48 protein-coding genes and 1 pseudogene (1 of these 49 running past the window's edge) are annotated in these 56,837 nt (G+C 73.5%); 34 read left to right on the top strand and 15 right to left on the bottom strand.

Translation table 11 applies throughout. The features are described from left to right. The first annotated feature begins 321 nt into the window (after nt 1–321). Entirely contained in the window at nt 322–2,046 is a 1,725-nt protein-coding gene (locus OO54_RS10635) for a CAP domain-containing protein (protein ID WP_051786850.1), read from the top strand. A gap of 70 nt (nt 2,047–2,116) precedes the next feature. Here the strand turns inward: OO54_RS10635 and OO54_RS10640 are convergent, their stop codons facing one another. Beyond that, on the bottom strand, nt 2,117–2,413 hold the full coding sequence (locus OO54_RS10640; RefSeq protein WP_033202623.1) for a hypothetical protein: 297 nt from the start codon (nt 2,411–2,413) through the stop codon (nt 2,117–2,119). A 204-nt stretch (nt 2,414–2,617) separates the two neighbouring features. Between OO54_RS10640 and OO54_RS10645 the strand changes: the two genes are divergently transcribed. Both OO54_RS10645 and OO54_RS45815 read left to right on the top strand, forming a co-directional pair. Further along, complete coding sequence (locus OO54_RS10645; protein WP_017242096.1) at nt 2,618–3,352, top strand: DUF7873 family protein; 735 nt, start codon at nt 2,618–2,620, stop codon at nt 3,350–3,352. A gap of 35 nt (nt 3,353–3,387) precedes the next feature. Then, nucleotides 3,388–3,475, top strand: a pseudogene (locus tag OO54_RS45815). A 319-nt stretch (nt 3,476–3,794) separates the two neighbouring features. On the opposite strand, the gene OO54_RS10650 reads toward OO54_RS45815, so the two are convergent. Beyond that, a complete protein-coding gene (locus tag OO54_RS10650; protein WP_033202624.1) occupies nt 3,795–4,571 on the bottom strand; it encodes an SDR family oxidoreductase in 777 nt (258 codons plus the stop codon). A 222-nt stretch (nt 4,572–4,793) separates the two neighbouring features. Between OO54_RS10650 and OO54_RS10655 the strand changes: the two genes are divergently transcribed. The 5 genes from OO54_RS10655 (at nt 4,794) to OO54_RS10670 (ending at nt 11,259) form a co-directional block, all read left to right on the top strand. Next, nucleotides 4,794–5,669, top strand: a complete 876-nt coding sequence (locus OO54_RS10655) for a helix-turn-helix transcriptional regulator (protein WP_033202625.1) — start codon at nt 4,794–4,796, stop codon at nt 5,667–5,669. A 221-nt stretch (nt 5,670–5,890) separates the two neighbouring features. Further along, a complete protein-coding gene (lanL, locus tag OO54_RS10660; protein WP_033202626.1) occupies nt 5,891–8,605 on the top strand; it encodes a class IV lanthionine synthetase LanL in 2,715 nt (904 codons plus the stop codon). Nucleotides 8,606–8,830: 225 nt separating this feature from the next. Then, entirely contained in the window at nt 8,831–8,986 is a 156-nt protein-coding gene (locus tag OO54_RS46360; protein WP_167348131.1) for a VenA family class IV lanthipeptide, read from the top strand. Between the two features lie 246 nt (nt 8,987–9,232). Further along, nucleotides 9,233–10,348 (top strand): ATP-binding cassette domain-containing protein, encoded by a 1,116-nt coding sequence (locus OO54_RS10665; RefSeq protein ID WP_033202627.1) that lies wholly within the window; start codon nt 9,233–9,235, stop codon nt 10,346–10,348. Continuing rightward, a complete protein-coding gene (locus tag OO54_RS10670; RefSeq protein WP_200146788.1) occupies nt 10,345–11,259 on the top strand; it encodes an ABC transporter permease in 915 nt (304 codons plus the stop codon). Before OO54_RS10665 ends, OO54_RS10670 begins: the two co-directional genes overlap by 4 nt. Here the strand turns inward: OO54_RS10670 and OO54_RS10675 are convergent. Together OO54_RS10675 and OO54_RS10680 are read right to left on the bottom strand one after the other, a co-directional pair. Beyond that, entirely contained in the window at nt 11,243–11,812 is a 570-nt protein-coding gene (locus OO54_RS10675) for a Clp protease N-terminal domain-containing protein (protein WP_033202628.1), read from the bottom strand. The two genes, OO54_RS10670 and OO54_RS10675, sit on opposite strands and share 17 nt — an antisense overlap. Beyond that, nucleotides 11,812–12,021, bottom strand: a complete 210-nt coding sequence (locus OO54_RS10680) for a helix-turn-helix domain-containing protein (RefSeq protein ID WP_026058749.1) — start codon at nt 12,019–12,021, stop codon at nt 11,812–11,814. Before OO54_RS10680 ends, OO54_RS10675 begins: the two co-directional genes overlap by 1 nt. Before the next feature lie 206 nt (nt 12,022–12,227). Between OO54_RS10680 and OO54_RS10685 the strand changes: the two genes are divergently transcribed. Continuing rightward, on the top strand, nt 12,228–13,469 hold the full coding sequence (locus tag OO54_RS10685; protein WP_234439631.1) for an outer membrane protein assembly factor BamB family protein: 1,242 nt from the start codon (nt 12,228–12,230) through the stop codon (nt 13,467–13,469). A 9-nt stretch (nt 13,470–13,478) separates the two neighbouring features. On the opposite strand, the gene OO54_RS10690 is transcribed toward OO54_RS10685, so the two are convergent. The 4 genes from OO54_RS10690 to OO54_RS10705 form a co-directional block, all read right to left on the bottom strand. Beyond that, nucleotides 13,479–14,558, bottom strand: a complete 1,080-nt coding sequence (locus OO54_RS10690; RefSeq protein WP_033202629.1) for a sensor histidine kinase — start codon at nt 14,556–14,558, stop codon at nt 13,479–13,481. Further along, the gene (locus OO54_RS10695; protein WP_033202630.1) at nt 14,551–15,375 is read right to left on the bottom strand and encodes a response regulator transcription factor; all 825 of its coding nucleotides are present in this window, start codon (nt 15,373–15,375) and stop codon (nt 14,551–14,553) included. Before OO54_RS10695 ends, OO54_RS10690 begins: the two co-directional genes overlap by 8 nt. An 80-nt stretch (nt 15,376–15,455) precedes the next feature. Continuing rightward, complete coding sequence (locus OO54_RS10700; protein WP_033202631.1) at nt 15,456–16,163, bottom strand: VanZ family protein; 708 nt, start codon at nt 16,161–16,163, stop codon at nt 15,456–15,458. Between the two features lie 95 nt (nt 16,164–16,258). Then, nucleotides 16,259–16,708 carry a DUF6223 family protein gene (locus tag OO54_RS10705; RefSeq protein ID WP_033202632.1) on the bottom strand — a complete coding sequence of 150 codons (450 nt, stop codon included), beginning with the start codon at nt 16,706–16,708 and terminating at the stop codon, nt 16,259–16,261. Nucleotides 16,709–16,922: 214 nt separating this feature from the next. On the opposite strand from OO54_RS10705, the gene OO54_RS10710 reads away from it, so the two are divergent. Both OO54_RS10710 and OO54_RS10715 read left to right on the top strand, forming a co-directional pair. Further along, complete coding sequence (locus tag OO54_RS10710; RefSeq protein ID WP_033202633.1) at nt 16,923–18,050, top strand: sensor histidine kinase; 1,128 nt, start codon at nt 16,923–16,925, stop codon at nt 18,048–18,050. Next, complete coding sequence (locus tag OO54_RS10715) at nt 18,047–18,721, top strand: response regulator (RefSeq protein ID WP_033202634.1); 675 nt, start codon at nt 18,047–18,049, stop codon at nt 18,719–18,721. The genes OO54_RS10710 and OO54_RS10715 overlap by 4 nt, the downstream gene beginning before the upstream one ends. An 82-nt stretch (nt 18,722–18,803) precedes the next feature. Here the strand turns inward: OO54_RS10715 and OO54_RS10720 are convergent, their stop codons facing one another. Continuing rightward, nucleotides 18,804–20,690: an AMP-dependent synthetase/ligase gene (locus tag OO54_RS10720; RefSeq protein ID WP_033202635.1), complete on the bottom strand. Its 1,887-nt coding sequence runs from the start codon at nt 20,688–20,690 to the stop codon at nt 18,804–18,806. Between the two features lie 405 nt (nt 20,691–21,095). Here OO54_RS10720 and OO54_RS10725 point away from each other — a divergent pair, with 405 nt between their 5' ends. Both OO54_RS10725 and OO54_RS10730 read left to right on the top strand, forming a co-directional pair. Continuing rightward, nucleotides 21,096–22,016 (top strand): endonuclease/exonuclease/phosphatase family protein, encoded by a 921-nt coding sequence (locus tag OO54_RS10725; protein ID WP_234439630.1) that lies wholly within the window; start codon nt 21,096–21,098, stop codon nt 22,014–22,016. 114 nt (nt 22,017–22,130) lie between these two features. Continuing rightward, entirely contained in the window at nt 22,131–22,553 is a 423-nt protein-coding gene (locus OO54_RS10730) for a hypothetical protein (RefSeq protein ID WP_157856459.1), read from the top strand. A gap of 11 nt (nt 22,554–22,564) precedes the next feature. Here the strand turns inward: OO54_RS10730 and OO54_RS10735 are convergent, their stop codons facing one another. Then, nucleotides 22,565–24,865, bottom strand: coding sequence for an ATP-binding protein (locus OO54_RS10735; RefSeq protein WP_033202637.1), 2,301 nt, complete (start codon nt 24,863–24,865; stop codon nt 22,565–22,567). Nucleotides 24,866–25,278: 413 nt separating this feature from the next. On the opposite strand from OO54_RS10735, the gene OO54_RS10740 reads away from it, so the two are divergent. Further along, nucleotides 25,279–26,532 (top strand): PP2C family protein-serine/threonine phosphatase, encoded by a 1,254-nt coding sequence (locus OO54_RS10740; RefSeq protein ID WP_033202638.1) that lies wholly within the window; start codon nt 25,279–25,281, stop codon nt 26,530–26,532. A gap of 74 nt (nt 26,533–26,606) precedes the next feature. Here OO54_RS10740 and OO54_RS10745 read toward each other — a convergent pair whose 3' ends face one another. Both OO54_RS10745 and OO54_RS10750 read right to left on the bottom strand, forming a co-directional pair. Further along, nucleotides 26,607–26,810: a cold-shock protein gene (locus tag OO54_RS10745; RefSeq protein WP_030213732.1), complete on the bottom strand. Its 204-nt coding sequence runs from the start codon at nt 26,808–26,810 to the stop codon at nt 26,607–26,609. A gap of 145 nt (nt 26,811–26,955) precedes the next feature. Continuing rightward, nucleotides 26,956–27,444: a MarR family transcriptional regulator gene (locus OO54_RS10750; RefSeq protein ID WP_033202639.1), complete on the bottom strand. Its 489-nt coding sequence runs from the start codon at nt 27,442–27,444 to the stop codon at nt 26,956–26,958. Between the two features lie 112 nt (nt 27,445–27,556). Here OO54_RS10750 and OO54_RS10755 point away from each other — a divergent pair, with 112 nt between their 5' ends. After that, on the top strand, nt 27,557–28,402 hold the full coding sequence (locus OO54_RS10755; RefSeq protein WP_033202640.1) for an alpha/beta fold hydrolase: 846 nt from the start codon (nt 27,557–27,559) through the stop codon (nt 28,400–28,402). Nucleotides 28,403–28,506: 104 nt separating this feature from the next. Here OO54_RS10755 and OO54_RS10760 read toward each other — a convergent pair whose 3' ends face one another. Continuing rightward, complete coding sequence (locus OO54_RS10760; protein ID WP_033202641.1) at nt 28,507–29,721, bottom strand: glycosyltransferase; 1,215 nt, start codon at nt 29,719–29,721, stop codon at nt 28,507–28,509. Nucleotides 29,722–29,904: 183 nt separating this feature from the next. Between OO54_RS10760 and OO54_RS10765 the strand changes: the two genes are divergently transcribed. Continuing rightward, the gene (locus tag OO54_RS10765; protein ID WP_078905143.1) at nt 29,905–31,755 is read left to right on the top strand and encodes an ABC transporter ATP-binding protein; all 1,851 of its coding nucleotides are present in this window, start codon (nt 29,905–29,907) and stop codon (nt 31,753–31,755) included. A 54-nt stretch (nt 31,756–31,809) separates the two neighbouring features. Here OO54_RS10765 and OO54_RS10770 read toward each other — a convergent pair whose 3' ends face one another. Then, entirely contained in the window at nt 31,810–32,832 is a 1,023-nt protein-coding gene (locus tag OO54_RS10770; RefSeq protein ID WP_078905144.1) for an SMP-30/gluconolactonase/LRE family protein, read from the bottom strand. 61 nt (nt 32,833–32,893) lie between these two features. On the opposite strand from OO54_RS10770, the gene OO54_RS10775 reads away from it, so the two are divergent. The 7 genes from OO54_RS10775 to OO54_RS10805 all read left to right on the top strand — a co-directional run bounded on the left by OO54_RS10775 (nt 32,894) and on the right by OO54_RS10805 (nt 42,885). Beyond that, entirely contained in the window at nt 32,894–33,922 is a 1,029-nt protein-coding gene (locus OO54_RS10775; RefSeq protein WP_033202643.1) for a winged helix-turn-helix domain-containing protein, read from the top strand. A gap of 87 nt (nt 33,923–34,009) precedes the next feature. Beyond that, entirely contained in the window at nt 34,010–35,230 is a 1,221-nt protein-coding gene (locus OO54_RS10780; protein WP_033202644.1) for a GNAT family N-acetyltransferase, read from the top strand. Between the two features lie 154 nt (nt 35,231–35,384). Then, complete coding sequence (locus OO54_RS10785) at nt 35,385–37,649, top strand: alpha-N-acetylglucosaminidase (RefSeq protein ID WP_033202645.1); 2,265 nt, start codon at nt 35,385–35,387, stop codon at nt 37,647–37,649. 256 nt (nt 37,650–37,905) lie between these two features. Next, nucleotides 37,906–39,255 (top strand): NAD(P)/FAD-dependent oxidoreductase, encoded by a 1,350-nt coding sequence (locus tag OO54_RS10790; RefSeq protein ID WP_106970001.1) that lies wholly within the window; start codon nt 37,906–37,908, stop codon nt 39,253–39,255. 275 nt (nt 39,256–39,530) lie between these two features. Next, the gene (locus OO54_RS10795) at nt 39,531–40,181 is read left to right on the top strand and encodes a helix-turn-helix transcriptional regulator (protein WP_017242129.1); all 651 of its coding nucleotides are present in this window, start codon (nt 39,531–39,533) and stop codon (nt 40,179–40,181) included. Beyond that, nucleotides 40,181–40,816, top strand: coding sequence for a Pvc16 family protein (locus OO54_RS10800; protein WP_033202646.1), 636 nt, complete (start codon nt 40,181–40,183; stop codon nt 40,814–40,816). The genes OO54_RS10795 and OO54_RS10800 overlap by 1 nt, the downstream gene beginning before the upstream one ends. Next, a complete protein-coding gene (locus OO54_RS10805; RefSeq protein WP_078905145.1) occupies nt 40,813–42,885 on the top strand; it encodes an ATP-binding protein in 2,073 nt (690 codons plus the stop codon). The genes OO54_RS10800 and OO54_RS10805 overlap by 4 nt, the downstream gene beginning before the upstream one ends. An 85-nt stretch (nt 42,886–42,970) precedes the next feature. Here OO54_RS10805 and OO54_RS10810 read toward each other — a convergent pair whose 3' ends face one another. Then, the gene (locus OO54_RS10810) at nt 42,971–44,593 is read right to left on the bottom strand and encodes a peptidoglycan-binding domain-containing protein (RefSeq protein WP_033202648.1); all 1,623 of its coding nucleotides are present in this window, start codon (nt 44,591–44,593) and stop codon (nt 42,971–42,973) included. A gap of 628 nt (nt 44,594–45,221) precedes the next feature. Between OO54_RS10810 and OO54_RS10815 the strand changes: the two genes are divergently transcribed. The 11 genes from OO54_RS10815 to OO54_RS10860 form a co-directional block, all read left to right on the top strand. Continuing rightward, on the top strand, nt 45,222–46,802 hold the full coding sequence (locus OO54_RS10815; RefSeq protein ID WP_033202765.1) for a phage tail sheath family protein: 1,581 nt from the start codon (nt 45,222–45,224) through the stop codon (nt 46,800–46,802). A 60-nt stretch (nt 46,803–46,862) separates the two neighbouring features. Next, nucleotides 46,863–47,306, top strand: a complete 444-nt coding sequence (locus tag OO54_RS10820; protein ID WP_017242133.1) for a phage tail protein — start codon at nt 46,863–46,865, stop codon at nt 47,304–47,306. Continuing rightward, nucleotides 47,306–47,725, top strand: a complete 420-nt coding sequence (locus OO54_RS10825) for a hypothetical protein (protein WP_033202649.1) — start codon at nt 47,306–47,308, stop codon at nt 47,723–47,725. Before OO54_RS10820 ends, OO54_RS10825 begins: the two co-directional genes overlap by 1 nt. Next, nucleotides 47,722–47,874, top strand: a complete 153-nt coding sequence (locus tag OO54_RS46365) for a DUF6760 family protein (protein ID WP_167348132.1) — start codon at nt 47,722–47,724, stop codon at nt 47,872–47,874. Before OO54_RS10825 ends, OO54_RS46365 begins: the two co-directional genes overlap by 4 nt. Nucleotides 47,875–47,910: 36 nt before the next feature. Further along, nucleotides 47,911–51,039, top strand: coding sequence for a hypothetical protein (locus OO54_RS45005; RefSeq protein ID WP_033202650.1), 3,129 nt, complete (start codon nt 47,911–47,913; stop codon nt 51,037–51,039). 67 nt (nt 51,040–51,106) lie between these two features. Continuing rightward, nucleotides 51,107–51,544, top strand: a complete 438-nt coding sequence (locus OO54_RS10835) for a phage tail protein (protein ID WP_017242136.1) — start codon at nt 51,107–51,109, stop codon at nt 51,542–51,544. Between the two features lies 1 nt (nt 51,545). After that, entirely contained in the window at nt 51,546–52,286 is a 741-nt protein-coding gene (locus OO54_RS10840; RefSeq protein WP_033202651.1) for a CIS tube protein, read from the top strand. Next, nucleotides 52,283–54,097, top strand: coding sequence for a VgrG-related protein (locus tag OO54_RS10845; RefSeq protein ID WP_033202652.1), 1,815 nt, complete (start codon nt 52,283–52,285; stop codon nt 54,095–54,097). The genes OO54_RS10840 and OO54_RS10845 overlap by 4 nt, the downstream gene beginning before the upstream one ends. 27 nt (nt 54,098–54,124) lie before the next feature. Next, nucleotides 54,125–54,523, top strand: coding sequence for a GPW/gp25 family protein (locus tag OO54_RS10850; RefSeq protein ID WP_017242139.1), 399 nt, complete (start codon nt 54,125–54,127; stop codon nt 54,521–54,523). A gap of 11 nt (nt 54,524–54,534) precedes the next feature. After that, nucleotides 54,535–56,520, top strand: coding sequence for a putative baseplate assembly protein (locus OO54_RS10855; protein WP_033202653.1), 1,986 nt, complete (start codon nt 54,535–54,537; stop codon nt 56,518–56,520). Continuing rightward, a protein-coding gene (locus OO54_RS10860; protein ID WP_033202654.1) for a phage tail protein crosses the window boundary here: on the top strand, nt 56,517–56,837 show its 5' portion. Its footprint extends 249 nt past the window's final position; 321 of the gene's 570 nt are visible here — the first part of the coding sequence; the start codon lies at nt 56,517–56,519; its stop codon lies beyond the right edge, outside the window. The genes OO54_RS10855 and OO54_RS10860 overlap by 4 nt, the downstream gene beginning before the upstream one ends.

Genomic DNA, 56,837 nt, shown 5'->3' on the forward strand with positions numbered 1-56,837 from the left:
CGTGAGGTGAGTTCCTAGACAGCTCCCACCACACCGGAGGTCTTCGCCATGTTCAAGACCAGACCAGTGTCAACAACGCTCGTGATCAATACACCTAGGTCCGGCGGGCCGGCGTGGCGCGGGCGATCGGGCGGTGGTCGGAGCCTGTGGGTGGCCGGACCGCACGGTGCGGAAACAGCTTTCGTCACCGTTCTCGATCATCGTCAGGCCCCTGTGACCCACGTCACGGAATCGGATTTCGTCTTTCCGTTATCGGTGTCCCGGGCCGAGGCTCTCCCCTGTGCAAGGAACTCCACAAGAGGTAAGTGAAGGACGGACAGCGTGCAGCAGACCATGGGTTTTGAGCAGCTGACGGATGCGGAGCTGATACGGGCGGCGCAGTGGGGGGCGCCCTGGGTGCGACAGCACCTGGTGGCCGTCTACCAGCCGCTCGTCCACGCGCTGGCGGCCCGAGCCCTCGACGGCCGGGCGGACGCCGACGAGGTCGTGCGGTCCGTCGTGCAGGACACCCTGGGTCGCGCGGAGTTCACGCTGGGGACCCTGCCTCAGGTAGAGGCGGTACGCCCCTGGTTCGTCTCGGTCACCGTGGCGAGCACCCTCTCGCACGCGGCCGGCGTCCGGGCACAGCCTGCCGCACGTGCCGGATCGGGCGGGGATCCCGCCGGGGTCCTGCTCTGGCTGGACGTCGAGGACGCCCTGATGGCGGCGCTGTGGTCGCTGGAGCAGGACGGGTGGCTGAGCAGGTACGAGACGGCCGCCGCGCTGAGCTGGTCCGCGCACGACACCGCGATGCGGATGGAAGCGGTAGGCGTACGAATGGACCGGGCGCGGTCCGTGACCGTCGCGCTGGCCCGCGAACCCCGCTGCCTCGCCCTGGCCCGGCAGGTCTCGGCCTGGGACGGTCGCCCGGGCGCCGCCTGGCGCGAGGAGCTGGCCGGGCACACCGTCCAGTGCGCCCATTGCGCCACCGGAATCGTGGCGGCCGGACCTTCCCGCGCGACGGCGACGGCGGCGACGACTGTCACGGCCGCAGCGGCAAGCGGGGGGATGACGGCAGCAGCGACCGAGCACGCCGCGTTCGACACGTTCGACACGTTCGACGACCCGGATGCTTCCGGCGCTTTCGACGCGACCGAGACCTACCTCGTCCGCCCTCATCCCGCCGATCCGTCCGCTCCCGCCGGTCATGTCTCCACGGCCGCGGCGGTCGGTTCGCGCAGCAGTCGTGCGGCCCGGCGGCGACGTCGTCAGGCCGACGAGCGCACGCGTCGCCGTGCCACCGTCGCGGCCGGGATCGCCGTCGCGGCGGTGACCGCGGGGGCCTTCTCGCTGCAGTCCCGTGACGGGGAGGACCGGCTGGAGGCGAACCGGGCCGCCGCTCCGGGGCTCGACCTTCCCCTGGGGAACGATCCGGGCACGCTGACCGCCTCCCCGTCGACGGCCGCCGCGTCCCCCTCCGCGTCCGCCTCGGCCACCGCGAAACCGAGCGGCGCTCCCACGAAGGCCACGGCCACGCCCACGAAGAGTCCCCGTCCGACCACGGCGACGCCGGCGCCGAAGCGCCCGACGACCCCGGCCGCCACGACGGCGGCGCCGACGAGGAGCGCCACGCCCACCGGCGGCACGGACACCGGTCCGGGGGGCGGTTCGCAGCAGGACACGGGGCAGAAGTCGACGGCGGACCAGGTGATCGCGCTGGTGAACGCGGAGCGGGCCAAGGCGGGCTGCGGGCCGCTCAGTGCCAACGCCGCGCTGACGCGTGCGGCCCAGGGCCACTCCGACGACATGGCCGCACGGGACTTCTTCGACCACACGAACCCGGACGGCGACGGCCCGGGACAGCGGGTCACGGCCGCGGGCTACCCGTGGTCGACGTACGGCGAGAACATCGCGATGGGGCAGAAGACGCCGGAGCAGGTCATGGAGGCCTGGATGAACAGCCCCGGTCACCGGGCGAACATCCTCAACTGCGACTTCAAGGAGATCGGCATCGGCATCCACTCCTCCGGCGGCCCCTACTGGACGCAGGTCTTCGGCGCGCGCTGACCGCCCGTACCGCTCACCGCTCCACCCCGCTCCCGGGTCCTGGCACCCGTGAGCGGGGCCGTGGAGCGGGTCAGGGCGTGTCGCCGGAGTGGTGGAAACGGCACACGATGCCGGGGCCGGGTCTACGGGCTTCGCCGGGACGTGGGTCGTACAGGGAGCGTCCACCGGGCCACTGCCCCAGTTCGGTGGCCAGCGCGGCACCGTCGTCGATCTCCTCGGGCCGCCAGCCCGTGACGTCCAGGAGCAGTCCGTCCAGTGGCCCGCCCACGAGTGCCGCGTAGCTCTGGCCTGGGAGGGGGCCCGGGTCGGGGTCGTCGTGGTCGTGGCCGTAGACCCGGCCGCGCAGGAGCTGCTCATCGCCGTTCATCCCTCCAGCCTTCCAGCCGCCACTGACAACGCGGGTCGGTGGCGGTGGGCAGAGGAAGGGCGAGCGGGCAGGGCCGCGGCCGCCGCCCAGCCGGGCGGTGGCCGGCCCACCGCGGTGCCGGCAGGGGGCAGGCCGAAGAGGGTGCGACCCGGCGGGCGGAAAATCGTTCGATCGGGCGGGGCCCGTCGTTCTAAGGTCGGCGACGTGGCAACGAAACTCAATCAGATCATCGCAGTGGAGAAGGGCGTCAAGTCCCGGGCGCACCAGGACCTGACGGCGGCTCATCACGGCCTGCAGAAGCCCGCGTTGCTCGCCGGCATCTCCCGTACGTACCAGCCGAAGGACGAGGAGGGCGAGCAGCTGCCGCCCGAGTCGACGCTGGTGCAGGTGAAGGCCGAGGACGTGCTGCGTGACACGGCCCGGGCGCTGACCCGGCTGTTCGATGTGACGGCCACCAAGGACTGGGCGAACTGCGACGCGCGTGCGGACGTCACGGTCGACGGGCGTGTGCTCGTGGCGCAGGTGCCCGTGGCGTATCTGCTGTTCCTGGAGAAGCAGCTGACGGACATCAGCACCTTCGTCCGCAAGCTTCCGGTGCTGGACGCCGCCGAGTCGTGGACGCAGGACCCGTCGACCGACGCGTGGAAGACCGAGGTCGTGCGCACGGTCCGTACGAAGAAGGTGCCGCGCAACCACGTCAAGGCGGAGGCGACGGACAAGCACCCGGCGCAGGTCGAGGTCTACTACGAGGACGTGCCGGTCGGTTACTGGACGACGGTGAAGTTCTCGGGCGCGCTGCCGGCGCGGCGGGTCAACGAGCTGCTGACGCGGGTGGAGAAGCTGCAGCAGGCGGTGAAGTTCGCCCGTGAGGAGGCGAACAGCGCCGAGGTCACCGACCAGCGGGTCGGCGACGCCGTCTTCGGCTACCTCTTCGGGTAGCCGGGACACCACAGACTCCCCGGCCACAGAAGACGGCCGGGGTGCGCGAGGAGCGCAAAGCTGAAGCTGAGCCTTGTCGTGACATCCGCGGTTCCAGTGGAGGTTCGAGTCCTCCTCCCGGCACTCCGTGCCGGGGTGGCCCAACCAGGCAGAGGCAGACCGCGGTCAATCTCAGACTATTGCTCCAGACTCAGCATTCGCCGCTCATCGCCGGATCGACCGGGCCCGGGCCCAGGTGCGTCGAAATGCCAGTTCGAATCTGGTCCGCCGAGCTCGATCGGCGGTGGTCCAAAGGCAGGACGCGACGCAATGACGAATGACCCGGGTTCTCAAGTGTGCCGGCGTGTGATGTGAGCGGCATCGACAGGGTCCGGGGGCAGGCTACGCCCTCGGACCCGCTCCTTTTCCCCTGGCCTGCGGTGCGGTTCGGCCAGGGGACGGCTCAGCTGGGCTGGGCCGTGGGCATGATCGTGATCTGCTGGAGGTTGGCCCGGGGCGGGAGCGTCGCGGCGAAGCCGACGGTGTGTGCGATGTCGGCGGGCGTGAGCCACTCCATGGCCTCCTTGGCGTCTTCGAGCCAGGCGAGGGCGCCTTCGTCGGTGACGTGGCTCTGGAGCTCGGTGGCGACGATGCCCGGCTCGATCGCGGAGACACGCACGTTCTTGGCGCCCAGCTCGGCGCGCAGGTGCCGTGAGAGGTGGGTGACGTAGGCCTTGGTCGCGGAGTAGACGGCGAAGTTCGGGAAGATGTTCCGCGCCGCGATCGACGAGGTGTTGATCAGGTCCGCGACACCGCGCTCACCGGCCGCCGTGACCAGTTGCGGGGTGAAGGCGCCGATCACGTTCATCAGGCCGGTGATGTTGAGGTCGATCTGGCGCTGCCACTGCTCGGTGGCGAGTTCCTCGACGGGGGCCGGCAGCATCACGCCCGCGTTGTTGAACAGCAGGTCGGCGCCGCCGTATTCGGACGCGACCCGGTCCGCGGCCGCCTGCACGGCCGACGTGTCGGTCACGTCGAGCGCCAGGGCCACGGCTTCGCCGCCGTTCTTCTCGATCCGGGCGACGAGCCGGTGGAGACGGTCCGCGCGCCGAGCCAGGACGACGACCTTCGCGCCCAGTTCGGCGAGGTGCTCGGCCGTGGCCTCGCCGATGCCGCTGGATGCGCCGGTGACCACCGCGACGCGGCCGGCGAGGGGGTGGGAGGACGTGTACGTGGTCATGGAGTACGCCTTTCGAGGCGGAGGCGGGTGAGTGGGTGACGCGGTGTCGGGTCGGGCGGAGTCGCCGCGGCGTTCCCGTCGGCGCCTTCTCAAGAACATCACCCGCGGGCGCCTCGTCGAGCGCCGGAAGCGTCCCTGACCAGGCCGGTATCCGTGAGGCAGGTACCGGCAGTACCACCCGCGCGCCCCATCGGGGCCCCGCTCGCCCGGCACACTGGGGGCATGGACGAACGTGGTCGCGAGCTCGCCGATTTCCTCCGCACCCGCCGTGCCCGGGTGACCGCCGACCAGGCGGGACTGCCCGATGACGGCCGGGTACGCCGTGTGCCGGGGCTGCGCCGCGACGAGGTCGCCCGACTGGCAGGCGTCAGCACCGAGTACTACACCCGCCTCGAGCAGGGCCGGGCCCAGAACCCCTCCCCCGAAGTCGTGCAGGCCCTCGCCGACACCCTGCGGCTCGACGCCTCCGAGCGCGAGCACCTCACCGATCTCCTCGCCCGGCCCTCGTCGGCCCGCCGCGCTCCGGTCGGGCCCCAGCGGGTCCGCCCCGGGTTGCACCTGATGCTGCGGACCCTCGATCACGTCCCGGCGTTCGTCCTCGGCCGGCGCACCGACGTCCTGGCCTCCAACCGCCTGGCACGCGAGGTCCTCACCGACTTCGACGCGCTGCCCGCGCCCCGCCGCAACCTGGCCCTCTACTACCTGCTGGATCCGGAGGCCCGTGTCCGCGTGGGCGACTGGGAGCGGATCGCCGCCGAAACCGTCGCCGTGCTGCGTCTGGAGGCCGGCCGCGCCACCCACGACCGTCGACTCGCCGACCTCGTCGGCGAACTCACGCTCAAGTCACCGGAGTTCCCCTCGTGGTGGAACGACCACCGGGTCCTCCGCCGCACCCACGGCGCCAAGCACTACCGCCACCCCCTCGTCGGTGACCTCCACTTCTCCTACGAGTCCTTCCAGGTCCCCGGCGACACCGACCAGACCCTCTGTGTCTACAACGTCGAGCCCGGCTCCGACACCGCCGAGGCCCTCCGTCTCCTCACCAGCTGGACCGCACCCCAGACCGTGCGGTCACCGGCGTCGGAGCCGGGAGCCTAGGAAGGTCTTGCCGAGCGGGTACGCGGCGGGGCCGGATACGCCGTCGGCCGTCGCTTCCGGCGTGTGCGCGGGCGCTTCGTGTTGCGCCGGGCGCGCCGGTGGGTGGAGGGAAAGCGCTGTGCGCTCGCTGAATGAAGTGAATATGACGGGGTGCGTGTTGGTGTGGTTATGCCACCGGGAACGTTCTCGCCAGCGGTTCTCAGCGTGGAGAGGGAGACGCAATGGCGAGCCACATTACCGAAGTTGACCTGGAAGGCGTTCTGCGCCGAGCGCTGCGGGCCACGGGCACGGGGACGCGTTGGGCGGCGGAGGCGGACGAGATGTGGTGCCGGGTCGCGACCCGGGCAGGGGTGCGGCGCGAGCAGGGGTGGAAGCTGCACGTGTCGGCGACGGTCGCTTCCGCGCCGGAGGTTCTCGACAGGGCCCTCGGGGTGCTGTTGCGCGGGGAGTCGGGGTTCAAGTTCGCCCGGTCGCTGGAGCAGGTGGGCGTGCTCAACTCGCGTGCGACGCCGCGGGGCAGTTCGGGGAAGTTCATCACCGTCTACCCGTGCTCCGACGCCGAGGCGGCCGCTCTCGCCGAGCGGTTGCACGCGGCGACGGCGGGTATGGCCGGGCCGCGGATCCTGTCCGACCAGCCCTACGCCGTACGCAGCCTGGTCCACTACCGCTACGGGGCCTTCGTCGGCCGGCGGCGGCTGTCGGACGACGGCCTGCTCGTGTGGTTCATCGAGGACCCCGACGGCAACCCCGTGGAGGACAAGCGGACGGGCCGGTACGAGCCGCCGCCATGGGCGGTCTCGCCGTTCCCCGCCGTGACGACGCCCGCTCCGTCGCGCACCGGCGAGGGGGACGAGGGCCGTGTGGTGCTCGGTGGCCGGTTCGCCGTACGGGAGGCCATCCGGCACACCAACAAGGGCGGTGTCTACCGGGGCAGCGACGTCCGTACGGGAGCCCCCGTGGTGATCAAGGAGGCCAGGCCGCACGTCGAGGCCGACGCCTCCGGGTGCGACGTCCGGGACTGGCTGCGGGCCGAGGCCCGCATGCTGGACAGGCTGAAGGGCCAGGGGCTCGCTCCGGAGCCGCTGGCGTTGTTCGAGCACGGCGGGCACCTGTTCCTGGCCCAGGACGAGGTGCCGGGTGTGACGCTGCGCACCTGGGTGGCCGAGCACTTCCGCGACGCGGGAGGAGCGCGTTACCGCGCCGACGCGCTGGTCCAGGTGGCGCGGCTGGTGGACCTGGTCGAGTCGGCGCACGCCCGTGGCTGTGTGCTCAGGGACTTCACGCCCGCCAATGTCATGGTCCGGCCCGACGGTGAACTGCGGCTCATCGACCTGGAACTCGCCGTCCACACGGACGAGGCCGCACTTCCGACCCGTGTCGGGACGCCCGGTTTCAGTGCTCCCGAGCGCCTCGCCGACGCGCCGGTCAGTCCGACGGCCGACTACTACAGTCTCGGCGCCACCGCGTGCTTCGTCCTGGCCGGCAAGGTCCCCAACCTGCTGCCGGAGGAACCCGCGGGGCCGGCTGCCGAGCAGCGGCTCGCCGCATGGCTCACGGCCTGCGCCGGTCCGCTCGATCTGCCGGACGGTGTGGTGGAGATGGTGCTCGGGCTGATGAGGGACGACCCCGCCGAGCGGTGGGACCCGGTCAGGGCTCGTGAGGCTCTGCGGAGGGCGACTCGTACGGCGACGGGATCCGTGGCCGTAGGGCCCGCGGCGGTGGCGTCCCGGGCCGTCGAGCCCGACGTCGGGTCCGTGGTGGCCGGGCTCGTGGAGCATCTGATCGGCTCGATGACTCCGGACGACGACCGGCGGTTGTGGCCCGTGTCCACGATGGCCGGGGAAAGCGACCCGTGCACCGTGCAGCAGGGCGCGGCCGGGGTGCTGGCCGTCCTGACGCGGTACTTCGAGCTCACAGGCGACCCGCGACTGCCCGAGGTGCTGTCCACCGCGGGCCGGTGGATCGCGGGCCGCGCCGATGCGCGGTCCCCGCGCCCCGGTCTGCATTTCGGGGGGCGCGGGACGGCCTGGGCGCTGTACGACGCCGGGCGTGCCGTCGACGACCGTGCGTTGACCGACCGAGCGCTGGCTCTGGCGCGGGCGCCGCAGCAGGCGACGCCTCATCACGACATCACCCACGGCTCGGCCGGCAGCGGGCTCGCCGCACTCCACCTGTGGCAGCGCACGGGTGAAGCGCGTTGGGCGGAGTTCGCCGTCGAGGCGGCGGACCGGCTGACCGCCGCCGTGCGGCGGGGCCCGGACGGGGTGGGGTGGGCGGTTCCCGCGGAAGCCGTGGATCCGGACGGGGGCTCGTCAGGGGACGCCTCGGCCGGGGGTGGCAAGCGCTACCTGGGCTTCGCCCACGGGACGGCCGGGATCGGCTGCTTCCTGCTCGCGGCAGCGGCGGTCTCCCATCGCCCCGCGCACAGGGAACTGGCCGTGCGGGTCGGTGAGGGTCTGGTGGCGAGCGCCGTACTGTCCGGCGAGGCGGCGCAGTGGCCGGCGCAGGCCGGGGACCCGCCCACGGCTCCGTACTGGTGCCACGGCTCGGCGGGCATCGGCGGCTTCCTCGTGCGGCTGTGGCAGGCCACCGGGGACGACCGGTTCGGCGATCTCGCCCGTCGCAGTACGCGGGCCGTGGCGGAACGCGCCTCCCGCGCTCCGCTCACCCAGTGCCACGGCCTTGCGGGCAACGGTGACTTCCTCCTCGACATGGCCGACGCCACCGGTGATCCCGCGTACCGCTCCATGGCCGGGGAACTGGCCCGCCTCATCGTCTGCGAGAAGACCGACCGTCACGGCCAGGTGGTGTTCCCCAACGAGTACGGGGACGTCTCGACCAGCTGGAGCGACGGGTCCGCCGGGATCCTCGGCTTCCTCCTGCGGATGCGGTACGCCGGCACACCGCGGCACTGGACGGTCCAGCCACCGGCCTGAGTCCGAGGCCCGGGTGGGCCGAACTCTCCCCCCTCGCAGCCTCCTGCGAGTTCCTCCCCACGGGTACGGGGACGTCATCCCGGCCCGGTGGAAGGACGCGTCCGCAACGAAGGTCGGCCTTCGTCCTGCGGATCCGTCACACCGACCCCCGGCACTGGATCGTCCAGATGCCGGTGTGAGCGGCAGCACGTTCTGTCGCCACCCCCACCAGAGAAGGAGAAAGCCATGGAGAACCACGACATCGACCTGCTGGCCCGGCTGCACGCCCTTCCCGAGACCGACCCCGTCGGCGTCGACGGCGCGCCGTTCGCCGCCACCTGTGAGTGCGTCGGTCTGCTGACGCTCCTCAACACGGTCTGTATCGGGATCAGCTGCGCGTAGGACAGGCAGCACCATCCGGCCGGCGGTCGAACCCGGGACAGCCGCCGGCCGGACACCCGACCCGATCCACAGCGCGGCCGCCCAGCGGCGGCCGCGCCCCCTCTCCACACTCTGCCCGGCCTCGGGCGCGCCGTCCGCGGTGCGCCGGGGCGCGCTGCGTGATCTCGCCGCGCGCACCGGCGGCCGCGGTCGGCGGATCCGTGGACGAGGACCGGCAGGCGAGGACGAGCAGGCGAGGAGCAGCCCATGCAGCCACACGTCGGTGACGACGACCACCCTCCGACGGCCCTCCTGACGGCCGCTCCCGCCGGCCCGCGCGGCGCCCAGCATCCTCCAGAGCCCGTGTTCGCGATCACCGCACGTGCTCTGGGCAAGAGTTACCCGGGCCCTGAGGGCGCCGTCACGCACGCCGTGAGCGGCCTGGACCTGGACGTGGCGGCAGGCGAGACCTTCGCCTTCCTCGGGCCCAACGGCGCGGGGAAGTCCACCACCATCGCCTTGCTGTGCGCGCTGGCACGCCCCACTGCGGGTCGTGCCACGGTGGCCGGGGCCGACGTGCTCACCCAGCCCCACTTGGTACGCCGACGGGTCGGCATGCTCTTCCAGCACAGCGCCGTGGACGGGGACCTGACCGCCGAGCAGAACCTGTACATCCACGCCCGGCTCTACGGGATGCCCCGCGGCCAGGTCCGCCGGCGCACCGCCGAGGTGCTGGAGGCGGCCGGCCTGAGCGACCGGCGCCGCTCCCCGGTACGCACCCTTTCGGGCGGGATGCGACGCCGCCTGGAGATCGCCCGCCAGCTGCTGCACGCCCCCGGCGTGCTGTTCCTGGACGAACCGACCACCGGTCTCGATCCCCACGCCCGCGCCCAGGTCTGGCACCACCTGCGGACGCTGCGCGAGCGGCACGGCAGCACCCTGTTCGTCACCACCCACTACCTGGAGGAAGCGGAGAACTGCGACCGCATCGCCATCATCGATCGCGGCCGACTGGTGGCGCAGGGCACGCCCGCCGCCCTGAAGGCAGCCATCGGCGACGACCGGGTCGTCCTGCAGACCGGCGACGACACCGGGGCGCACCGGATCGTGCGGGCCCTGGCGCCGCCCGGATCCGCCCTCGGCGCGGACGCCGCCGGCGTCTCCCTGCGGGTGCCCGACGGCAGCTCGTGGATCCCCCGTCTGTGCGCGGCTCTGACGGCACAAGGCATCGCCGTGCACTCCGCTTCCGCCACGCCGCCCACGCTCGACGACGTCTTCTTCCACCACACCGGCCGCAGCCTGGACCCCGCGCAACCGGGCGGTCCTTTGCCCCTTCGCCCGTCGTCGCCGCGCGCCACGACGGAATCCGGTGGCAGCCGATGACCGCACTCGGCTGGAAGGCACCGGACGGTCCCGCCGCCGTCCCTTCGGGAACCTCCTGTGCCGCGGAGGCCGACGGCACCGGCGTCGCCGCAGGCCACGGACGGTTCACGAGGCCGCGGCACGAGCTGCGCGCGATCCACGCCCTGGTCCACCGCGATCTGCTCCGGCTGGGCGGCCAGCGCACGCACACGGCGCTGATGCTGCTCCACCCGGCGCTCTACCTGCTCATCCTCGGAGGGGGACTGGCCTCGCTCATCCCCCGGTCCCAACTGGGCGTCGGCTACCAGGCGTACCTGTTCCCCGGGATGCTGATGATGACGGTGCAGACCCCGGCCATCATGGTCGGCGTCCGTCTGATCACCGACCGGCAGAGTGGCTACCTACGGGAACTCCTGATGGCCCCGGTCCACCGCTCCACCCTTCTCCTGGGCAACTGCGCGGGCGGCACGCTGGTCGCCACGGCGCAGGGAGCGGTGCTCCTCGCGCTGGCCGGCGTGGCGGGCCTGCCGTACGACCCGGTACTCCTCGTGCTGCTGCTCGGCTGCATGGTCCTGGCCTCGTTCACCGTCACCGCCCTGGCCCTGGCCCTGGCGGTGAGCCTGCACAGGGCGGAGACGTTCCACACGCTCCTGGGGGTGGTGATGATGCCACTCCTGTTCCTCTCCGGTGGTTTCTTCCCCCTCACGGTCCTGCCCCGCTGGGTCCACGTCCTCGCCGACGCGAATCCGCTCGCCTACGCCGTGGACCTCCTCCGCCGCTGCATCTCCCTGCGCGTGCCGGATCACGCGGCCACCGCGGGCCTCGACTGGGCCGGCCGCCGGCCTCCGCTGCTGCTCGAAGCCGGCCTCCTCCTGGCCTGCGGCGCCCTTGCCCTGCTGTGGGCGGCCCGGCGGTTCAACCGCCCGGAATGACCTGGGCCTTCGGGCCGGTGACGAGGGTGTCGACGGCGGTGTACGTCACCCCGTGGTCGGCGAGGGCCTCGGCGACGACGCCTCCGGTCATGGTGAGCGCGAGGAGGATGTGTTCGTCGCCGATCTCACGGTCCTTGCGGGCGAGCGCGACGCGGAGGGACTTCTCCAGGACGGTCTTGGCCTCGCGGGAGAAGGTCTGGCGTCCCGACCACCAACCGGGGTCCTTGCGGTCGCCCGCGAGGGCGCCCGTGCCGTGGGCCTCCTCCACCCGGTCGACGATCGCGCCGACGTCGATGCCGAGGTCCGCGAGGGCCTGGGTGTCGGCCCGGGAGAGTCCGGCCCGGCGCCGGGCGGTGGCGAGTGCGGCGGTGAGGGACGGACGGCGGTCCGGTGGGCAGAGCGTTCGCAGCGCGGCCGCCGCGCGGGTGTCCTGCCGGTCGAGCAGGGCCAGGAGGAGGTGTTCCTTGGTGACGGTCTTCGTGCCGTCCCGCTCCGCGTGCTCGACCGCTCCCTTCACGACGGCACGTGCGGCTTGGGTGAACCGTTCGAACATCACTGCCTCCCGTACTTCTTGTGGACGGCCTGTCGGCTGACTCCCAGTTCGGCCGCGATTTCCTGCCACGACCAGCCCTGGTTGCGCGCACTGCGCACCTGGACGGCTTCCAGCTGTTCGAGCAGTCGCCGCAGCGCGGAGACGGCTCGCAGCCCGACCCGGGGGTCGCGGTCGCCCGCCCTCGCGGCGAGATCGGTCGCATCGGTCATGGATGTCAACTTACGTTGACAGAATCGCCGTGTCAACCTCGGTTGACACGACTCGGGCGGCGGCCGGGGTTCGCCGGACCGCCGCCCAGCGGTCGCACCCGCGCGGCCGGCGCGATGACCGAGGTCGCTGACCTGACCCGGGATCAGAGCGATTTTCTGGAAGGGAGTTCCAGAAAAGACCGTTCGCGTCGCCACGGGGGGATCTGATGTCGCAGTCGCACGAGCCCTGGTACAGGCACCGGCCGCCGCCCTGGCCCGTGCCGGACAATCCGTACGCCCCTGAGGGGTACGGGCCCCCGCCGCCCGGTCGGCGCCACCGCCGGTGGCCGGTGCTCGCGGCGGGCCTCGTGTTCCTGCTCCTCGTCGGTGTGGGCGGTTACGTGCTGACGCAGCACGGCGGGGCGGGGCGTACGCCGCCCGTGGCGCAGGGGACGAGCGGGCCGCCGAAGACGACGGGCGCTCCCCCGCCGACGACGAAGCCCACGGCCGCGCCTCCGCGCATCCCGACCACCGAGGAGATCGCGCGACAGCGCCGCTCCGGCGAGGCGAGTGCCTGGATCGTCGACGACCGCACCGACCTGCCCCGCCGCAGCATCCCCCTCCAGGACCTGTGGATCGTGGGTGACACGGCCGTCCAGGCCGTCTACAAGAGGGGCGTCGCGCACCGGCTGGGCGACGGCGCCGAGCTGTGGAGCGTCGCGCTGCCGGCGCCCGTCTGCGAGACCCCGGTCCATCCGACTCCCGACGGCAAGGTCGTCGTCGTCCTCCAGGACGTCGAGGCGTGGACCGGCACCCGGTGCGACCAGCTCTGGATGATCGACCTGCGCACCGGCAAGGCCGGCTGGCACAAGCAGCCGACCGAGACGGGCTCCGGAGACGACACCATCATGGTGGACAGCGCCGTGAGCGGCGGCACCTTCGCGATCGTCCAGGGCATGAAGGCCACCGCGTACCGGGTCGTCGACGGGCGGAAGCTGTACGACATCCCCCTGGAGGACCCCGGGAAGTGCTACCCCGGCAGGGTGGCGGGCGGCAGCCGCCTGCTCGTCGTCTCCGACTGCGCGATCACCGCGCTGGAGAAGTCGTACAGCCGGCTCCGGGAGATCGATCCGGCCACGGGCAAGGTCCGGTGGCGCTACCGGACCGAGCCCGGGCACGTCATCGGCCAGGTGCTCTCCGTCGACCCGGCCGTGATCACCACCGTGCGCAAGGAGACGAGCGGAGCTGACTGGCGGGTGGTCGCCCTCGGGCCCGACGGCCGCGTGCGCGGGACCGTCGACCCACGGGCGAAGGGATTCACCCACTGCGGGGACTCGGTGGACACCTCCGGCGACGCCCAGGCCTGCCGGGAAGCCGTCGTCGGGGGGGGCCTCGTGCTCCTGGGCGGGACCGACCGTAGCGGCGACGGCGCCCGGCGCGAACCCCGCGTGCTCTCGTTCGCGCCCTGACCCCACGCCTCAGGGCGCACCGGGAAGCCGGACCGTGACGAGGAGACCGCCGGCGGGGCGGGCGGCGAGGTCGAGGGTCCCGTCGTGGGCCCGGACCACGCTGTGCACGAGGGCGAGGCCGAGGCCGACGCCGGGGTGCTCCTCGGTGCGTGCGCGCTCCGCCCCGCGCTGGAAGGGCTCGGTGAGGGTCGGCACCAGTTCCGGAGGGAGCCGACGGCCCGTGTTCTCGACCCGGAGCACACTCGTGGTGCCCTCCGCGTCGGTGCGGACCGTGACGGTACCGCCGGCGGGGAGGTTGTGGACGACGGCGTTCTGGACGAGGTTCGTCGCCATCCGCAGCAGGAGTTCCGCGGATCCGGTGGTCCATGTCGGTCCGCCGGTGACGTCGAGCGTGATCCCACGCCGTTCCGCGAGCGGGAGCAGGCTCTCGGCGGCCTCTTCGGCGACGAGGGAGAGGTCGACGCCCTCGCGGGTGAAGTGGCCCCGGTCGCTCCGGCCGAGCATCAGAAGGGCCTCGGTGAGGTCGATCGCGCGCGTGTTGACGGCCTGCAGGCGGGCGATCAGCTCGTCCCGGTCGCGGGTGGGGTCCTTGCGTGCGACGTCGAGGAGCGTCCGCGAGATCGCCAGCGGTGTGCGCAGTTCGTGGGAGGCGTTCGCGGCGAACCTCTGCTGTTCGGCGACGTGCGACTCGAGCCGCTCCAGCATCGTGTCGAACGCGTCGGCGAGCTCCCGGAACTCGTCCTGTCGGCCCTCCATGCGGATCCGGTGGGACAGCGAGCCGCTCCCGGCGCTCCGCGCCGCGTCCGTGATCCGCGTCAGCGGTGCCAGCATCCGCCCCGCGAGGATCCATCCCCCCACGAGCCCGAACAGGAGCAGGAACGCCATCGCGGCCGCTGCGGCGGGGGCGAAGGTGCGCACGAGGAGGTAGCGGTTGGGCGAGACCCCGAGCAGACCCTGGGAGTTGTCGGGGACGTAACGGAGCAGGAAGGCCCACACCACGACCAGCAGGAGGGCGCCGGCGAGGGCGAGGAACCCGGCGTAGCTGAGGGTCAGTTTCAGTCGGGCGCTGAGCCCCGGGCGTCTACGCATGCCCGCTGCCGCCGGGGGCCGTGGTGGCGTCGCCGCCGGGGGCCGTGGTGGCGCTGCCGGAGGCCGTGGTGCCGCCGCCAGGGTCCGTGGTGGTGCCGCCGTCGGGGTCGGCGCTGCCCGTACGGGGCTCCGCAGGTGTGTCCGCGGCGGGGTTCGTGCGGGTGTCGATGCGGTAGCCGACGCCGGGGACCGTGGCGATGATCCAGGGTTCGCCGAGCCGCTTGCGCAGTGCCGAGACGGTGATGCGTACGGCGTTGGTGAGGGGGTCGGCGTTCTCGTCCCAGGCGCGTTCGAGGAGCTGTTCGGCGCTGACGACTCCGCCCTCGGCGGCGACGAGGACGTCGAGCACGGCGAACTGCTTGCGGGTGAGCGCGACGTAGCGTCCGTCACGGAAGACCTCGCGGCGGAAGGGGTCGAGCCGCAGGCCCGCGATCTCGCGGACCGGGGGCCGGGCGTACGCGCGTCTGCGGTCGAGCGCCCTCAGCCGCAGGACGAGCTCCCGCAGGTCGAACGGTTTGGTGAGGTAGTCGTCGGCGCCGAGCTCGAACCCGGACGCCTTGTCGTCGATCCGGTCGGCGGCGGTGAGCATGAGGATCGGGATGCCGCTGCCGGAGGCGACGATGCGCCGGGCGACCTCGTCGCCGGAGGGGCCGGGGATGTCACGGTCGAGGACCGCGAGGTCGTAGGAGTTGACGCTCAGCAGCTCCAGGGCGGTGTCGCCGTCGCCCGCGACGTCGGCGGCGATCGCCTCGAGCCGCAGACCGTCACGGACGGCTTCGGCCAGGTAGGGCTCGTCCTCCACGATCAGTACACGCATGCCCGAAGCCTAGGCAGGGCGGCATATCGCCACCGTATGCGGAGGTGCCCGCGGCGCCGTGTCGGTCCGGGCGCGCGCCTTCAGCCCGCCGCTGCCGGTACGGGGCGCTGCGGTTCCTCGCTCCGCGTCGCCTCCGGGGTCCGCCACCAGCGGCGCGAGGCCAGCGCGGCCAGTACGGCGCCGGCGGCGTTGACCAGGACGTCGTCGACGGAGGACACGCGGTCCAGACGCAGGACGTACTGTGCGGTCTCGACGAGGACCGAGCAGCCCGCGCCGAGAGCCAGGATCCGCGGCACGGACGCCAGCGCCGCGAACCGCATCGGGGCGAAGAAGCCCAGTGCCGCGAAGACCAGCAGATTGCCCCCGATCCCCAGCGGCCCCATCGTGACGAGGTCCCGCAGCGGGACCAGGCTCACCCGTGCGGGGACGACGCCCGCTCCGCCGCCCGGCATCATGGTCAGCCACAGGAACGGCAGCGTCCCGTGGACCATGCCCACCTCCGCCAGGGACGTCCGCCACGCCGACGCGCCGCCGGCCGAACGCCGACGGCGCGCCAGGACCCATACCACGAGCAAGGCCAGGGGCAGCGCGACCAGCGTCATGAGCACCACGCCGTTGAACGTGTCGTAGCAGCCGTGCCACCGCCCGGCCATGCACCTCGGCGCGGACATCATGAGCGGTCCCCGCACGACGAACAGGCCGCCCGACAGGGCGAGGACCGCCAGGCCGACGAGCACGATCCTGCCCGTCCGGCCGGCCCGTGCCGAAGGGGATGCGTTGTGGTTCATGCCCCCATCGAAGGCGGAGGGCCGTTGCGGGGGCGTATGCGGTTTTCGATACGCCCGCGATACACGCGTCGGCCCGCGTCGTCCTCGTCGTTCGCTCAGGCCCCGCGCCGGACGCGGACCGTCGCCCGCCATCCCAGGACCGTGCTCGCCACTCCCACCAGGATGGCCACGAAGGCCCCGCCCAGTCCGTTGCCGGTGCCGAGGCCCCCGTCGGCCGTGGCCGCGACCAGCACGCCGACGGCCGTGCCGACCAGCCCCGCGACCAGGGCGATCCTGGCTCCGAGAGGTCCGCTCGCGACGCCGAGGCGGCCGGTCGGGCGGGCCAGGGCCAGCCATCCGACGACCACGCCGGCCAGCGCGAGGAACGCGGCCGCGGAAGACCCGGCCCGCCCGGGGCCGAAGTCGTAGGCGCTCGCGGCGAGCGGCTGCGCCGAGGCGATGTGGGCGGCCGCGGGCACGGCGAAGACGAGGCCTCCGAGGACCGCGGCGGCGGACGCGGTGGTGACGGTGGCGAGCAGTCGGCGGGCGGACGGTCGAGTGGACATGAGCGGTGCTCCTTCGTGCGTCGGTTTGTCGTCCGAGCATCTCCGCCGGGCCCGGTGCCCGTCGTCCGGCGGGCGCAGGCACTTCGCACTGCCACCGCCGTCGCATACGGGTACCGCGGACGCCGCAGATCGCGAGGAGCTACTGCGTGCGTGGTAGACGGCGGTCGTCTGCGAGGGGGACTCGCCGCCGGCGGCGGCCGGTTAGGGTGCGCACATGAGTGCAGGTACGGCCCGGATGTGGGCCCGGTTCGGTGACGGAGTCATCGCCGTGGGCGTGGCGGCGGCGCTTGTCGTCACGGGACTGTCGCAGCGGGTTCCCGTCTCCGGTCAGGCCGTCCTCGGGTACGCGCTGCTCGCGCTCGGCGGGCTGGCGCTCGCCGCGCGGGGCCGGGCGCCGGTCGCCGTGCTGGTCGTCACGGGCGTGTGCGCCGCGGGGTACCAGGCGGCCGGTTTCGACGTGGCGGCCGTGGCGTACCTGTTCGCCGTGTACGGGGCCGTGCGGGGGGGGCACCGCACCGTCGCGGTGGTGGCGAGCGTCGTCGTGCTTGCGCTGCTTCCGCTCGCGGCGCTGGCGTCGGGATCGCACGACACGGGCGAGGCGTTCGCGCAGGCCCGGGGCGCGCTCGAGATCGCCTGGCTCGTCGCGGCGGGGGCCGCGGGAGAGGCGCTGCGGCAGGCCGAGCAGCGGGCGGAGGAGGCCGAGCGCACCCGCGAGGAGACCGCGCGGCGCCGCGCCGACGAGGAACGGCTGCGCATCGCGCGGGAACTGCACGACTCGCTCACCCATCAGATATCGGTCATCAAGGTCCAGGCGGAGGTCGCGGTGCACGTGGCCCGCAAGCGGGGCGAGGACGTGCCGACGTCCCTGCTGGCGATCCAGGAGGCCGGCCGCGAGGCGAGCCGGGAGCTGCGTGCCACTCTCGAGGCGCTGCGCGACGACGACACGACCCCGCCGCGCGGCCTTGACGACGTCCCGGAGCTGGTGCGACGGGCCCGTACGTTCGGCCTGGACGCGACGCTGACGGTCGAGGGGGCGCACCGCGACGTGTCGGCCGCGGTGGACCGGACCGTCTACCGGATCGTGCAGGAGTCGCTGACCAACGTCGCCCGCCACGCCGACGCCACCACGGCGTCGGTCCGGATCGACTGCCGGCCGGACACCCTCGAGATAGCGGTGGTCGACGACGGCCGGGCCACGACAGGCGCCGCCCCGACCCCGGGCCTCGGGCTGGTCGGCATGCGGGAACGCGTCACGGCGCTCGGCGGCCGGCTGCGCGCCGCACCACGTGACGGGGGCGGCTTCGCCGTCCGGGCCGAACTTCCCGTGGACCGGGCGTCGTGATCCGTGTCCTGCTGGTCGACGACCAGCCCCTCATCCGCAGCGGATTCCGCGCTCTGCTCGACCTCGAGGACGACATCGAGGTGGTGGCCGAGGCCGCCGACGGCGCCCAGGGCGTCGCGCTGGCCAAGGAGCACCTGCCCGACGTCGCGCTCGTCGACATCCAGATGCCCGTCGTCGACGGCATCGAGGCGACCCGCCGCATCGTCGCGGACCCGGACCTCGCCGGGGTGCACGTGGTCATCCTCACGAACTACAGCTTCGACGAGTACGTGTTCCACGCGCTGCGCGCGGGCGCCGCCGGATTCCTGGTCAAGGACGTCATGCCGGAGGACTTCCTGCACTCCGTACGTGTCGCCGCCCGTGGCGACGCCCTCCTCGCCCCCTCTATCACCCGCAAGCTGATCAACCGGTACGTCGCCCAGCCCCTCCCCGCGGACACCGGCGCGGGCCTTTCGGAGTTGACGGGCCGCGAGCGCGAGGCCGTCGTCCTGGTGGCCCAGGGCCTGTCGAACGACGAGATCGCCGACCGCATGGTCATCAGCCCGCTCACCGCGAAGACCCACGTCAACCGGGCGATGACCAAGCTCCGGGCCCGCGACCGGGCCCAACTCGTCATCTACGCGTACGAGTCGGGCCTGGTCACAGCTGTACGCCCTGACCGGACGCCCTGACCGGACGCCCTGACCGTCCGTCCTGGCCGGACACAGTGACTAGGCGTCCGGCCGTGCGTCCCGGCCGGACGCCTCGATCGCGTCAGGCTTCGCGGGAGCCTTCGTACATGGCCTCGATGAGGTCGGCGTACTCGCCCTCGACGACGGGGCGCTTGACCTTGAGGCTGGGAGTGAGTTCGCCGTGTTCGACGTCGAGGTCGCGCGGCAGGACGGCGAACTTCTTGATCGTCTGCCAGCGCTGGAGGTCACCGTTGACGCGCTGGACGAAGTCGTCGATGAGGGCGTGCACCTCAGGGGAGGAGACGACGTCGGCGTAGCCGCGGCCCTCCTGCCCGTGGGACGCCGCCCAGGGCATGATCGCGGTCTCGTCGAGCGTGATGAGGGCGGTGCAGTAGTTGCGGCCGTTGCCGATGACCAGGATGTTGCTGACGAACGGGCAGATGGCCTTGAAGCGGCCTTCGATCTCCGTGGGGGCCACGTACTTGCCGCCCGAGGTCTTGAAGAGGTCCTTCTTGCGGTCGGTGATGCGGACGAAGCCGTCCTTGTCGACGTCGCCGATGTCGCCGGTACGGAACCAGCCGTCGCTCTCCAGGACTTCCGCCGTCTTGTCGGGGAGGTTGTGGTAGCCGCGCATGATGCCGGGGCCGCGCAGGAGGATCTCCCCGTCCTCGGCGATGCGGACCTCGGTGCCGGGCAGGGCCCTGCCGACCGTGCCGACCCGGTAGTCGTCGGCCGGATTGACGGTGCAGGCTGCGCTGGTCTCCGTCAGGCCGTAGCCCTCCAGGACGGGGACGCCCGCGCCGGCGAAGAAGTAGCCGATGTCGGGGGCGAGGGCGGCGCTGCCGGAGGCACTGCCCCGCAGCCGTCCCCCGAAGGCCGCGCGGATCTTGCCGTAGACCAGCTTGTCGGCGAGGGCGTGCTGTACGGAGAGCCACAGGGGCAGCTTGCGGCGCCCTGTCGCCACCATCTGCTCCTGGCCGGTCCTGGCGTAGTCGCGGGCGACCCGGGCGGCCCACAGGAAGATCTTGTACTTGGCTCCTCCGTCGGCCCGGGCCCGGGCGGCGATGCCGTTGTAGACCTTCTCGAAGACCCTCGGCGCGGACGCCATGATGGTGGGCCGGACGACGGGCAGGTTGGCGACGATCCGGTCGATGCGCCCGTCCACGGCCATCACGTGACCGGACTTCACCTGACCGGATATCAGGGCCTTGCCGAAGACGTGGGACAGCGGAAGCCACAGGAACTGCACGTCGTCGGGCTCGACGAGGCCGGTGGCCTCCTGCGCCACGCCCTGGTACGACCAGCAGTCGTGCACGAGGCGCACGCCCTTCGGGCGGCCGGTGGTTCCGGAGGTGTAGATCAACGTGGCGAGCTGTTCCGGCCCGAGGCCTTCGACCGTCTTCTCGATCGCGTCCGGACGCTCCTGGAGGTACGCCTTGCCGCGCTCTTCGAGGTCGGCGAGGGTCAGCACCTCCAGGCCCTCGATCCGGGGCGGTTCCGTCTCCGCGTCGATGAGGACGGCGTGGCCGAGCCCGGGAAGCCGGTCCTTGTGCGCGGCCACCTTGGCCAGTTGCCCGGCGTCCTCGACGAACACCGCGCGGCTGGCGGAGTCCGCGAGGATGTACGCCGTCTCGTCGGCGTTGGTGCTCGGGTACACGGCGGTCGCGGCGCCTCCCGCGCACATCACGCCCATGTCGGCGAGGATCCACTCGATCCTCGTCGAGGACGAGATGGCCACCCGCTCCTCGGGGCGCAGCCCGATGCTGAGCAGTCCGGCCGCGATCGCCTTCACCCGGTCCGCGGTCTGGGCCCACGTCAGGGAGCGCCACCGCTCGGTTTCCGGGCCTGCGGGCTCGGTCACCACGGGGTAGCGGTACGCCTCCCGGTCGGGTGTGGCCTCGACCCTGGCGAGGAAGAGGTGCGCCACTGAATGCGGCCGGCTTTCCAACAGGTGTTGCGCGGAACTCATGTCGACCTCCGGGCCCGGTGCGCCCATCACAGAGTGCTTAACTGGCAGGTAACTTGCGCGCAGAGTGAGGCTAAGGGGGAAACCCCCCTGTGTGTAAGGGGATACGGGGAGGAAAGTGCGCTGCGCCGGGTGCCACGGGCCCGGCGCCGTGTCGGTGGCGTCCGCGTTCCGGTCGGCCCGCGATGTGGCTCTGACCTGCGCATCCACGGACCGAAACGATCTGCTCGGCGGCCAGGAGGGCTGCTGGCCTCCGGGCATCGCCTGTGGCCGTTTCCGCGCGGGCGGCACGTCCCGGGGGAAACAGAACACCTTGTCCAGCACGACGCTGTCGCCATGGCCGCAAGGCGAACCACATCCCATCCTGACGGCCTGACACAACGACCTCACGGCAAGGGGAATCCACATATGAGACGAGCGATGTTCCGGGGCTTCGTGCTGAGCCTCGCGTGCGCCTTCTCGGTGGCGGCCGGCACCGCCCAGGCGGCGGACACCTCGGTGACGCCGCGGACGTACAAGGTCTGGCAGTGGAACGTGGCCGGGAACACGATCCACGACGGGTCGCTCACCGACGGCCTGGTGGACCAGGCGGTCGACTCGATCGTCAACCGGGGCGCCGATTTCGCCGCCTTCAACGAGCTGTGCGAGAACCAGTACTCCGCGATCATCACGGAACTGCGTGCCAGGGCCTGGCCCGTCGACGGCAACACCAGCTTCGCCCGCTTCGAGTCCAGCCTTCCGGCCGGCGACCCCGACGTCTGCGCCGGCAACGCCTACGGCAACGCGCTGTTCAGCAGGCACCCGCTGGGCTCCGCCGACCGTGTCACCCTGCCCACCGACGGCGCCCAGGAAGCGCGCAACCTGCTGTGCGCGCCCCTCGCCGACGGGTCGGGAACGGTCTTCTGCACGACCCACCTCACCACGGACCCCGACTACAAGAGCATCCAGCTGAAGGCGGTCTTCGACCAGCTGGCGACGTACGACACACCGATCGTCGCGGGCGACTTCAACGTGCAGCCGCACCACAAGAAGCTGAACCCCTACTACGCGCCGAGCGTGAACACGGTCGCCGACGACGGCAACACCGGCTCGTACCGCGAACTCGACGACGCGGACGGCGCCCACTGCCCGGGCCACGGGGAGTCGACCACCGATGCCCCCTCGGACAACAAGTGCGGGATCGCCGCCAAGATCGACCTCGTCTTCGTGCGGGAGAGCACCCTCGCCGGCCCGTACAGCGCGGACTCGCTGGCCCCCTCCACCGCGTGCACCGGCGTGGCGGCCTGCTCGGACCACCGGGTCCTGATCGGAACCGTCACCGTCCAGTAGGGCGTGTACGTGTACTGAACGGCACGGCGTCGATCGGCCGCGGGGCGGGACATCGGAGGGGGAACGACCATGCGGTCCGGGAGGACGTGCGCCGCGGCACTGGTGGTGCTTTCGGTGGCGACGTCCGCGGGGTGCGCTCAGGAGCAGCGCCCGGAGAAGGCGCCGCCCGAGGTGCGGCACGACGAGGGGCCGATCGCCTCGTCGCTGCCGCAGCTCGGTGACGTGGAGAGCGTCGAGTGGACGTACGAGCCGCTGGGGGTCGCCGACCCGCGGGTTCCCGGGCCCACCGACCGCGAGCTGCGGGGCTACGCCCGGCTGGCGGAGGCCGACGTACGGCGGCTCACGAAGCAGTACGCGTGGACCGAGGCGACCGAACCGCCGCCGACACCCCCTCCGGGCACCACGGCGGACACGCGTTGGCAGACCAGCGAGGCGTTCGAGGCGTCGGCGGGATCGGGCGCGTCGGCGGAGGCCGCCGAGTTCCGGCTCGACCCCGTCGGCAGGGTGATGGTCTTCCGGCTCCTCAACCCCTCCTGAGCGTCCGACGGCTACTCGACCTGATCGAGCGCCGTCGGGACCGTTCTCCTGACCGCCGGCCGCGGCAGGAGACCCGCGTGGGGGCGTGCCGGCGGGCGGTACTGCGGTACGGGCGTACGCAAGGGAACCGCGACCGGATCCAGGGAGGTCAGGAGGCGGCGCAGGGCGGTGCGGGCACGGGGGGCGTCGACCCGGGATTCGAGGTCGGCGAGGGCACGGAGGGCTCGGTGGCGGGCGCGGCCGACACGGCCGGCGCGGTGGTCGGCGAGGGCGTGGGCGTAGTGCGCGAGGGCGGTGGCCCAGGCGTCGTTGCGGCCGGTCTCCTGCGCGAGGGCACGGCGGGCGGTGCGGACGGCGGCCGCGGGGATGTGGTGGGCCTGGACGACGGCCAGGGCGGCGAGGCTGACCATCGGCGGCGGGCCTCCGGGAGCCCCGATGGGCACGGTGTCGGCGGCCTCGCGGTAGTACGCGGCTGCGGACTCGACGTCCCTCCGCTCCCAGGCCAGGATCCCGTGGACATGGGCGATGCGGCCCACGAGGGCCTCGTCGCCGTCGAGCACGGCGACCGGCCAAGCGAGGTCCAACAGGTGCTGCGCCCCGCGCGGGTCCTCGCCCGCGCACAGCCAGGCCGCGAGCCACCGTCCGCGCGCCACGAGCGCGCTGTCGGCGGGGAGCCGGGGCAGCAGCGCGCACAGGTGGGCGCTGCCTTCCGCGGCGTGATCGTGCACCGTCCACCAGAACCAGAGGTGCAGCACGGTCTCCAGCGCCGTCTCGGCGTGGCCGGTGGGATCGGCGCGGGCCGGGTCCGTGCCGGTGGGGTCGGGGGCCGGGCCGATGAGGTCGGGGCGAGCGGAGGGCGGGCCGATGAGGTCCGGGCCGGGCGGGCTTGCGCCGGAGGGGTCCGCAGCGGCCGGGTCCGTGCCGGCCAGGTCGGGGCGGGCGGGGGCCGGGGCGGCGAGGTCCAGGCCGGCCGGGTCCGGGTCGGTGGCCTCCGCGCACGTGGATTCCGGGCCGCGGAGGTCCACGTCGGTGACCGCGGCGCCGGCGAGCCCCGTGCCTCGGCGTACCAGGGCCGTCAGGTCGTCGTGTTCCTCGTGGACGGCCTGGAGTGCCTGGCGCTGCAGGCCCGTGTTCCACAGGGTCTCGGCGACGGCGGCGACGCCGCGGAAGTGGACGCCGTGGCGGTCTCGCGTGACGGTTAGTTCGCCCGCCGCGGTGAGTCGTTCCGTACCGAAGTCACGGGCGGAGCGGGCCATGCGGTAGCGGGGCCGGCGGACGGCGCCCGGGTCGCCGAGCACCTGGAGCACGCCGGTGGCGGTGAGCAGCGCCAGGGCGGGCGGCACGTCGCGCGGTGCGAGGCCCGAGTCCGCGCAGACGAACACCGCCGCCGCCTCGGTGAAGGGCCCGGCGAAGACGCTGACGCGGCGCCATACGGTGCGCGCCGCCGGTTCGCACAGCGCGTGTACGGCGCCGACGGCGGTGCGCAGGGAGCGGTGGCGCCGCAGGACGGGGGCGGGGTCGGCCAGCCGGCACTGGTCGTCCTCGATGTGGGCGGCCAGTTCGGCGAGGGTGCACTCCCCCAGTCGGGCCGCGGCCAGTTCGAGGGCGAGCGGGACTCCTTCGAGCAGTCGGCACACGTGGGCCACCGCTGCCGGATCGGGGGCTTCCTCGCTCCAGCCGCGTTCCCGTGCGCGGGACAGGAGGAGTTCCGCGGCGGGAGAGAGGGCCGGCGTCCGCTCGGCCGCGCGCTCGCGGGCGGCGCCCCGGGCCGGGGCGGCGTCGCCCCGCAGTGGTCCCAGGTGGACGACCTTCTCGTCGCCGAGCCCGAGGGGGCGGCGGGCCGTCACCAGGACGCGGAGCGCCGGCAGGGCCATCAGCAGGGTCTGGACGAGGCCGACGCATTCGGTGTGGACGGGGTCGACGTCGTCGAGGAGGAGCAGGACGTCCCCGGGCGGGAAGGAGCGGACGACCGCGGTGATGTCCGTACCGGTCGCGTCCTGGGGCGGGCCGGATGCGCTGAGGGCTCGGGCGATCCTCCCCGTCAGCGCGCGGCGTCCGACGGGGATCCCGTCGTGCCAGCGGACCGGGACGGTCGCCCGGCAGGGGCCGTACGACGTCGGTGCGAGGACGGTCCGGGCCAGGCTGCTCTTGCCCGTGCCGACGGCTCCCGTCACGGTGACGAGGCGATGCGCGGAGAGGGCGGCACGGAGTGCGGAGAGTTCGCCGTCCCGTCCGACGAGGTCGCACCCGCCGCGGAGGCGCTCCACGAGCCGGGCGTCGTGTCCCTCACCGCGAGTCCACATCTCCGGCATGCCCCACCATCCAGGTCGTCGTACTGGTCGTCGTACTGGTCACTGGACGCCACCGACCGCCAAGGTGCGGATCGGCGCGGAAAGCCGCAGGTCCCGATTGCAGAACCGTCACTGCACGGGCGTCACGGCAACCCCAACGCGTTCCCCCGTTCGTGGGTGGCGCGGACATCGGAGGAACCACCCGCCACGACGAACGGGCGAACGCGTGACCGACACCGGCCGCGGGCCCGGTCCGGCGCGCCGGGAGACCGACGCACGGAGACCGGTCCGACCCGCTTCGGGAGACGCGCGTGACGGGCGGAGGGGCTCCCGGCGGGGGCCGAACGGCTCAATGCCGCAGGCCGCGCCGGGGGCTCGCGCCTACCGTGGAGGCAGCCTCAGGACGGGAGCGGCGGCACGGGGACAGGTGGACGGTGAGCGGACCCGGAATCGACTATCAGGCGGTCTTCCAGGCGATGCCGGGAGCGGTGGCGCTGCTGACGCCGGGGCTCGTGTACGCGGATGTGAACGAGGCGTTCCTGTCGATATCCGGGCGGACGCGGGAGCAGCTCATCGGCCGCTATCTGTTCGACGTCTTTCCCGACAACCCCCAGGATCCGTCGGCGACCGGCATGCGCAACCTGCGTGCCTCGCTGGAGCGCGTCGCGGCCACCGGGGAGCGCGACAGCATGGCGCTGCAGCGCTACGACGTCGAGCACCCCGACCGGCCCGGTGAGTGGCGGGAGCGGTACTGGAGTCCGGTCAACACGCCCGTTCTCGCGCCCGACGGCTCCGTGGCCCTGCTGCTGCACCGGGTGGAGGAGGTCACCGAGCTCATCCGGGCCCGCGGCGGCGAGGACCGTGCGCAGATCCTGGAGTCCGAGCTCTACACCCGGGCCAGGGAGCTGCAGGAGGTCAACGAGCGGCTGCGCCGGGCCCATGCCCGCGAACGCGAGGTGGCCCTCCACCTCCAGGAGGCGATGCTGCCCACGCCGCGGCTGCTCGGCCGCCATCAGGCCGCCGTGCGCTACCGTCCGGCGACCGGGGCGCTGAACGTCTGCGGCGACTGGTACGACCTGGTCGACCTGCCCGGCCGTACGGCCGTCGCGGTCGGTGACGTCGTGGGCCACGGGCTGCGTGCCGCCGGCGTCATGGGGCAGCTGCGCAGCGCCCTGTCGGCCGCGTCCCGCGTCGCCGACGGGCCGGCGCAGGCGCTCGACGTGCTCGATCTGTACGCCCGCGACCTCTACGGCGCGGAATCCACCACCGCGGTGTCCGTCTTCATCGACTGGGACAGCCGCACCCTCACGTACAGCAGCGCGGGGCACCCCCCACCGGCGCTCTGTCATCCCGACGGCACGGTGGTGCTCCTCGACGGGGCCACCGACCCGCCCCTCGGGGCCAGCCCGGATCACGCGTCCCGCCCGCAGGGGCACACCGGGTTCGCCGACGGCGCCGTGCTCGTCCTCTACACCGACGGACTCGTCGAACGCCGCCGCGAGGACATCGACACCGGCCTGGCCAGGCTCACCCGTACCCTCGCGGAGCACCACACGGCCGCGCCCGACGCGCTGGCCGACGTCCTCCTCGGGAACCTCCTCCCGCCGACGGGCAGCACCGACGACACGGCCCTGGTCGTGCTCCGTCTCCGGCCCCCGTCGGAGGCAGGACGGCCGTACGCCGTCTGAGGGACGCGTCGCGGCATGCCGACGGCGCCCGCACGGGGTGCGGGCGCCGTCGGAAGAGCGGGGTGACCGGGAACTCAGCCGCGGACGATGTTCTCCGCCTGCGGGCCCTTCTGGCCCTGCGTGATGTCGAAGGTGACCGCCTCACCCTCCGTCAGCTCGCGGTAGCCGTTGCCCGAGATGTTGGAGTAGTGGGCGAAGACGTCCGGGCCGCCGCCGTCCTGGGCGATGAAACCGAACCCCTTCTCGGAGTTGAACCACTTCACAGTGCCGCTGGCCATGCTCGTCCCTCTGGTCAATTCAGCAGGGGCCGCATCGGACCCCTGGAGCGCCCTTCCACGGACACCCACACGCGTCTTCCCCCTCCCCACGCGTCCCTACACCCGTCAATCCGATCTTCTTACGGAACTTTTTCCCGACCGGCGGTCAGCGGGCCTCGATGCCGGGCCGGCGGGCGCGGGTACGGGTGGCGACCGCGGGCACGAGGTGGCGGGAGAGGACGTCGAGGGCGTCGGCGACCTCGCGCAGGGTGTCGGGGTGCGGGGCGGTGCCGTCGGGGTCGGCGAGGGCCGCGGCGAGCGCGTCGTCGATGGTGGCGGCGCGGACCTCGGCGACGCGGGCGGAGGGGTTCGCGGCGGGGTGGATGAGTCGGCGGCGGCGGTCGGCGGGGTCGGGGCGGGTGTCGACCGAGCCGGCCTCCTGGAGCCGGGCGACGGCGGTGGAGACCTGGCTCTGCGGCAGCCCGGTGCGGGCGGCGATCTCGCCGACCGTCGTGCCGGGGTGGGAGACGAGATCGCCGAGGACCACGAGGACCGAGCGGACCGATCCGGGTGAACCGGACTCGGCCTGGGGCATGGCCTGTTCGCCGATCTTCATGAGGGTGCGTCCCAGGAGGAACAGTTCGACTCCGTTCATCACCCCAGAGTACATCGTGATCGATGCATCAATATTGATGCATCGAGATAGATGGGTTACTGTCGTGGTGTCAGTCGGAGACGCCGACGACAGCCGGCAAGGGGGAACCATCATGGCCACGACCGTCGCCACCGTCCGCACGCTCGTCGTCCCGGGCGCCACGCTCCACTACCGGGTCGAGGGCAGCGGGCCCGTCCTCCTCCTCTCCCAGAGCGGCGAAGGCGACGCGGACCGCACGGTCGACCTCGTCCCGCACCTGACCGACCGGTTCACCGTCATCACGTACGACCGGCGCGGCCTGTCCCGCAGCACGCTCGACTCGCCGGCCGCTCCCGTCACCATGGCCGACCACGCCGACGACGTCGCCCGGATCCTCGCCGAAGCCACCGACGAGCCCGCCCTGATGGCCGGATTCAGCATGGGCGCCGCGATCGGCCTCCAGGTCGTGGCCCGCCACCCGGGCGCGCTCCGCACGCTCATCGCCCACGAGCCCGTCATGCCGCGACTGCTGCCGGACCCCGAGCGCGACGACCACATCGCCGAACTGGCCGCCATCCAGCACGCCTACGCGACCGGAGGCCTGTCGGCCGCGTTCCCCGCGATCGCCCGCCACCTCGGCATCGACCCGGCGCACGAGGAGACCGAGGAGGGCCTCACCCCGCAGCCGCTGACCCCCCGACGCCAGGCCAACTTCGGTCACTTCATCGGAACCGAGTTCACCGCCGTCACCTCGGACGCCCTCCACCCCGACGAGGCGTCGCGCGCCGCCGCGCACGCCGGCACGCGGATCATCCCCGCGACGGGCCGGACGACCCCGCCGCGGGTGCACACCTACCGCTGCGCCCTGGCCCTGGCGGCACGGCTGGACACGCGACCCGTCGAGTTCCCCGGCGGGCACAACGGGAACACCGCCTTTCCCCGGGCGACGGCGCGGGCCCTGAAGGACGTACTCAGGTGAGGGGACGGAGCGCAGGCCCGGCCGCGGACCCACGGCCAGGACCGGTGGGGCCGACCGCGGCGGGACCGGTCGTGCCTGTCAGCCGGCGGGACCGGTCGTATCCCTCAGCCGGCGGCGTCGAACAGCAGCTTGGCTGCCACCGTGGTGCCGTCGGTGCGGATCGTGCCGGACACGGCCGCGGCACGGACGCGGGTCTCGGGGGCGAGGGCCGTCCGGAGCGCGGCCGCGAGGGAGGCGACGGTCGGCGCCGGGTCGTCGTGGGCGGTTCCGACGCCGAGGCGGGTGACGCGCTCGGCCCAGTACGGCTGGTCCGCGCCCCGGGGAAGCACCAGTTGGGGGACACCGGCCCGGGAGGCGGTCGTCGTGGTGGCCGCGCTGCCGTGGTGGACGACGGCGGCGGACCGGCGGAAGAGGGCCTGCTGGTTGACCTCGCCGACGACGAAGCAGTCGTCCTGGGCGTCGACCGGGACCAGGTCGGCCCAGCCCCGGGAGACGACCACGCGGTGGCCTTCGGCGCGGATCGCCTCGACGGCGGGGTGCGCGACGGGTTCCAGGGCACCCATGGGCATGCTGCCGAAGCCGACGTAGACGGGTGGCGCGCCGGCGTCGAGGAAGTCCGTCAGGTCGGCGGGCAGGGGGCGTTCGTCGGTGACGTGCCACGCGCCGGTCTGCACCACGCGGAGGCCGGTGGGCTGCCACGGGGAGAGGACCGGGTCCGTGGCGAGCCACGGGTGGTCGGTGAAGGCGTAGTCGCGGACGCCGTCGACCGGCGGCAGGCCGATCGCCGCCCGTCGGGTGGCGAGCATCTCGCCGAACATCGTGTCCGCGATTCGCGCGTCCAGGTCCCACAGCGCCTGGTTGTCGGTGACGCCCTCGGGCAACGGCTGACCCCGCCGACCGGGCGGCCTGCGGTGCGGTGACGGCAGACTGACGGGCTGGTGGCCGGCGTGGACGTAGCGGATGCCCAGCTTCTCGGCCACCGAGCGCGCGCCGGTGACGACGGGCAACGGGCCGGTGGCCACCAGGACATCGCACCCCTCGGCCGTCGCGGCGACCGTCCCGAACTGCGCGTCCATCAGTTCGGCGGCCCGCTCCGCCAGGCCGGCCGCCGACCCGGGCGTCACCGTCGTCACGAGGGGTCGCACCGGGGCGCCCGTCGGGACCACGGGCACCGCGAGTTCGGCGAGACGCTCCGCGAACTCCTCGTCCGGCGGCGCGCACATCCGCACCTCCGCGCCGAGTTCCCGCAGACGGACCGCGAGGGCAGCCATCGGTTCGACGCTCCCCCGCGCCCCGTACGTCGACAGCACCACACGCATTTCGTGACTCCCCGTTCCGCTTGTTCCGTCCGGTCGGAGATTCTGCCCGTCCTGTCCTCGGCGGGGCGAGCGGACGCCGGGGCGGGCCGGCGGAGGGCGGGCGTAAAACGCTTGGACCGCGCGGGTGCCGGCGCGGGAGAATCCCGTTTGCTCACCTTTCGGTAAGACAACACAGGGTTGGGTATGGGATCACCTGAATCGCACGAAGGATTACCCAGCAAGGGTTCGGTTCTCCTGGCGCTGCGTTACTACGGTCGGGAGCTGACCAGGCTGCGTCGGCTGACGCTGCCGGCGATGGCGCTGCCGGCGCTCGGGAACATCGGAATCAACTACATCGCGCCGCTGATCGTGGCGAAGCTCGTCGGAAGGATCGCGGGGGACGACGCAGGGGCCGTGGACATCGGGTCGATGCTGCCGTACGTCCTCGGGTTCGCGGGCGTGCTGCTGCTCGCCGAGACCTTGTGGCGCGTCGGGCTGCACTGTCTGAACCGCCTCGACGCACGCGGCATCGAGCACCTCTACGTGATCGGCATGGACGAGCTGTTCGCGAAGGACGCTGCCTTCTTCCACGACAACTTCGCGGGGTCGCTGACGAAGCGGGTCCTGAGCTTCGCCTCGCGCTTCGAGGAGTTCGTCGACACGCTGACGTTCTCCGTGATGGGCAGCTTCCTGCCGCTGCTGTTCGCGTCGGTGGTGCTGTGGCAGTACGACCCGCTGCTCGTCGCCGGGCTCCTGGTGATGATCGCGGTCACGGGGCTGTGCGCGGCGCCGCTGATCCGGCGCCGCCAGGTGCTCGTCGCCGAGCGGGAGCAGGCGATCGCCCGGGTGTCGGGGCACGTCGCGGACAGTCTGATGAACATGGACACGGTCCGCGCGTTCGCCGCCGAGGACCGGGAGGCCGCCGAGCACCGGTCGCGCGTCGCGGAGTCGCGGCGGCTGACGCTGCGGTCCTGGGACTACGGCAACCTGCGGATCGACACGCTGGTCGCCCCGATGTCGGTGCTGACCAACGTGCTGGGTCTGGTGCTCGCCCTGGGGCTCGGCGGGGCGGAGCACGGGGTGGAGGCGGTCATCGTGGCCTTCACGTACTACGCGAGCGCGACACGCATCATGTTCGAGTTCAACCAGATCTACCGGCGTCTCGAGAGCTCGATGACGGAGGCCGCCCAGTTCACCGAGCTCCTCCTCGACCCGCCGTCCGTACACGACCCCGAGACCCCGGAGCAGCTCGTCGGCCGGCCCGCCGATGTGCGTTTCGAACGGGTGGACTTCGCGCACGGCGGTGCGAAGCCGCTCTTCGAGGGCCTCGACCTCGACGTGCCGAGCGGGACGAAGATCGGTCTCGTCGGGCGGTCGGGCGGCGGCAAGACCACCCTCACCCGGCTGCTTCTTCGGATGACGGACATCGACGGCGGCCGGATCCTGGTCGGCGGGCACGACATCAGCAGGCTGCGCCAGACGGACCTGCGCGGTCTGATCGCCTACGTGCCCCAGGACCCGGTGATGTTCCACCGCACGCTGCGGGACAACATCGCGTTCGCCCGGCCGGACGCCACCGACGCCGAGATCCGCCGCGCGGCCGAGGCGGCGCACGTCACGGAGTTCGCCGACGGCCTCCCCGAGGGGTTCGGCACCATGGTGGGCGAGCGAGGGGTGAAGCTCTCCGGCGGCCAGCGCCAGCGGGTGGCCCTCGCCAGGGCCATCCTGCGCGACGCGCCGATCCTGCTGCTCGACGAGGCGACCAGCGCGCTCGACTCCGAGAGCGAGGTCCTCGTCCAGGACGCCCTGTGGCGGCTGATGGAGGGGCGGACGGCGCTCGTCGTGGCGCACCGGCTCAGCACGGTGGCCACGATGGACCGGCTCGTCGTCCTGGAGCGCGGGCGGATCGTCGAGCAGGGCACGCATCAGGAACTGCTCGACGCGAGGGGCTCGTACGCGAAGCTCTGGCAGCACCAGTCGGGTGGCTTCCTCGACGACGCGGCCGGCGACGTCACGCCCTCGGGTGACGCCGCCACGCCGGCGGACCTGCGGTGATACCGGCACCGTCCCCCTGACCACCCCCGTGGGTCAGGGGGACGGCGCGGCGGGTCAGGCGGTCCCGCACGTCGGGTCGGCGACCGCGCTCACCGTGTACGGCGGCCGGCCCGGCGGCTCGTTCAGCTGGCTGTTGACCACGTAGAGGCGGCAGCCGTGCTTGGCGAGCGTGGTGGGGAGGGTGAAGGCCTCGTCCGTGAGGCGGTGGGTGACGGTGCCCGTCCTCAGCTCCTCGTCCAGCCGGGCGATGTAGACGCCGTGCGGGGCCCCGTAGTTGAGCACCGCGTACAGGGTCCGGCCGTGCAGCACCATGCCGTCGGCGCCGAAGGACTGCTCGCCCAGGTCGAGTCTGGCGATCCCCTTGTCCGCCGTGTCGATCCGCCAGACGGCCTCGGTGCCGTTGGACGCCACGAGGAGAGTGGTGCCGGCCGCGTCGGCCACGATGCCGTTCAACAGCCAGTACCGGGCCGGGAACTGGGGGAAGGCGCTGCGGACGTCGAGCCAGGGTTCGAGCGGTCCGAGGGTGCCGTCGGCCCGGATCCCGGCGCGGTGGACGACGGGGTTGGCCCAGTCGGTCACGTACACGGCGTCGTCCGTCACGGCCAGGTCGTTGAGGTGGGGCGCGCCGAGCGGTCCGTCGGTGGCGGTCCGGGTCGCGAGGAGCCTGCCCCGGCGGTCGTGGACGGTCAGGGTGGCGCCGCCGACGGAGAGGATGCGGCCGCGCCGGTCGGTGTGGACTCCCAGGGAGCTGGGGCGGTCCTCGAGGCCGCGCGCGGGGAAGGGCGTCAGGTCGGGCCGGCCGACGCGGCCCCGGTACAGGGCTCCGGTGCCGTCCGAGGAGACGTACATGGTGCCGTCCTTGGTGATGGCGATCCCTTCGGGGAGCACGCCCGGTGTCCGGGCGACCACATAGGTGTCGGGCAGGTCCCGCGCGGCGGCGGGGCCGGGTGCGCCGGCGAGGGCGGTGAGGAGGACGGCTGCGGCGAGGCAGGCGGTTCGGGCGGGTGTGCGGCGCATCGGCGGGGCCTCCGACGGGGGCTCGGTGAGGTGGACACCCGGAGCCTGCTGGGTCGTCACGCGGAACGCACGGCCTTTCATCCCTGGGTGAAAGGGTCCGTCGGGCCGATAATCGGTCAGCATGATCCGCCTACACTTCACGGCCGCCGATCTGCGGCAGATCACCCTCGCCCCGGCGGCCGACGCGCTCTCGGAGACCGTCCTGAGCCTGCGTCTGGCCGTGCGCCTCGGGCGCGGGCGTGAGGGCCACCAGGGCGACGGGCGGTTCCACCGGCTGCGGCCCGCCGCGCGGCAGTGGCACCGTTCGGCGCGCGGTGGCGTCGCCGCCGGGTCCGGTGTGCTCGCCGAGCTGGTCACCGAGGACGGATTCGTCCCGGACTTCCTGCTCCAGCCGTCCGCGCAGGGCTTCGACGACGCGCTGGAGGCCGTCGCGTCGACGCCGCCGGAGCGGCTGGCGCTCGACCTCGGCATACCCGGGGCCGAGGGCTGGAACGGCGGGTTGGCGCGTCCCGGGCGATGGGCCCACGAGCTCGTCCAGGGATCCCCGGCCGCGTCCCGCTCCCTGGTCGACGACACGCGGCGCTACTTCCACGCGTCGGTGGAGCCGCTGTGGCCGAGGATCCGCGCCGACGCCCTGACGGACAGGTCGCTGCGGGCCGAGATGCTGCTGCGCGGCGGCGTGGACGCCCTCCTGACGACCCTGGGCACGACCTGGAGGTGGGAGGCGCCGACGCTCCACCTGCCCTCGGCGTCGTCGTACGACATCCCGCTGTGCGGGCGCGGGCTGCTGCTCGTGCCTTCCTGGTTCGCGACCGGCCCGATGGTGATGTACCGCCCGGAGGAGGCGACCGTGCTCGTGTACCCGATGTACGACGGTTCCGGCACGGGCCCGGCGGACGGAGCCGGCGACCGGCCGGCCGCGCTGGCGGCGCTGCTCGGGCGCACCCGGGCGCAGGTGCTGGCGCTGCTGCGCTCCCCCGCCACCACCACGGCGCTCGCGGAGCGTGCGTCCGTCTCGCTGGCGGCTGCCAGCCAGCACGCGGGCGTGCTGCGGGGCGCGGGTCTGGTCGACACCGTGCGGACCGGTACGGCGGTGCTCCACAGCCTCACTCCGCTCGGCCACTCCCTGCTCGCCGGTGAACGGCCGTAATTCGCTTGCCCGGGCCGGGGGGCGCGGCTGGACTGTGGTCGGGCACCACAGGTGGTGGTGCCGTCGGTTCGAGGAGGCAGCGGCGCCATGGAGATTCGTTCGACGACGGATGAGGACTTCGGGGTCTTCGTCGACACGCTCCATGCCGCCTTCGGGCGCTTCGCGGAGACCCCGGTCGACGGTGGGGGGCTCTGGTGGTCGGCGCTCGAACCGGAGCGCTGTCTGCTCGCCACGACGGCGGAGGGGAGGCCCGTCGGCACCGCCGGCGCCTACCCCTTCGAGCTGACGCTGCCCGGCGGGATCCTGGCCCCGGCCGCCGGGGTGAGCGCCGTCGGCGTCCTGCCCTCGCACCGGCGTCGGGGCGTGCTCACCGCGATGATGCGGCATCAGCTCGCCGGGCTGCGGGACCGCGGGGAGTTCCTCTCCGTGCTGCTGGCCTCCGAGGCCACGATCTACGGCAGGTTCGGCTACGGACCGGCGACCTACACGGCGCGGCTGACGGTCGCGCGCCACCAGGCCGCCCTCGTCGCCCCCCGCGCGGGCGTCGCGGCCGGCGCGCCGGCGGCGGGTTCGATCGAGGTGCTGCGCAGTGCCGAGTGCGGCGAGGTGCTGGAGGAGGTCTACGACCGCTACCGGCGGGCGCAGCCCGGTGCGCTGTCCCGGCCGCGCCGGTGGTGGGCGCTGCGCGCGGGGCAGCCGCCGATCTCGCCGGCACCGCGCTACGTCGCCGTCCACCGGGACGCCGACGGCGTCCCCGACGGATACGTCAGCTATGCGATCGCCGAGCCCGACACCCTGCGGGTCGACGAGGTCATCGCCACCGAGGACGCCGTCTTCACCGCCCTGGCCCGGTTCGTCCTGGGGCACGACCTGGTCTCGCAGGTCGAGTTCAAGCACGTCCCGCCCGGGCATCCGCTGCGCTGGCAGCTGGCGGACTTCCGCGCGGGCGAGGTCAGCCGCGACACCGACTGGCTCTGGGTGCGTCTCCTCGACGTGCCGCGCGCGCTGAGCGCGCGCGGCTGGTTCACGGACGGCGAACTCGTCCTCGACGTCGACGACCCGTTCCTCGGCGGGCACGGCCGCTACCTGCTGACCGTCCGCGACGGCAAGGCCGACTGCGTCCCCACGGACCGGGAACCCCACCTGTCCCTGGACGTGCGGGACCTGGGCTCGCTGTACCTCGGCGGCACGGCGCCGAGCACGCTCGTGCGTGCCGGACACGTCCGGGCCCACCGGCCGGGCGCGGCAGCTCTCGCCGACGCCCTCTTCCGGTCCGACCGCGCACCGCACTGCCTTCACTGGTTCTGATCCCTCGCGCGGCGCGTGGGACCACTTCCTCGAACGGGCGGTGTCACCCGCGAGGATGAGGTCGACCCGTTCCCGGTTGTGCCCTCGCCGCCGGGGGTGCGGGGCGTCGGAGAGTGGGCGGACGACGTTCGTCCCCCTTCGAGCAGGGAGCCAGATGGCCACTCGCCCGGCCCTCCGATGCCGCAGCGCACTCGCCGTCGCGGCGCTGACCGCCGTGACGGCGACAGCGCCCGGCGCGCTGTCCCCGCCGGGGACCGTCGCGTCAGCCGCCGCGCCGGCGTTCGACACGATGCCCGCCCGGGAGGCCCTGGAGCGCCTGCTGCCCTCCAGGGCGGCGCAGTTCACGCTGGTCCCGGTCGCGGAGCCGTCCTCCGGCGCCTCGTTCTCGGTGTCCGGCAGGGCGGGGGCGATCCGGGTGCGGGGCACCTCGCCGGCCACCCTGCTCGCCGGGGTGGGCTGGTACCTGGAGCGGGTCGCCGGGATCGACATCGGATGGCCGGGCGACAGCGTGGAGCGGCTGCCCACCACGCTGCCCGCGGTGTCCGGCGCCCTCACCCGGTCCGCGACCGTGCCCCACCGGTACGCGCTGAACGACACGGACGAGGGATACTCCGGCGCCTACCGGGACTTCGACGCGTACCGGCACGACATCGACGTGATGGCGCTGCACGGAGTGAACGAGGTGTTCGTGCCGACCGGTGCCGAGTACCCGTACTACGAGGCGCTGCAGGAGTTCGGTTTCGGCCCGGAGGAGTTGCGCGCCTGGATCCCGGGTCCCGCCCACCAGGGCTGGTGGCTGCTGCAGAACCTGTCGGGGTTCGGGGGGCCGGTGTCCGAGCAGCTGATCGAGGCCCGGGCGACGCTGGGGAGCCGGATCGCGCGGCACCTGCGCTCCCTGGGCATGACGCCCGTGCTGCCGGGGTTCTTCGGTACGGTGCCGCCGGGATTCGCCGACCGCAACCCGGGCGCGGTCACGGTGCCGCAGGGCAGGTGGGTGGGGTTCGACCGGCCGGACTGGCTCGATCCGACGGGCCCGGTCTTCGAGCAGTTGGCGGCCGCCTACTACCGGGTGCAGCGGCGGCGGTTCGGCGAGAGCGACATGTTCAAGATGGACCTGCTGCACGAGGGCGGCAAGGCGGGCCCGGTCGACGTGGCCCGCGCCGCGGCGGCCGTACAGCGGGCGCTCGACGTCGCGCATCCCGATGCCACGTGGGTGATGCTGGGTTGGCAGCAGAACCCCGGCGCGGCGCTCCTGAGCGGTGTCGACCGCCGCCGGGTGCTGATCGTCGACGGTCTGTCCGACCGGTACGACGACCTCGACCGGGAGAAGCAGTGGGGCGTGACGCCGTACGCCTTCGGCTCGATCGCCAACTTCGGCGGGCACACCACCCTGGGTGCCAACACGGGTGTGTGGACGAGCCGTTTCCACGCCTGGCTGGCGAAACCGGACAGCGCGCTGAGCGGCATCGCCTACCTTCCGGAGGGCACCGGCGGGAATCCGGCCGCGTTCGACCTGTTCACCGAACTCGCCTGGCAGTCCGACCCGGTGGACCAGCGGGCCTGGTTCGCCGCGTACGCCGCCCGGCGCTACGGCGGCGCCGACCCGCACGCCGCCGCCGCGTGGGAGCAGCTTCGGCTCGGCCCGTACAGCGGACTTTCCGGTACGTGGAGCGAGCCGCAGGACAGCCTGTTCGCCGCGCGGCCGAGTCTGACGACGGCCAAGGCGGCACGCTGGAGCCCGACAACCATGCGCTACGACGCGGAGACGGTGGAGCGGGCGCTGTCGGAGCTGCTGCGGGTGGCCCCGCGGCTGCGGAACACGGACGCGTACCGCTTCGACGTCGTGGACGTGGCACGGCAGGCGCTCACCAACCGTGCACGCGTCCTGCTGCCGCGGATCCGGGCGGCGTACGATGCCCGCGACGTCGAGACGTTCCGCGCGCTGGTGCGCGAATGGGGTGCCGACGAGGAGCTGCTCGCCCGGCTGGTCGGCGCCGACCGGCGGTTCCTGGTCGGGCCGTGGCTGGCCGCCGCGCGCTCCTGGGGAACGGACCCCGCCGAGCGCGACCGGCTGGAGTACGACGCCCGCTCGATCCTCACGACCTGGGCCGACCGGGGTCCCAGCGAGACGGCCGGCCTGCACGACTACGCCAACCGCGAATGGGACGGGCTGCTCCGGGACGTCTACGCGCCGCGCTGGGCCGCGTTCTTCGAGCGCCTCGACGGAGCGCTGGTGTCCGGCAAGGCGCCCGAGCCCGTCGACTGGTTCGCCATGGACGACGCCTGGGCCCGCGCTCACCGGCTGTACCCCACGGAGCCGACCGGCGACCCGGTGGCGCTTGCGGGCGAGGTGCACGCGGCCTTGGCGACGTCGACGCGACGGGAGGCCTCGCGGCGGGGTGTGGCCGGCAGAGGGTGAGGGGCGACGGACTGGGGGGCCGGCGGACCGTGAGGGCGGCGGGGGGCATGCAAGCCGTACTCGGGAACGGTCCCTCGGCGGGACGGCGGTGGCGGCGGGCCCGGGGAGTGCGCAGGGACGGTGGCGGCGGGCCCGGGGAGTGCGCAGGGACGGTGGCGGCGGGCCCGGGGGTTGAGGCCACCCGTGGCCCCGCGCATGCTGGGGCGTGGCGGCCGGACGGCGCCGCCCGTCACGGCAGGTGAGCGAGAGGCGAACGATGAAGCGTCCTTCCTGGGGCAGGGCCGTGGTCGTCGGAGGCAGTTACGCGGGGCTGGTGACCGCCCGGGTCCTGGCCGACTTCTTCGACGAGGTCGTCGTCATGGAACGGGACCACGTCGACGAGGGGACGGGAAGCCATCCCGGTTCGCCGCAGGGCTACCACGCGCACGCGATGCTCGCGCGGGGCGGGCAGGTCCTGGAGAAGCTGTTCCCGGGGCTGCGCGAGGAGCTCCGGGAGGCCGGCGCACCGGTCTTCGACTACGGCGAGGGGATCGACTTCCTGATGCCCGCGGGCAACGCTCCCCGGACGCGGACCGGCGTCCACGTCCAGACCTTCACCCGCGACGAGCTGGAGCGCCGCATCCGCCGCCGGGTGCTCAAGATGCCCCGGGTCACGCTGATGGCGGCCACGTCCTGCGTCGGCCTGCTGCGCGACAGGAGCGGACGGGTGACAGGTGTGACGTACCGCCAGAAGGACTCCGACGCACAGCCGTTCGGCTCGGTCGAGCTGCCCGCCGAGCTGGTCGTCGACGCGTCGGGCCGGTCCAGCTCACTGGAGCGCTGGCTGGGCGAGCTGGGGGTCTCGGTCCCCAGGAAGCGTACGGTGAAGGCGAAGGTCACCTACACGTCGATGAACTTCGACCGGCCCGACGCGGGGCATCCCGCCTTCTTCATCGCCTATCAGATGCTGTTCGCGCCCCGCGTCTCCCGCGCCGGCGTCCTGCTGGCCGTCGAGGGCGGCCGGTGGACCTGCTCGCTGTTCGGGTTCCAGGAGCAGCCGCCGACGGACGACGCCGGGTACCTCGAGTTCGCCCGCTCGCTCGGCAATCCGCACCTGGCCGAGCAGTTGGCGCGGCGCACGTCCCAGGAGACCACCCACCGGTACACCAACGCCGACAACCAGTGGCGGCCGTACCACAGCGTCAAGCACTGGCCGGACCGGCTCATCGCGGTCGGCGACGCCGTCTGCGTCTTCAACCCCGTCTACGGGCAGGGCCTGACCGTGGCGGCGATGGAGGCCGAGCTGCTGCACGGCATGCTCACCCGGCGGCGGGCGGCGGGCCGCACCCCGGACGGCGTCGCCCGCGACTTCCAGCGGCGCGTCGGGCGGCTGCTCCTCGCCCCCTGGACCCTGTCGACGAACTCGGACCTGATGTGGGACCCGCGGCGGCGCGCCGCCGGTGCCCGCTTCGCGCACTGGTACAACACGCGTCTGTTCCGGGTCGCCGTGAAGGATCCGGCGGTATGGTCACGGTTCGTCCGGGTGGTCAACATGACGGCCTCCCCCGCCGTACTGTTCCATCCGGCGGTCGCGGTGAAGGTGGTGGCCGCCGCGCTGCGCGAGTGACGCGGGCCACGTTGCGCGCAGGCGGGTGACGGGTGCCCGGATCACGGCAGTGGAGCGTTAGTGCGACGCCAGCGGGACGTCAGCGCCCCGCGGGAAGCTGGGAGGGACCACCGTGGCCGGCGCCTGCCGGCCACGCACCAGCGACCACGGGGGGGCTTCACCATGCGTGCCGACCATCGAGCGAGAAGGACCGGCGCGGCTGCGATGCCGGCGACAGCCGGACGCACGGCCGCGCCCGGCCGCTCGGAACGAGCGCGAAAGAGCGGGTAGACGACGTGCTCACCACACGGGTGGCGGTGACCGTCCACGCCTCCGACCCGCTCAGCCGGGCCGGTCTCATCAGCCATTTGCGGCACCAGCCGACCATCGACTTCGTCCCCGAACAGAACGACGGCGACCGCGACACCCCCGCCGTGGCCGTCATGCTCGCGGACCGGATCGACGAGCCGACGACGGCGGAGCTGCGGCGGTTGCTGCGGGGCAGGGAACAGCGCGTGGTGCTCGTCGCACGCGAACTGCGCGAACCCGACCTCCTGTCGGTCGTCGAGTACGGGGTGCGCGCCATCATCTGGCGCCACCAGGCCACCGAGCAGAGGCTGTTGAGCGCGGTGCACAGTGCGGCGCGCGGCGACGGCGAGCTCCCGCCGGACCTGGTCAGCCGCCTCCTGAACCAGGTGGGTCGGCTTCAGCGGGCGACCGCCGGGGGAACGGCCGCCGGCGGGGCCGTGCCGCTCTTCGGGATGGCCCCGCGAGAGGTCGACGTCCTGCGGCTGCTCGCCGAAGGCCTGGACACCCGCCAGATCAGCGAGAAGCTCGCCTACTCCGAACGCACCGTGAAGAACGTCCTGCACGCGCTGATGACCCGGCTCCAGCTCACCAACCGGGCGCATGCCGTCGCGTACGCGCTCCGCGAAGGCTACATCTGATGATCCATGAGATCGACGAGGCACTGCGCGCTCTGCTCGCGCCCGCCGTCACGGGCGACATCGCCTTCGACGCGCCGACCCGGGACTGGGCGGCCCGCCGCAACGCCCCGACCCTGAACGCCTATCTGTACGACATCCGCGAGGACGTGGCCCGGCGGGAGCGCGGCGCCCACGCCGAGCGGGACGCCCACGGGATCGTGACGCGCAGGCGCCAGCCTCCGCGCTGGTTCCGCCTCTCCTACCTCGTGACGGCCTGGACCTCACGACCGGAGGACGAACACCGGCTCCTCTCGGGTGCGTTGGCGCTGCTGCTGCCGCACGAGGTGCTGCCCGCCGACGCCGTTCCGGAGTCGGTGCGCCCGATCAGCACCGCCCTGCCGGTGTCCGTGGCCGTGCCGCCGGCGGAGTCGCGGTCGCTCGCGGACATCTGGTCGGCGCTCGGCGGCGAACTCAAGCCGTCCCTGGACGTCGTGATCACGACGCCGTTCCCGGTCACTCCGGTGTACGGGGTGGCTCCGCCGGTCACCGAGGCGGAGATCGTGGTGCGGGGCGCCGACGGAGTTCCCGGGGACGCCAGGCCGCGGATGGTGCGGCGGACGGTCGGATCCGACACGAGGAAGGGGGGCGGGGCGTGAGCGACCTCCGCGAGGGCGCGGACGGCGTCCTGGAGTCGATCGTCGCGCTGCGTGCGCGGGTCGCCGCGCTCGTGGAAGCCCGCAGCGCGGGCGACCCCACGGCAGGCGACCCGCTCCGCGGTCTGTACGTCACCGAGGAGACGGCCCGCCGGATCGCGTCGGAGCCGCTGCCGGGCACGGTCTCCGGCGCGTTCGAGCCCTCGCCGTCGGCGGGCGGCCGCGAGTGCGAGGACGCTCACGGGGGAGGCCGGCTCGCCGTGCTGTCGCGGGCCTTCGGACTCTCCGCCCTCGACAGGCACATCCTCGTCGCGGCGCTGGCCCCTGACGTGGACCGCCGGTTCGAGGTGCTGTACGGGTATCTCAACGACGACGTCGGGCGGCGTCGCGCCACCGTGGCGCTGGCGCTCGACCTCGCGGGCACCGGGACCTTCGACGCCTCGGCCCGCGACCGTTTCCATCCGGCCGCCCCTCTGCGTGCCGGAGGCCTGCTGGACGTCGAGGACGAGGACCGGCCGCTGCCGGGCCGGGCGCTGCGCGTACCCGAGCGGGTCGTGGCCCATCTGCTGGGTGACGACAGCCGTTTGGACGCCGAACTCCAGGGAGTGGGGGTGGAGTTGCTGCCGCCGGTGGAGTCGTCCGGGGCGGAGTTGCCGCCGCCGGTGGAGTCGTCCGGGGACGGCTCGGTGCCGGCCTTCTCGGAGCTCGGAGCGCGCGTCGCCTCGGCCGGGCCCGTCACCGTCCATCTGCGTGAGCGCGTACCCGGGGCCGCCGCCGACGCCGTGGTGACCGCACTGCGGGGCGCCGGGCGGCCCGTACTGCGGTACCGGCCGGAGTCGGCCGACGCGGTGGCGGGGCGTGCGCTGGTGCGGGAGGCCCGGCTGCGGGGAGCGGCCGTGGTCGTCGAACCGCTCCCGTCGCGACCGGGGCCGCTGGTGCGCGCCCTGGCGTCACGGGGTGCGACGGTCGTCCTTGCCGGAACCGACGCGCCGGACCCCCGATGGGCGCCGGAGGCCGAGTTGCTGGCGCTCGACGCGCCGGACGACGCGGTGGGTCCGGGTGACCTGTGGTACCGGGAACTCGGCGGTCTGGAAAGGGACTTCGATCTGGACGAGGCGACGGCGCCGTACCGGCTCAGCGGCGACCAGGTCCGGCGGGCGGCGCGGTCGGCGCGTGCCCTCGCGGCGTTCGAGGGCGCCGGGCTGACGCTCGCGCAGGTGCAGCGCAGTGCCCGGCTGGTCTCGGCGCCGCTGCTGGACAGCCATGCGCGTCGGATCCGGCCCGCCGTCGGCTTCGCCGATCTCGTCCTGCCCGAGGAGCCGTTGGGACTGCTGCACGAGCTGACGGCCAGGGCCCGCCACCGGGACCGGGTGCTCGGCGAGTGGCGGCTGCGCACCGGTGGCGGGCGCGGGCGTGGGGTCGTCGCGCTGTTCGCCGGGGAATCGGGCACCGGCAAGACGCTGGGTGCCGAGGTGGTCGCGGGCGAACTGGGCCTGGACCTCTATGTGGTGGACCTCTCGTCGGTGGTCGACAAGTACGTCGGCGAGACCGAGAAGAACCTGGAGCGCATCTTCGCCGAGGTCGACCGCACGGACTGCGTGCTGCTCTTCGACGAGGCCGACGCGGTGTTCGGGAAGCGCTCGGAGGTGAAGAGCTCGCACGACCGGTACGCCAACCTGGAGAGCGCGTACCTGCTCCAGCGCCTGGAGGCGTTCGCCGGGATCGCGGTGCTCACCACCAACCTCCGGGCCAACATCGACGAGGCGTTCACCCGCCGTCTCGACCTGGTCGTGGAGTTCCCGTTCCCGGACCCCGAGCAGCGGGTCTCCCTGTGGAACTCCTGCCTGGCCGGCACGCCGAAGGCGGAAGGCGTGGCGGAGGAGATCGCGCGCTGTGCCAAGGAGTTCGAGCTCGCGGGCGGTGCGATCCGGTCGGCCGCGGTGACGGCCGGCTATCTGGCCGCGGCCCGTGGTTCGTCGGTGACCGGCGAGGACGTGCGGGCGGGGGCGCGGCGCGAGTACCGCAAGGCGGGGCGGCTCGTGCCGGACGCGGTGGCGCCGTGGGCTCCGTGAGGCGGTGAGGGACGGCGTGTGACGCCGGAGAGGGGGCCACCCGTGCGGGTGGCCCCCTCTGTCGTGGGGATCGGTGGTCGTCCGGTCACATCACGCTGCCACCGACCATCTTCTTGAGCGTCTCCGCGTCGACGCTTCCGGTCGCGGGGAGTCCGACGGCCGCCTGGTAGTCCTTGATGTGGGCGGCGACGTTGTCGCTGTACTTGGTGGTCTTCGAGGTGCTGTTGCGGAAGTGGTCGATGCCGTACTGGGCGTTGGTCCGGGCCACGTCGAAGTCGTGGTCGTCGAACTCGCGGTTGTACGCCCACCAGAAGGCCGCCATCAGCTGGGTGGTCTGCCAGGTGGTGGTGCCGTACTTCACCTGGTCGGACCTGATGCCCTGGGCCCAGAGCGAGGTGAGGGTGGCCCGGCCGAGGGTGCCTTCCGCGTCCGTCTTGAAGATCGCGGCGGAGTTCCTGCCGTTGTAGTTGCCGTCGTCGACGACGGCGTTCTGGTAGCAGGCGAGCGAGGCGCGGGTCGCCGCGTCGATCACGCCGCGGGTCCACCCGGGCTTGAGTTCGCAGCTGTTGTTCAGGGACGCGAGCCGCTCCTGGGCGTACTCGACGACGAGGTCCCGCGCGTCACCCTGGCGCCACGGCGGAAGCGTCCTCGTGGAGGCGGGCGGCACCGCGGGCTGGTGCCCGCCGTCGCCGGGGTCGGTCCCTTCGGTCGGCGTGCCCGGGTCCTGGCCTCCGCCGCCCCCGCCGCCGTCGGCCGAGCCGCCGCCCGATCCGCCGCCCGATCCGCCGTCGCCGCCGGCCGGCGGCGGATCGCCGTCCGCGAGGGGCGGGGGGCCGCCGGGCGTGGGACCGCCGGGCGTGGGGCCTGTTCCGCCGGGCGGCGGTGGCGCCTGGGGCAGTTCGTCCCCGTCGCCCTGCGGGGCGGGCCTGGGTGCGCCGCTCGCCTGGATCTCCTTCGCGGCGCTGACGATCTTCGGCGAGAAGTTGAACCAGAGCACGACGAAGGCGATCACGGCGGTCAGCAGGAGCCCGCCGACCACCACCAGCCAGTTCCCGAAGACCGGGCGCTGGTCGAAGGTGGCGTCGAGGTCGAGCGCGGTGTCGTCGCCCGCGCGCCGCACCGCCACGGTGAAGCGGTGCGACTCCTCGCTCCCGGTCCACCGCACGGTCTGCGGTCGCACCACGAGGTCGCCGAAGGCGGCGCGGCCCGGGGCGATCTGCACGGCGTTCGGCCGCACGTCGAAGGTGAGCCGGTTCGCCTCGTCGCGCACCACGAGGGAGGCGGTGAGCGGTGTGTTGCCCAGGTTGTCCACCGCGATGCGGGCGCGTCCGCGGAAGCGTCCGGACAGTGCGGGCGGCAGCACTTCGGCGCGTGTCTCGGTGAAGGGCGTGACGGTCAGCCGGCCCTCCAGCACGTCTCGGGCCCCGGGGTTCTCCCGCGGGTCGACGCGCACCCCGTACGCGAGCGGTCCGGCCTCCACGTCCGAGGAGCGCGGCGGCGCGAACGAGATCTCGGCGGTCCCCTCGCTTCCCGGGTAGAGGCGGAGGACGTCCGGCTCCACCCGGGACCAGCCCGAGGGTTTCCCGACGAGCGAGAGCCGGTACTCCTCGACGGTGTCCCCGGTATTGCGTACCCGCAGGCGGGCGGAGGTCCGGGCCCCTGGCTCGACGGTCACATCGGCCGGGTCCAGAGAGGTCCACATGGTCATGAGCGCAGGTTAGGGGTGCGGGGGTGCCGTCCGGCTGCCCGAAAGTCCCCGCTCGGGGGCAGTGCGGCCTGCCCCCGTGCCCGCGAAGGGCCTTCGGGGCGGGCAGGGACGCCCGTCGGGGCGCCCGCTGTCCGGGAGGGCGGCCGGGCGAGCCCGGGACTCTGCCCGTTCGTCCCCCGCGCGTTGCCCTCGCGCACCTCGCCCACGCGTCGGCGGGGCCGGTACGCAGGGCACGTCCCGTTCTCCGGGCGGAGAGGGCGGACCCCCCGCGGGGTGCGTGGGCGCCGCGTCGGCACGAGCACAGCACGGGCGCGGCCCGGCCCGCAAGACCGCGCCCGGGTGCGGTTCGGCCCGCCGGCCGCCCGGTCCGCGGGGCCCGCGCGTCCCCGCCGTGCGGTCAGGCCGGCGTCCGGACGGGGGTGTCGGTCGCGAGGGGCGGGACTTTCGGGCACGTCGCGCTGCCCCCGTGCCCGCCCCTTCACTCCTCCTGCCGCACCCGCCGCCGGGTGGAGAGTCGACCGTGTCGGAGCGCTGCGCCGCGACGACGCCGACGCCCGTGCCCAGCCGTGAACCGTTCCGTCGCGGCGGACACCGGCCGACCGACCCCACCAGCGAGGAGCAACCGACCGTGCCCACCTATCTGTCCCCCGGTGTCTACGTCGAGGAAGTCGCCAGCGGCTCGCGTCCCATCGAGGGCGTCGGGACGTCCGTGGCGGCGTTCGTCGGGCTGTCGCCGACCGGTCCGCTGAACGAGCCGGTGCTGGTCACCAACTGGTCGCAGTACGTCGCGGCGTTCGGGGACTTCACGGACGGGTACTACCTCGCCCACTCCGTGTACGGGTTCTTCAACAACGGCGGCACGGCGGCGTACGTCGTGCGGGTCGGCGGCGGGGACGCGGAGGGCGCCACGCGGGCCGTCGGGGCGGCGGAGGCGGCCGTGCCGCAGCTCGTGGCCGGTGAGGCCGTCGCGCTGGGCACGTTCCGGGTCGCGGCGATCGCGGCCGGGTCCGAGGCCGGCGGGGCGCTCACCGTCGAGGTGCAGGACGTGGAGGGCGAGGCCGAGCGGTTCAAGCTGGTCGTCAAGGACGGCGAGAAGGTCGTCGAGAGCTTCGACGCCTCCGCCAAGAAGAGCGCCCGCAACTACGTGGTCGCGCAGGTCAAGCAGCGTTCCAAGACCATCGTCCTCGAGGAGGCCGCGGCCGGCGCCCAGCTCGCCAGGCCCGACGCGCAGTCCGTGACGCTGGCCCCGCCGGCTCAGGTGCCCGCGCCGGCGGCGGCGCAGGCCGTCGGGTCCGCCGCGCTGGAGTCCGGGCAGTTCATCGGCGACTCCGCGGACCGCACCGGCTTCGGCGGTCTGGAGGCGTTCGACGAGATCAACATGGTGGCCGTGCCCGACCTGATGGCCGCGTACCAGCAGGGCCTGATCGACCTTGAGCAGGTCAAGGCCGTCCAGCTGGGTCTGATCGCGCACTGCGAGATGATGGGCGACCGGATGGCGATCCTGGACCCGCCGCCCGCGCTCAACGCGCGGGACATCCGCAAGTGGCGCCAGGAGATCGCCGGTTACGACTCGCGGTACGCGGCGCTCTACTACCCGTGGATCAAGGCGTTCGACCCGGCGAGCGGGCAGACGCGGACGGTTCCGCCGTCCGGTCACATGGCCGGCGTCTGGGCCCGCAACGACTCGGAGCGCGGTGTCCACAAGGCCCCCGCCAACGAGATCGTGCGCGGCGCGATCGACCTGGAGCTCCAGATCACGCGCGGCGAGCAGGACCTGCTCAACCCGATCGGCGTGAACTGCATCCGGGCGTTCCCCGGCCGCGGCATCCGCGTGTGGGGCGCGCGGACGCTGGCCTCCGACCCGGCCTGGCGCTACCTGAACGTGCGCCGCTACTTCAACTACCTCGAGGAGTCGATCCTCGTCGGTACGCAGTGGGTCGTCTTCGAGCCCAACGACCAGTCGCTGTGGGCCCGCATCCGCCGCAACATCTCGGCCTTCCTCGTCAACGAGTGGCGCCAGGGCGCCCTGTTCGGCCAGCGCGCCGAGGACGCCTTCTACGTGAAGTGCGACGCGGAGACCAACCCGCCGGAGTCGGTCGACCTCGGCCGCGTGGTCTGCGAGATCGGCATCGCCCCGGTGAAGCCCGCCGAGTTCGTGGTCTTCCGCCTCGCGCAGTTCCAGGGCGGCGGCGGCGAGCTGGAGGAGTAGTCCTCCCCACCGCCCCTCCCTCCCCCAGCCGAACCCCTCTCATGAACAGGAGTGACCCGCATGTCCCTCGACACCGGTGACGCCCTCACTACCCACAATTTCGGCCTGCAGATCGACGGCGTCATGGTCGAGACCCTGCAGGAGATCAGCGGCCTCTCGATGGAGCAGGACGTCATCGAGTTCCAGCAGGTCTCGGCGGACGGCAAGCCGATCATCAAGAAGCTCCCCGGCGTGAAGAAGGCCGGTGAGTGCACGGTGACCCGCGGCGCCACGCAGTCCGCCGCGTTCACCGAGTGGATCTCGTCGTCCATCGCCGGCGACATGGGCTCGGCCCGCAAGGACGCGTCCATCATCTTCCTGGACTACCAGCTCAGCGAGGTCAAGCGGTACAACCTGCGCAACGCCTGGTGCACCAAGGTCGAGCTGAGCGCGACCAAGGCGGGCGACGCGGCCGCCCTGACCGAGCAGGTCACCATCACCTTCGAAGAGCTGACGCTCGGCTGATGCGACGCGAGGGATCGGCGGGAGCGCGGCACGACCGCCCGGAGGAGCCGCTGCGCACGGAGTTCGAGTTCGAGCTGCCGAGGGGCTTCGTCGACGAGGCGGGCACCGTGCACCGCAGCGGGGCGATGCGGCTGGCCACGGCCAGGGACGAGCTGCTCCCGCTCCGGGACATCCGGGTCCGTGAGAACCCGGCGTACCTGTCCGTGGTGCTGCTGGGCCGGGTGATCACCCGGCTCGGCACGCTCCCGTCGGTCCACGACGGGACGGTGGAGAACATGTTCGCCTCCGACCTGGCGTTCCTCCAGGACTTCTACCGGCAGATCAACGCGGAGGGCCACACGCGGGCCGCCGTCGCGTGCCCGCACTGCGAGCAGTCCTTCGAGGTCGAGCTGGCCGGGAGCCGCCTGGGGGAATCGTGACGTACGCGGTCGACCGGATCGAGGAGGAGACCGCGTACCTCGCCTTCCACTTCCACTGGGGCATGGACGACATCCTCGATCTGGAGCACGCGGACCGGCGGAAGTACGTGGCACAGGTGGCGTCGCTGGTGGAGCGGTCGCAGGCATAAGGGCAGTACGCGGAAAGGAGGTCGGAGAAGGTGGGCATGTTCGAGAAGTTGCGGGGCCGCAAGGCGCGGAGCGCGGAGTCCCCCGCCCCCGTGGAGAGCGCGGCTCCCGCGGCGGCGCCCGGGGACGCGTGGCTGGCGCTGCCCCCCGTGCAGCGGGTGCTCGGCGCTCCCGCCACCATCGCGGAGCACGGCTTCTCCGCCTCCCTCGCCACCCACTGGAACCCGTCCTTCCAGAGCGACCTGGGCCATGGCGCTCTGCCTGACGCGCCCGCCGGCGTGCTCCTCGACGCGGTGCGCCCCGTACCGGCCTCCGGTACGGGCTCCTCCGACGGCGAACTGCCCGGGCTGCGGCTGCCGGTGGCCAGGAGCACGGGCCCGGTGGACGGTGCGACCGCCGATTCGGTTCCGCTTCCCGGTGGGGCGGCCCCTGCCCCGACCGAGGGGGCACGGGCCGGTGGCGCCGTGCAGCGCGCGAGCGCGGCTCCCGGTCCCGTACGGGGCGGCAGCGGGCCCGGCACGTCGGGCTCCGCGCCTCGGCCGGTGCAGCGCGCGGCCGGGGTGCGCCCCGCCGGGACGGCGTCCGAAGGCGGCAGCGGCGTCGACGCGGCGGCTCCGGCGGCAGGAGCCGCCTCCCGGGGCCCCGTGCGGCCCGCGCCCGCACGCCGTTCGCCGCTCGTCACCGCGCGGCCGGTCGAGCCGTCGCGCCGACTGGCGCCGGCCGGTGCCGCACGGCACGCGTCCCCGTCCGCACCCGAGGCGGGGACGGTCCAGCGCTCGGCGGCTCCGACGGTCACGTCCGACACCACCGCGACCGGGAAGACGCCCACCGGCTCGCCCGACACCGCCGCGCCGGAGCCCGTCGGCTCCGGGCGGCCCCAGAACGTCCCGGGCCCAGGTTCCCCCGCCGGGCCCGGGACTCCCGTCGGCGCGCTCGACGCTCCGGTGCAGCGCCGGCCTCCCGTACGCCGGTCCCGGCGCGCCCCGGGCGCCGACTGGACCACGACGGCGTCCACGCCGCCGACCGCTCCCGCGCCGGCCGCCGGCCCCGCGTCTCCCGCTTCCGAGCAGGCGGGTTCGGCGCCCGCAGCACCGCCGCGGCAGGCGACGCCTCCTCCCGCTTCCGCACGCCCGTCCGCCCCGATGTCCCCGAACGCCCCCGCTCCCCGGGCGAATCCGGCGGCCCGGCCCGGCCTCGGCGCCCCTGTGCAGCGCTCCGCCGCCGAGGACACCGGCTCCGGCCGGGCACCGGCGGCTCGTACGAACCCGACACCGCGACGCTCCCCGATCGGGGCGCCGATCGTGCGGTCGACCCCGGACGCCTCCGCCTCCGCCCTTCCCGGCGCGCGGCAGGCGCGACCGGCCGCGCCCGTCCCCGGCGGGGGCGCGGAGCCGGCATCCGTCCAGCGTGCGGCGCAGTCGACGTCGGAAGGTGCGCCCGGAACACCCGCCGCACCTTCCCGGGGCGAGACCGCGTCGACGACGCACGCTCCGCAGGCTCCCCTGGCGACCCGCTCGGCCGAGCGAGGCGCTCCGGCGGACGCGCGGCCGCCGGCCGGCCCGACGGTGCAGCGCTCCGCCGCCCCCGACGCACCGGCCGTGCAGCGCGCGACCGCTGCGGCTCCGCCGACCCCGCGGTCCGAACCCGATGCTGTGGCTCCCCGGACGTCGACGCCCCAGGATCACGCCTCCTCCGCGCTGCCCGTCGCGCGCACCGCCCAGCCCGGGACTGCCGCGACTGCGCGGATTCCGGCAGCCGATGCTCCCGCCGTCCGGCGCGCCGCCTCCGCCGCTCCGGTCGCGCCGTCGCCGCGGCCCGGCGCGGCGGCGACCCCCACGGGTACCTCCACTGCCGGGAACTCCACCGTGCAGCGCGCCGTACCCGCCCTTCCGGTCATGCCGTCGGTGCCGCAGGGCACCGCGCGCGCCGCCGCCGGGACGCCGGCGCCACCGTCCGCCGCCGGCGCGCTTCCCATGGCGTCCACGAGCAAGCCCGGTGCCGCGGCGGCTCCCGGGACCCCGGTCCCCGCGGCGTCGGGCGCGCAGCGCGGCACCCACGCCGCGCCTGCGGCTCCCCCGGCCGGCCCTCGCACCTCGACGGTCCCGACGACCGCGTCCTCCCAGGAGCCCGCCGTCCAGCGCGCGGCAGCACCGACCGCGAGCGCACCCGGCACCTCGCCGACCGCCCGCGCCCGGGCCACCGGCACGCCCCGGGCTGCGACCGACGGGTCGGCACCGCCGCGTTCCACCGTCCAGCGTGCGACGGCGCCCCGGCCCGCGGCCACGCCCCCCGCCGTCTCGACTCCGGTCGAGGCGCTGCCCGTCGTGCAACGCGGCGCGGCCGCGCCGGCACCTCGGGGCCCCGTCGCCTCCCCCGGCTCCCCCGTCCTTCCCACGACTTCGACGGGCCCGGCGAGCCCCCGGACCTCGGCGACGCCCGTCGCGGGCACCCCCGTGCGGCCGTCCGCGCCGGCGTCGGCGTCGGCGGCCGTCGGGGTTCCCGCGCCCCGCGTGACCGTCATCGACGTTCCGCGGGCCGCCACTCCTCTCGTACAGCGGCGTGCCTCGCTTCCGCTCGCCACCACCCGTCCGCTCGCGCCGAGCCTTCCGGGTGCGGCGAGCGCCCCGGTGGCTCAGGGTGCCGTGGGGGGACCCGTCGCGCCCCTCGTCCGCCCCGCGTCCACCCCGGCCGTGCAGCGGAGCGCCGCCGGACCCGCGTCCGCGGGGACCAACGGAACCGGCACCGCGACAGGCACCGAGGCTCGTCCCGTCGTCCCGATCGCTCCGCCCGCCGCCGTGCGGCCCGTGGCCCGTCCGGTCGTCGTGCAGCGGCTGAGCGCTCCGGAGACCGCCCCGGCGTCGACGCCCGTGCCTGCTCCGGTTTCCGGCACGAGTGTTCCCGTGGTGGCGGCCGCTCCGCTGCAACGGACCGCGGCGGCCCCCGTGCCGGCCGCGAGGGCGCAGCGACCGGCCGCGGTGACGCGCAGCGCGCCGAAGACGCCGTCCGTGCAGCGGACCGCGACCGGGGCGAACGCCCCGGAGACGGAGTCGCCCACGCAGCTGGACGAGTTGGCCCGTCGGCTCGTCACGCCGCTGTCGCGCCTGCTGCGCGCGGAGCTCCGGGCGGACCGTGAGCGGGTGGGACGCCTGAGAGACCACGGCCACTGAGTGGGATCCGCCCCGGACCGCACAGGGCCGCCGCCCACCGACACCGACTACCCGAGAGACCCTCATCATGCCCACGCAGCTGGACCCCGCATCCACCGTCTTCTTCAAGCTGACGATCGACGGCCAGGACCTCGGCCTGTTCAACGGCTGTGACGGGCTGTCCTCCGAGGTGGAGATCGAGCAGCGCCAGGAGGGCGGGAACAACGGCTTCGTCTGGCAGCTGCCGACGCGGGTCACGTTCTCCACGATCCGCCTGACGCGGCCCCTGACGCCCGACACCACGAAGGTCGCCGCGTGGATCTCGTCGCTCGCGACGGGGATCACGAGGCCCACCGCGCAGATCGCGGCGCTGCGCGCCGACGGGTCGGTGGTGGCGCAGTGGGGACTGGTGGAGGTGCTGCCGGTGCGGTGGACCGGGCCGACGCTCGACCCGGCCAGTCCGGCGGTGGCGACGGAATCGCTGGAGATCGCGCACCACGGGTTCACCGACGCGGGAGGCGCGTGAGATGGCTTCGCTCCTGGGCGCGTTGGCGGCCCGCGGTCTGTCGCGTGCGTCGCTCTCCATCCATCAGCCGCCGACGGATCTGGGCGGCTCGAAGGGTGGTCGGATCGGTGAGGTGAAGTTCCAGTTCAACCCTGACCAGTTGCACCTCAGTCGGTCCGCGAACTGGCACACGGAGCCGGCCGTGGCGTACACCCGGGGTGCTCCGCCGAAGTTCACCGGCAGCGAGCCCGCCCAGCTGCAGCTGGAGGTGTTCCTCGACCGCTCCGACGACCCGTCGTCCAACGACGTGCAGCAGCAGGTCGAGCTGCTGCTGTCGTGCTGCGAGGTGACCCAGCAGAGCATCAGCGCGAAGGCGCCGTCGCCGCCGTGGGTGGAGTTCTCCTGGGGGTCGTTCTCGACCGTGCAGTTCGTCGCGTACGTGACGTCCGTGTCGGCGACGTACACCCTCTTCAGTCCCAGCGGCATTCCGATCCGCGCCACGTGCTCGCTGTCGCTCACCGAGGTCGCCACGGCGACCAAGAAGCAGAACCCGACCTCCGGCGCGCTGTCGGCCCGCCGGGCGCACCGCACGGTCGCCGGCGACTCCCTCGCCTCCCTCGCGTGGCGGGAGTACGGCGACGCGACCCGCTGGCGGGTGATCGCCGAGGCGAACGGCATCGACGATCCGATGCGGCTCCGTCCCGGCACGGAACTGCTGCTCCCGTCCACCACCGATACGCCGGAGACCCAGGGCGCCTCATGAGCGAGAAGACCTTCACCACCGTCCTCCACGTGCAGCTCGACGGCACGCCTCTCCCGGACCCGCTCGCGGTCCGGCTCACCGAGGGCTGGGTGGACGCCAGCGTCAACGTCCCGTCCGCCTTCCAGCTGACGTTCAGCGACAAGGACGGCACCCTCACCGAGAAGTTCCCGTACCTGAGGGTCGGCGCGATGGCGGTGCTGTCCCCGTTCACCGACGGCCGGCTCGGCGAGCCCATGCTCACCGGCGAGGTCACGGCCGTCGAGGTGGACGCGGCGCCCGGCCACGGCCGGTACCTGATCCTGCGCGGCTACGACCCCGGGCACCGCCTGCTGCGCAACCGGCGGGTCGAGGGCTACCCGAACATGACGGCCTCCGACATCGTCCGGAAGCTCGCCGGCCTGAACCGGATCCCGCTCGGCAAGGTCGACGCGACGCCGACCGTGTACGAGTTGGCGACCCAGCCCAACATCACCGACTGGGACTTCCTGTCCCGGCTCGCGCGGGAGAACGACGTCCGCCTCTCCCTGGACGGGGCGGGCAGGCTGGTCTTCGCGGCGTTGCCGCCGGCGTCGTCCGCGCCCGCCGACACGACGCCCGCGGCGCAGAGCCCGTACGTCCTGGACTTCGGTTCCAACACGCTGCACAGCCGGGTGTCCGTCACCGCCGCCGGGCAGGTCTCGAAGGTCGACGTGCGGGGCTGGGATCCGCGGACGAAGCAGGCGCTGTCCGCGCCCACGCCCGCCGTCGCGAGCCGGGACATCGTCTCCGACATCGCTCCGGCGCAGCTCTCGGCCCCGTTCGGTCCGGCCGAACTGGCCGCGACGGGAACGCCGTTCACCACCCAGTCGGAGGTGACGCAGGCGGCGGCGGCGCTCGCCGACGACGTCACCGGATCGTTCGCGGAGGTGGAGGTCGCGGTCACCGGCAATCCGGCGCTGAAGCCGGGACAGCCGGTCGCCGTCAAGGGCGCGGGCTTCCCGTTCGAGGGGCGCTACACGGCGACCGGGGTGCGTCACGTCTTCGCGTCGGGGCGGCAGTTCACCAGCTGGCTGACGGTGTCGGGACGGCAGTTCCGTTCGCTGTACGGGACGGCGTCCGGCGGCGGCGAACCTGCGCCGCCGATGCCGGGTGTCGCGGTCGCGCTCGTCACCAACACGAAGGACCCGCTCTCGCTCGGCCGGGTCAGGCTGCGTTTCCCCTGGCTGTCGGCGACGTACGAGAGCGGCTGGTGCCGGGTCGCGCAGCTCGGCGGGCGCGGGGGCGGCGGTCTCGTCCTCCCCGAGGTGGACGACGAGGTGCTGTGCGCCTTCGACCGGGGCTCGCTGGAGCACCCGTACGTGCTCGCGGGGCTCTACAACGGCGTCGACCGGCACACCCCGGCCACCGACCGGGTGCCGCCGGTCGATCCGACCAGCGGGCGGGTGCAGTGGCGCGCGCTGACCTCCCGCACCGGGCACACGATCGAGCTGCGCGAGGAGGGCGGCCGGACGCGCGCCTCGCACGGCATCCGGCTGCGCACCGCGCAGGGTGCGCTGAGCATCGAGCTGAACGAGGCCAGGACCACCCTGACGGTGCAGAGCGACGGCACGGTCACCATCTCGGGCGCGCGGGGGGTGACGGTGGAGTCGGAGATGGACCTGACGCTCTCCGCCGCGGGGAAGATCCGGATGAACGCGGGGCTCGGCGTCGACATCAAGGCGGGGGCGAAGTTCAAGGTGTCGGCGGTGGCCCAGGCCGTCATCAACGCGCCGTCGTTCGTCACCGCGACGATCCCGATGCCCAACCCCGTCGTGGCGAACCTGCCGTTCTGAGAACGCTGTTCCGAGGAGGACCTTCCGTTGAGTGAGCACTTCGTCGGCGCGGGCTGGGCCTTCCCCCTGCGCACCGGGCCCGGCGGGGCCATCGCCCTCGTGCGGCGCGACCGCGAGATCGAGGAGTCGATGCGGCTGGTCCTCGCCACGGCGCCGGGAGAGCGGCCGATGCGGCCCGAATTCGGGTGTGCCGTGCACGAGTTGGTGTTCGCTCCGGTCAACGACTCGACGATGGGGCGGGTGCGGCACGAGGTGATGGCCTCACTCGACCGCTGGGAGCCGCGCATCGAGGTGGAGGACGTCACGGTCGCCCCGGCGCCCATGGAGCCGACCACGCTCTACATCGACGTCCGCTACCGGGTGCGCGGTGCGAACAACCCGCGCAACCTCGTCTTCCCCTTCTACGTCATCCCCTCCGAGGACTGAAAGAGCCACCCATGGCCCTGCCCGCACCCCATCTCGACGACCGCCGCTTCCAGCAGTTCGTCGACGACGCCAAGCGCTACATCCAGCAGGCGTGCCCCGAGTGGAGCGACCACAACGTCTCGGACCCGGGCGTCACCCTCGTCGAGGCCGTCGCGCACATGGCGGACCAGCTCGTCTACCGCCTCAACCGGGTTCCCGAGAAGAACCATCTGGCCTTCCTCGACCTGCTGGGCGTGACGCTGTTCCCGCCCGCCGCCGCCCGTGCCGACATCACGTTCCGGCTCTCCGCTCCGCAGCCCGAGCCGGTGCTGCTGCCCACCGGCACGGAGGTCTCCACGGGGCGTACGGAGACCGAGGAGGCGGTCGTCTTCGCGACCACCGCCGATCTGACCGTGGTGCCGTGCGAGTTGACCCGTCTGCTGCGCCAGGAGTCCGGGGGCACGCCCGAGGACCGCTCGCAGGACGTGCTGGGCGGTGAGGACGTCTCCGTCTTCTCCGCGCTGCCACGGGTCGGCGACGTGCTGCTCCTCGGCCTGTCGGCGGCGGTGCCGGACTGTGTGCTGGTCCTGGACCTGGACAGTCGCGTGGACGGCGTCGGCGTCGACCCGCGCCGGCCTCCGCTGGTCTGGGAGGCCTGGACGGCGGCCGAGGGATGGGTCGGGTGCGAGGTCGACGAGGACACGACGGGCGGACTGAACCGGCCGGGCGAGGTGGTCCTGCACATGCCGTCGGGGCACGTGGCCTCGCGCCTCGGCGGGCACGAGGCCGGCTGGGTGCGCTGCCGGGTCGTGGCGCCGGCCGAGGGGCTGCCGTCGTACAGCGAGTCGCCGACCGTGCGGGCGGCCACCGCCTTCACCATCGGCGGCACGGTGCGGGCGGCCCACGCGGAGGCGGTGCGCAACGAGCAGTTGGGCGAGTCGGAGGGCGTCCCGGGGCAGCGCGTGCGGCTCGCGCACGCGCCGGTCGTGGACCGGCCGCCGCTGCTGCTCCAGGTCGCCGAGCGGGCGGACGGCACGGACGAGGAGGACCCGGAGGCCGGCTGGCAGGAGTGGACGGTGGTGCGCGACTTCGCGTCCTCGCGCCCCGGCGACCGGCACTACACCCTGGACGCGACGACCGGCGAGATCGCGTTCGGCCCGTCGGTTCGCCAACCGGACGGCACGCTGCGGCAGTTCGGTGCCGTGCCGCCGAAGGGGGCGGCGATCCGCGCGCTGCGGTACGGCACCGGGGGCGGCCGGGCGGGCAACGTGGCCCGCTCCACGATCTCGGTGCTGCGCAGCTCCATCCCGTACATCGCGCGGGTGGAGAACCGGGAGGCGGCGCGGGGCGGGGTCGACGGCGAGACCGTCGAGGAGGCCAAGGCGCGGGCGCCCATCACCCTCCGGGCGCAGGAGCGGGCCGTCACCGCCCGCGACTACGAGGAGCTGGCGCGGCGGGCCGCGCCCGAGGCCGCGCGGATCTCCTGCCTCGCGGCGGACGCGGCCGAGGCGGGCGAGAACGCGGTGCGCGTCCTGGTGGTGCCGCAGGCGGTACCGGACCGGGGCGGGCGGCTCCGCTTCGAGCAGCTCGTGCCGGGCGAGGAGCTGCTGTCACGGGTGACCGGATTCCTCGACGAGCGGCGTCCGCTGGGCACCCGGCTGGCCGTCGGGCCGCCGTTCTACCAGGGCGTGACGGTGGTGGCGACGCTGCACTCCTTCCGGGCGGCCGAGGCGGAGCGGGTCCGCGCGGAGGCGCTGGACGCCCTGTACGCGTACCTGGACCCGCTGACGGGCGGGGCGCACGGCGAGGGATGGCCGTTCGGGCGCCCGCTGCGTGCCGGCGAGGTGTTCGCGGCGCTCCAGCGGGTGCCGGGCGTGGAGCTGGTCGACGAGGTCCTGCTGCATCCGGCGGATCCGCTGACCGGCAGGCGGGGTGACACGACCGACCGGATCGAGCTCGCGCCGTCCGCGCTGCTCTTCCCGTTCGACCACCGCGTCCGCGTGATCGAGGCGCGGTGAGCGGGTCCGCCCGGGGTACGGTGCCCGGGCTCGCGACCCCGTACCCGCTGGGGACCGCGCTGCCCGCCGTCTACGCGGAGGACGACTTCGGCCAGCGGTTCGTCACCGGCCTCGACGTCGTCCTCGCTCCGCTCTTCAACGTCCTGGACTCGCTGGAGGCCTACTTCTCACCCGCGCTGGCCCCCGCCGACTTCGTGGACTACCTCGCGACCTGGGTCGGCGCGGAGGTCGACGGCACCGAGCCGCTGCCGCTGCGCCGGCACGCCGTCGCCACGGCCGTCGCGCTCCACCGGGTCCGCGGCACCCGGCAGGGGCTG

It is taken from the genome of Streptomyces wedmorensis (assembly GCF_000716445.1).
Lineage (GTDB): Bacteria > Actinomycetota > Actinomycetes > Streptomycetales > Streptomycetaceae > Streptomyces > Streptomyces wedmorensis.

What these genes read in the sequence shown, in the direction of transcription:
- OO54_RS10745 (WP_030213732.1), bottom strand. Translation starts at nt 26,810, where the DNA reads ATGGCCAGCGGCACTGTGAAGTGGTTCAACTCCGAGAAGGGGTTCGGT.
- lanL (WP_033202626.1), top strand. Translation starts at nt 5,891, where the DNA reads ATGGCGAGCCACATTACCGAAGTTGACCTGGAAGGCGTTCTGCGCCGA.
- OO54_RS10665 (WP_033202627.1), top strand. Translation starts at nt 9,233, where the DNA reads ATGCAGCCACACGTCGGTGACGACGACCACCCTCCGACGGCCCTCCTG.
- OO54_RS10735 (WP_033202637.1), bottom strand. Translation starts at nt 24,865, where the DNA reads ATGCCGGAGATGTGGACTCGCGGTGAGGGACACGACGCCCGGCTCGTG.
- OO54_RS10800 (WP_033202646.1), top strand. Translation starts at nt 40,181, where the DNA reads ATGATCCATGAGATCGACGAGGCACTGCGCGCTCTGCTCGCGCCCGCC.
- OO54_RS10785 (WP_033202645.1), top strand. Translation starts at nt 35,385, where the DNA reads ATGGCCACTCGCCCGGCCCTCCGATGCCGCAGCGCACTCGCCGTCGCG.
- OO54_RS10845 (WP_033202652.1), top strand. Translation starts at nt 52,283, where the DNA reads ATGAGCGAGAAGACCTTCACCACCGTCCTCCACGTGCAGCTCGACGGC.
- OO54_RS10710 (WP_033202633.1), top strand. Translation starts at nt 16,923, where the DNA reads ATGAGTGCAGGTACGGCCCGGATGTGGGCCCGGTTCGGTGACGGAGTC.
- OO54_RS10835 (WP_017242136.1), top strand. Translation starts at nt 51,107, where the DNA reads ATGCCCACGCAGCTGGACCCCGCATCCACCGTCTTCTTCAAGCTGACG.
- OO54_RS10725 (WP_234439630.1), top strand. Translation starts at nt 21,096, where the DNA reads ATGAGACGAGCGATGTTCCGGGGCTTCGTGCTGAGCCTCGCGTGCGCC.
- OO54_RS10690 (WP_033202629.1), bottom strand. Translation starts at nt 14,558, where the DNA reads ATGCGTAGACGCCCGGGGCTCAGCGCCCGACTGAAACTGACCCTCAGC.
- OO54_RS10650 (WP_033202624.1), bottom strand. Translation starts at nt 4,571, where the DNA reads ATGACCACGTACACGTCCTCCCACCCCCTCGCCGGCCGCGTCGCGGTG.
- OO54_RS10790 (WP_106970001.1), top strand. Translation starts at nt 37,906, where the DNA reads ATGAAGCGTCCTTCCTGGGGCAGGGCCGTGGTCGTCGGAGGCAGTTAC.
- OO54_RS10750 (WP_033202639.1), bottom strand. Translation starts at nt 27,444, where the DNA reads ATGAACGGAGTCGAACTGTTCCTCCTGGGACGCACCCTCATGAAGATC.
- OO54_RS10840 (WP_033202651.1), top strand. Translation starts at nt 51,546, where the DNA reads ATGGCTTCGCTCCTGGGCGCGTTGGCGGCCCGCGGTCTGTCGCGTGCG.
- OO54_RS10820 (WP_017242133.1), top strand. Translation starts at nt 46,863, where the DNA reads ATGTCCCTCGACACCGGTGACGCCCTCACTACCCACAATTTCGGCCTG.
- OO54_RS10675 (WP_033202628.1), bottom strand. Translation starts at nt 11,812, where the DNA reads ATGTTCGAACGGTTCACCCAAGCCGCACGTGCCGTCGTGAAGGGAGCG.
- OO54_RS10670 (WP_200146788.1), top strand. Translation starts at nt 10,345, where the DNA reads ATGACCGCACTCGGCTGGAAGGCACCGGACGGTCCCGCCGCCGTCCCT.
- OO54_RS10695 (WP_033202630.1), bottom strand. Translation starts at nt 15,375, where the DNA reads ATGCGTGTACTGATCGTGGAGGACGAGCCCTACCTGGCCGAAGCCGTC.
- OO54_RS45005 (WP_033202650.1), top strand. Translation starts at nt 47,911, where the DNA reads ATGTTCGAGAAGTTGCGGGGCCGCAAGGCGCGGAGCGCGGAGTCCCCC.
- OO54_RS10855 (WP_033202653.1), top strand. Translation starts at nt 54,535, where the DNA reads ATGGCCCTGCCCGCACCCCATCTCGACGACCGCCGCTTCCAGCAGTTC.
- OO54_RS10720 (WP_033202635.1), bottom strand. Translation starts at nt 20,690, where the DNA reads ATGAGTTCCGCGCAACACCTGTTGGAAAGCCGGCCGCATTCAGTGGCG.
- OO54_RS10765 (WP_078905143.1), top strand. Translation starts at nt 29,905, where the DNA reads ATGGGATCACCTGAATCGCACGAAGGATTACCCAGCAAGGGTTCGGTT.
- OO54_RS10640 (WP_033202623.1), bottom strand. Translation starts at nt 2,413, where the DNA reads ATGAACGGCGATGAGCAGCTCCTGCGCGGCCGGGTCTACGGCCACGAC.
- OO54_RS10780 (WP_033202644.1), top strand. Translation starts at nt 34,010, where the DNA reads ATGGAGATTCGTTCGACGACGGATGAGGACTTCGGGGTCTTCGTCGAC.
- OO54_RS10775 (WP_033202643.1), top strand. Translation starts at nt 32,894, where the DNA reads ATGATCCGCCTACACTTCACGGCCGCCGATCTGCGGCAGATCACCCTC.
- OO54_RS10680 (WP_026058749.1), bottom strand. Translation starts at nt 12,021, where the DNA reads ATGACCGATGCGACCGATCTCGCCGCGAGGGCGGGCGACCGCGACCCC.
- OO54_RS10700 (WP_033202631.1), bottom strand. Translation starts at nt 16,163, where the DNA reads ATGAACCACAACGCATCCCCTTCGGCACGGGCCGGCCGGACGGGCAGG.
- OO54_RS10810 (WP_033202648.1), bottom strand. Translation starts at nt 44,593, where the DNA reads ATGACCATGTGGACCTCTCTGGACCCGGCCGATGTGACCGTCGAGCCA.
- OO54_RS46360 (WP_167348131.1), top strand. Translation starts at nt 8,831, where the DNA reads ATGGAGAACCACGACATCGACCTGCTGGCCCGGCTGCACGCCCTTCCC.
- OO54_RS10825 (WP_033202649.1), top strand. Translation starts at nt 47,306, where the DNA reads ATGCGACGCGAGGGATCGGCGGGAGCGCGGCACGACCGCCCGGAGGAG.
- OO54_RS10705 (WP_033202632.1), bottom strand. Translation starts at nt 16,708, where the DNA reads ATGTCCACTCGACCGTCCGCCCGCCGACTGCTCGCCACCGTCACCACC.
- OO54_RS10755 (WP_033202640.1), top strand. Translation starts at nt 27,557, where the DNA reads ATGGCCACGACCGTCGCCACCGTCCGCACGCTCGTCGTCCCGGGCGCC.
- OO54_RS10685 (WP_234439631.1), top strand. Translation starts at nt 12,228, where the DNA reads ATGTCGCAGTCGCACGAGCCCTGGTACAGGCACCGGCCGCCGCCCTGG.
- OO54_RS10760 (WP_033202641.1), bottom strand. Translation starts at nt 29,721, where the DNA reads ATGCGTGTGGTGCTGTCGACGTACGGGGCGCGGGGGAGCGTCGAACCG.
- OO54_RS10655 (WP_033202625.1), top strand. Translation starts at nt 4,794, where the DNA reads ATGGACGAACGTGGTCGCGAGCTCGCCGATTTCCTCCGCACCCGCCGT.